Genomic DNA, 57,671 nt, shown 5'->3' with positions numbered 1-57,671 from the left:
ACGCCAGGCAAATGGGTTGAGCAATGGCAGCGGTCTAGGTCCGTATCTGTCTTGGGTCTGCATAACCTGCTGACGGCTGAATCCCCTGAAGTTCTCATCACCTGAAGCCGGCATTTCCTCAGCCCAACGCAAAAGCAACTGCGGACTCAAATTGCCCCGGTTTAGCGGCATATCCTCCTCGATATTCAAGGCCAACACGGCCCTTTTAAATTCATCTTCAGTCGGATAGGGCATTACCTCTATTTCACCTAAAAGGATTTCGTCGGTATCCATGGTGACGATAAGGCTGATCTTGTCATCCTTATGGTCCTTGGGAATTACAAAGGACTGCTTTTTGAGACCTATAAAGGTGAAAACCACACTATCCCCCTCTGCTACAGGCATAGAGAAATATCCAAAATTATTACTGCTGGTACCTCTACCCTTTTTGGGAACGTACACGTTTACTCCCGGAATAGCGTCTGTACTATCAGCATTGAGGATAATCCCGGAAAGTTGGAGAATCCTTCTCTCCTGCTCATCCTGAGCCTGCACTTCTGCGCACAGAAAAGTTGCACCGAAGAAAAACAGGAAAAATGCTATATGTGGTAAATTGATTTTCAAAATCAAGGGGTTTTATAAGTCAACCTTTTACTGTTTTAAATGGTTTCGGATGCCTTATTGATTTCGTATGCTATATTAATAGATTTTCGGGGGATTTGCTTAATTTCAGGCCATATTTATTAGTTAAATTTGATTAAATGCGACTCAAAAACATAAGCTTAAGTTACGGAATGCGGGTTTTCAAGGCCCTTTCGGAGGAGCCCAGGGTACGCATTATCCACCTGTTGATCCAAAACAAGGAACTTTCGATCTCCGATCTGGAGCACATCCTGGATTTCACCCAAACCAAAACCAGCCGCCATATCACCTACCTGAAGAATTCCGGTCTAGTGGGAAGCCGCAGAGTGGACCAGTGGACTTTTTATTACATATTAGATGAGGCTATTGAAATCATTAATCAGATTTTTAAGTTTATCCAAAAGGATATCAACCTCAAGCGAGACCAGGAGATTTTTGAAATCCTGCAGTCAAACCGGGAGTTGGCCAGAAATAAAATCGAAAACAACCCTTATAGAAAATAACCAATTTGAAAACCTATCACCATATCTTTTTCGACCTTGACCACACCCTTTGGGATTATGACACCAATGTGAGGGAATCCCTTCAAGAAATCTTTCAGCTTTACACCTTATATAATCTGGGGGTGCAAACTCATGAACTCTTTTACAAGGCCTTCATAGAAATCAATTATGGGCTTTGGGGACTCTATAATAAAGGCAAGATTGATAAAGCCGGGTTGAGGAAAATCAGGTTTCAAAGGATTTTTGAACATCTTGGGGCAGACACCCAACGGATACCGGAGGAAATGGAGGAGGACTTTATGAACAGGACTTCCTGCAAGACCAACCTTTTCCCCTTCAGCCTTGAGGTGCTCGATTACCTGAAAAAGAAATATCAGCTGCATATCATCACCAATGGCTTCAATGAAAGCCAAGGGCTAAAAATCAACTCATCGGGGCTTCAAAATTATTTTGACCTGGTGGTGACATCCGAAACAACCGGCCATCGCAAGCCAGACCGGCGTATTTTTGAATATGCACTTGCCCAGGTTAATTGCACTGCTGAAACCTGCATCATGATTGGCGACAATCTGGAATCAGACATCCGCGGCGCCCAACAGGTCAATATGGACCAGATCTATTTCAACCCCAATGAAGCTGAGACGGATAAAGGTGACATCCGCCCGACCTATTCCATCAAATGCCTGAGTGAGATCCAATCAATCCTGTAAGATTGCCCGGTTTCTACCCTTAATCTTTATATTTGCAAAAAATCAGCGTAACTATAAACTCAAAATAACATGTTGAAAGGTTTTTTTAAAGTACCTGAGCCAATAAATGAACCGGTGTTAAACTATGCACCAGGCTCCCCTGAAAGAGAAAAACTTCAGGCCACACTCAAAGAATTGCGTGGAAAGGAAGTCGATGTGCCTATGTATATCGGAAGTGACGAAGTGCGCACGGGCAACAAAGTGCCTATGAGCCCTCCTCACGACCACCAGCATATCCTTGGATATTTTCACGAAGGGGAAAAATCCCATGTAGAGCAAGCCATCAATGCGGCATTGGGCGCCAAAGAAGCTTGGGAAATGTTGGAGTGGGAACAGAGAGCAGCCATTTTCCTGAAGGCTGCCGATTTGCTTGCCGGGCCATACCGCGCCAAAATCAACGCCGCCACCATGCTTGGCCAGTCCAAAAACGCTTACCAGGCAGAAATCGACGCTGCTTGTGAGATTGTGGATTTCTTGCGTTTCAACGTGAAATACATGACGGAAATCTATTCCCAGCAACCACCAATTTCCGGAAACGGGGTTTGGAACCGCTTGGAGCAAAGACCTTTGGAAGGCTTTATTTTTGCCCTTACGCCATTTAATTTTACGGCTATTGCCGGCAACTTGCCTACCGCACCAGCCATGATGGGCAACACGGTGGTATGGAAGCCCGCTTACACGCAGATCTATTCCGCACAGGTCTTAATGGAAGTATTCCGTGAAGCTGGAGTTCCTGACGGGGTAATCAACCTTGTCTTTGTGGACGGACCATCAGCGGGAGAAGTGGTATTTAACCACCCTGACTTTGCCGGAATTCACTTTACTGGCTCCACTGGCGTATTTCAAACCATCTGGAAAACTATCGGTACCAATATTCATAAGTATAAATCTTACCCCAGAATTGTAGGAGAAACAGGTGGTAAGGACTTTGTAATTGCCCACAAGTCTGCCCATGCCAAGCAGGTTGCTACCGGACTTTCCAGAGGTGCTTTTGAATTCCAGGGACAGAAGTGCTCTGCCGCTTCAAGAGCCTATATTCCATCAAACATCTGGGATGACGTAAGAGAATTCCTTTTGGAAGACCTGAAAACTTTCAAAATGGGCGGTACAGAAGATTTCTCCAACTTCATCAATGCCGTAATTGACGAAAAGGCCTTTGATAAAATCTCTAGCTACATCACAGAAGCCAAAAATTCCGACATGGCTGAGATCATCGCTGGTGGCAACTTTGACAAGTCCAAAGGTTACTTCATTGAACCTACAGTGATCTTGACTAAAGATCCAATGTTCAAAACAATGGAAGAGGAGATCTTCGGACCAGTGCTTACTATATATGTATACAATGCCGAACATTTTGAAGAGGCATTGGAGCTAGTGGACAAGACTTCCCCATATGCACTTACCGGTGCTATTTTCTCCCAAGACCGCTATGCAGCTGCATTGGCGACAAAAAGATTGAGAAACGCCGCAGGCAATTTCTACATCAACGATAAGCCTACCGGAGCAGTGGTGGGGCAGCAGCCATTTGGAGGAAGCAGGGCTTCCGGAACCAATGACAAGGCTGGTGCAATGATCAACATGCTGAGATGGGTGAGCCCACGTACGATTAAAGAAACCTTCATTTCCCCTACGGATTACAGATATCCTTTCTTGGGCGAAGACAAATAAATATACTAAGTCCTTTTCCTCTTTGGGAAAAGGACTTTTTTTATCATCCCCATGGCTAAAAAGACCCTTAAAGACACGCTTTCCAAAAGCCAGCAGCTAATCTTGGTAGATTTCCACGCCGACTGGTGCGCCCCATGCCAGACATTGGCCAAGGTGGTGCAGGAAACTTTGCATGAATTAAAAGCCCCCATTGAGTTGATGAAAATCAATATTGACCAGAATAAGCAGGCTGCCTTGAGTTTTTCAGTAAGGTCAATACCGCATTTAATACTTTTTAAAAAGGGGAAGATCGTTTGGCAAAAAGGAGGATTAATAACCAAACGCGAACTTGAGAAAGCTTTGAAAGGGTTTGTCTAGTTTTGGGATGGGGAGTCCTCCTGAAAGAGCCGCACAAATGGCAGCGTTCGAAAATTCTGCAGCGCATGTATCCCTGCTGCCAGAAATAAGATTAAGGCACCGGCCATTGCCGAAAAAGCCACCAGATCATCGTGCCCCCATTGCTTGACCGCAATTGCCGCTAAGCCCCAGGTGCCCACCAAACAGCTTTCACGCAGGTTTCTCCAGTAAGTAAGCCAAAGAAATACAATGACAGTAATAAAAATCAAGGCAGTCACCCAAGTGGATTCTTGAATCCATTCATTGATTTCAAACACATATTTAAATATTACGGCGAAATTAGTAGCGGTAGCCACGACTATCCAACCAAAATAAATGGCTATAGGCCACCAGACAAAGAATATCTCTTTAAACTCTGCATCATACAGCTCGAGCCCCAGATTCCTGACCAACTTCCACAGGCAAAATAACAGCAATAGCATAATTATTCCAGACAGGAAAATATATTCCATTGTCCAGGAAACAATCCATAAAGTATTCATGGCATTGGAAAGGAAGAACCAAACAGAACCGTTGATAACGGATCGACCGGGATTGGGAGTAAAGACTGCATACCACTGGTTACCTATAAAAAACAGCAGCATGATATAGATTAGCCCCCAGATTGAAAAAGCGTAGCCGGCTGGCGTGAAGAGGGTGTTATATTCCTCACTCACCTCCCCCACAGACGGAAGAGAGCCGTTTCCCACCCCCAGTTGATAATTAAAATATAGAACTATGAATAGGGTAAAAGTATTGATAGTGGCAAAAGACAATATTCTCATGTACCTTACTCAACCCGAAAAAACGGTTGATTGTTAATAATAAAAGAAAAATCCCGGTTGATTATGACCGGGATTTTTTATTATCTTTTCTGATCCGAGGACCAAGAGGCTTTCCCTCCCTTGGCACTATCCACATCTATGGAATACTTGCCACCACCGCTTACGACCCATCTCACTTTTATCGCTTCCATCCCTGGGATATTTTTGACGGCAATTCGATCAGGATTGTTCACTTGCTCTTCGACTTTGTTGAAGTCCTCATTTTCCACCACCATTCCGGCAACCACTTTTGGACCCTGCAGGGTTACATAATCCGGCCTTTCAATATTGTGTTTCAAATCCTGGCTGGAGTGGGTAGGCATCAATCGCTCATTATATATAGTAGCGGTAATCTCCCTCATCCCACGGCCCAAATCCTTCTCCTTAACATCCATCACGCTCAACTTCGGAGTATGATAGGCATGATAAATCGTAAAGGCCATGTTTCTATGCGCATCCTGCTCTAACAAGAACCCTGGGTGCGCTCTGCCGAAGTTTTTCTTAAACCCTCCAATTTCAATTTTCCCAAACTGCGGGTGATCGTACTCATCCCAGTCCACAAAGGCATCTCCGAAAGTCAAATAGCGGTCCACGGCCATTTCTTCATCCTGATTGCCCCTGCCGGCATTTTTATGGAAATACAAATAAGAAGTCATCAGCTCATTGGAATAGGTATAGACACCACGTCCCCCATAGAACCAATCCAGCTCTCCTCCGAAAACAGAATACATGTCTTTATATACTACAAGGTATCTGTAACCAGGTATTATTTCCTCACCTTTCTTGGCGATAGCGTCATAAATACGGACATCCTCTCTATTATAAGTGTCCTTATCTTCCTCGGCACCTGGCCCTCTTAGAATCATCCCACCATAATTGTGGTAACTTTGAGCACCTGCAATGTTTGGGTGATCCATTACAAACTCCATGACAGCACGGTTTTCAGGCAAACTGAACGGATACTTATAGGCACCTCTTTGCACATAGGTGGGTTGCCAGTTCCAGCCCCAGTCCCTATTAGGGTCATAATAACCGATTCCATCCTCATTTACCTGTCCATCGCCATCACGGTCGATTCCTTCATAACCGAGCATCTCATATTCGCCTTTTTCTTCAGCCGAAACCATGATTAGCTTTCGCGGATCTCTTTGATCCTTGATGTAGCGGCCAGTGGGTGATTTGCGGATCATCATGGTGATGTGTCCATCTTCGTTTAGATCGTCAAAACCGTCCTCACCAGCTTCACCATCCCCATCATTGTCCAAAACAATCATACCTGAACGGGGCGAATGTGCCGTATTGGCCTCCAACATATAGTTGTTTCGGGCATCGGGATTGATAGTAGGCACGATATAGAAGGTCTTGTCCTGCAGCAATTCCTTAATGAAATCCAGATCATCAAACATTTCAGTAAGATACCAAGCCGTGTAAAGGGAGAATTCCGCTCCTTGGATTTCATTGGAGTGAATGTTTCCATCAATATACATGGCAGGCTTCCTGTCTGGGTCACCTGTCTTGAAATCCGAAACGGTTAACAAATAAATGTCACGACCCTCGTAAGATTTGCCGATACTTTCCATTCTGGCCAAATCCGGATGGGCGTCCGCAATTTTACGCATGACTTCATTTATACCTTCATATGTATAGTACCTGTTCCAAGCTACCTCAACTTTTGGCCTATGAGGAGTTCCTATAGCCCTAAAAAACTTTTCCTGTGCATCTACCTTAATGGGGGCGGAAATAGAGAAAAGGGCTCCTGCCGCCAAGGCGCAAATATATTTTTTCATTTTCATCATTTCTACCAATTATAACTTCACCTCCAATGTTGCGATTCCCGTATGAGGAGCACCTGCTCTAACCTCAAATGTGCCGCTTCCTTTTACAATGTAGGACAGTGTTTTCTTTTCAAATGCGCCAAGTGAGTCCACAAGCTTAATTTTATCACCTGATACCAGATCATCCTTATCTTTATTGGAATCGATTCTGATCTTTTGAAGCCACCTTGACCGTTCCCCCATTTCAGTATGGGTTGGCAATGGTGAATTATTGTAAAGATCTACTGTAACTCTGGTCAGGCCATTGTTTAGCTTTTCGGCTTTGAGGTTGTGAAATTCCAAAGAAGGCTGGAGCTCTGCGAGTTTGATGATGAAATCCTTATGCTCACCCGCAATCTCCGGAACCATATCCATAGGCGGGTTATGCATCACAAAAGGCTTTATACCTCCCACTTCTACTTTCTGACCCTGGAAATCAGGATGCTCTACGGCTGTCCAATCCACAAATACGTCTTCAAGCCCTTTATCCTCGGCCCAGGCCATAAAATTTGATTCTTGGGATTTGTAATTCCCATTGTCCTCCTTTTTCATCTCCGGTATCCACCAGCCCGGAGTACTGAAGCTGAGTCTGCCAAAATGGAAATAAGCCCATTGGAAAAAGTCTCCGTCTGTTCCCTTGTTGTCTTGTCGGTAAGCATCAAGTGAAGTGGTCTCATTATATATGGAGGAAATCATTTTGTTGAGCTCGACGTCTTTTTCCAGCATGGAAGTCACCACCCTCTTTTTGGCATCACCCGCATTATATGAAAGCGGGCTAGAAAGGTTATTGGCTGGCCCAAAGGTCACGAATGCAAAAATATTGTTGTGCTCAAACAAAAAGTCCAGCAGCGCTCGGGTTTCGGGCTGGGACACTGGAATATCACCGGCCAATGGCTCAAAAGCCGGAAATTTATACGTCAGGTTCTTATTAAATGCTATCCCCTCTTCAGGATCTTCATTAAACTGCCCGTCCTTATCCCTGTCTACACCTTCCATCATATAAAGGTGGGTACCTCTTTCTCCTTTGCTTCGGTCAGCTTTTGTCATAAGAAGATCGTTTTCGGAACTGACCTTATGATCTCCCATTGGGCTTTCTATCCTCATCATGGTAATCATCCCGTCCTTGTTGAGATCATCGTAGTGGTCTTCACTTACCCGTCCATCCCTGTCATGGTCGATCTGGGCGGCATTCCCTCTTCTTTCATATTTTACTGAAGAAAAATATTGCTCGTAGGCATCCGGCGACATGTTTGGGAAAATATAAAAGGTGGTATTGTCAAGTAAACCTTCATTTTCCTGAATTAGCTTTTCGGCAAATTGCACGGCAAGCTCCACACCCAGTAGGTGATAACCTTCCACACCTCCTGTGACTGCAATGGCGGGTTTGTTTCGGTGGTCACCTTTGCCGAGGCGAAGCATCCAAATATCCTTGCCCCCTTCGGTTTTGGTAAGAGACTGTAATTCCGCCGCACTGTTTCTTGCCACAGTCTGCAAGCGGCTATTGAGCTGATTCAGGCTGGAATAATCATCCTGGGCCCAAGCGGGATGGCCTAGGCCCAAAACCACTCCCAGCCCTAAGGCTGAAATTATTTTAAGCTTCATATTAGATTTATCAATTACGGATTGAAGTTTGTACATACCCCAAGAACGCATATAATACGGCTCCAGGGTACTCCAAAAAACATGAGAGGCTCATCTTCAGGATAAAAGGCCATAATAAAGGAAGGCCCTCCCGTGCAAAATCAACGCCAAAGCAACTTAATTGCACTTCAAAAAAATTATTTTAAGTTTTAAGAAGCATTTATATGAGTATATGAATGTAAACTATAATCTTTATGCTCTTTGAACCTAAAAATATGTATTATCTAATAAATTTTAATCAGAACGTTTAGAGTTTGGCAAGGTAAATGTTGATGTATAGACATAATGAAATTATTTAAATAAATATTAGCCAATAACGGCAAGCATTTATAAATATTTGACAAAAAATTTGTATATTTAAAATATAGGATTATGATTGGTTTTACTTAGCAACTGAAAGTTTTAAAAGTCAGGCCCCATTTTAGCTTATCACCCATTTGCCTGACCCATACGATTAACTCAAAGTAAAAATAGGCCAGTCCGTTGACTGTGGAAAGCAACTTACAATACTGAATTGATTTTTGAATAGTTTTTATTCCTAACACATTATGTCTAGATCGGAAAAAATTTTAGCAACGTTCTTCTTTATTTGGGATATCATCACGCTTATGGCGGCTTTTGCCCTCTCCGTAGCCATCTTCCAAGAAGAATTAGTTATTATGAATGAGTGGATGATATTAGCGGGGGTTCTGGGCATCTGGTTTATTATCGGCTACTGGAGAAAGCTCTATAATCTCAAAGTCACCAAAACAATGGAGTCCCGGCCTTTCCGGTACTTGAAAGCTTATTTCATCCTAATTGCGGTAGTCGCATTTTTATATCACATCCTTTCTTTCCCTTCATTTGAAAGAAACATCATTTTAGCCTTTTCACTGGGCTTCCCAGTACTAGGATTTACTTCGAACTTCTTTATCAACAATATCGTGAACAGAATCAACCAAAACAGAAACGTCAAGCATACCCTGGTGGCCGGAGTTGGAAATGCCGCTGCAAATGTATACAACTACTATAAGTCTAACCCTAGCAAATACGCTGTTAAAGGTTTCATCAAGTGCAAAAAAGAAGAAACCTTCATCGAGCAGGATAAAATCGTGGGTGATGTAGACAACCTTAATGACATCCTATGCGACAATGAGGTGGATGAAATCGTGATCGCTATACCGGTAAAACCTTCCAAAAAGATCAAAAAGATCATGCAGGCAGCTGACTACCATGGCAAGCGAGTACGCTACATCCCTGACTACTCGGAGCTATTCGGCAAAAACTATAAGTCTGTAAAATACGGAGAGATGGACTCCATCAACACGCGTCAAATGCCATTGGATGAAACCTCTTCCTACGTGGCCAAAGAATTCTTCGACTTGTTCTTTTCCACCATGGCGCTGATCTTCCTTTCTCCACTTCTATTAATAGTGGCAGCATTGATCAAACTTGATTCACCTGGACCGATTCTTTATTGCCCACTTAGAATAGGAAAGAACGGCAAGCCTTTCAGAGTATTCAAGTTTAGAACAATGAAAGAATGTGATGCTACTGGGAATAAGTCTACCCAAGAAAATGATCCAAGAATTACCCGAGTTGGCAAGTACTTAAGAAAATACAGCATAGATGAGTTACCGCAGTTTTTGAATGTTTTCTTCGGAGACATGAGTGTAGTAGGGCCAAGACCACATAGAAGCCAACTTAACCAGCAGTTCCAGGAATCTACAGAGCAGTATATGTTAAGACATTACTTCAAGCCAGGAATCACCGGCTGGGCACAAGTGAACGGCTGGAGAGGACCAACAAACACGCTAGAGCAGAAGCAGCAGAGAACCTCTCACGATTTGTGGTATATCGAAAACTGGAGTTTCATCTTAGACATTAAAATCATCTATATGACAATCTTCGGAAAGAAAACCCATTCATCTGCTTTTTAACCTTTAAACCAATATTTTTTCAAATGACATTAAAAGCCCGGCAATATTGCCGGGCTTTTTTTTATGCTAGTAATCCGCCACCTCTCGCACTCCTCCATCTTGAAATCTTTATGTCAATTTTTATAATTTTCAGACATTAACCCCCACCATATTGCACTTTTTTATTTTTACTTATAAAATTAACCACACAAAAAGAAATCTTATTTTACCAAACCCCCTGAAATATTCAACACCAAGAGTCTTTAAACTCCGAAAATTCTTCAAAAAAATTTATTTTTTATATTTACGTTTTTGATCACTTCATTTACATAATTTTCCTTTACAGATAAATAAGATGCTGGAAAACAATATCTATAATTGACCTCAGCACCAACTATTTAACCACACAAAATTTACCAGTCTTAAGGTATAAATCATTCATATTGGAAAAAGACTATTTTAGACTCATCCCGTCCATAATAGCATCGAATAACTGAAATGGACAGACCAAGTACATTTTTCAATTCAAAATGGGGCTATATCCCAACTCTATCTTTAAATAATCACAAGTTTTTTGAACTTATTTTCGCTTTTTCAAAAACCACTTTTTTATTTGTAAAAGTTAATTTTAACTTCAAAAAAGTCAATTAAAAATTTGATAATCATGGAATAAGTAAATTTTCTAGCCTACAATAATATCCCTGTTTTCAAGGTTTATATAGCAAGTGCGGCAGAAAAAGCCGGCTCCTAAAATTAATTCGAACTCAAACCCCAGCAAAATGACAACGAATAAAGGAGATCCCAGAGGAATCAACAACTAGCCTTGCAGCGCGGGAGGGATTACAAAATAATATTAGCCCTTAAAGTATTGAAGACATCCTCCAAGCGGCGCAAAATCATAAACCAATCCCAAAGAATTAAAATAATAACCAGTAATCGAATGCAAATTTTAACAAAAGTGGCTTACATAGTAGGCCTATCCACGCTAGGTCTAGCCACTATCTCATGTGACACCACAGGTCACGATGAGTTCACAGAAGAAATGAGCGCGTTGAGATCCGTCTCCGCCAATGTCCTAATCAATGAGGACTTCATGGGAAATAACCCATTCAGCCAAGTACACCAGCAGTTGCCGGTTAGCCACTCTTTCAATACAGTGGAAGATCCTCAGGACAGAAGCAACCGAGTTGGCCGCTTCGAGTTGAGACAAGACGATCCTATCCAAAGTAACGGCAAGAGATCTGAAGTTCTTTTCCCTGCCCAGGACAACAGAGACAGATGGTACTCTTATTCTCTATACCTACCTGCCAACACATTTGAGAGAGATAGCGATAATGACATCATCACTCAGTGGCACCAAGCCGGAGGCGGAAGCCCTTCTACTACTGTAAGAGTTCACAATGACAGATTCCTTGTGAAGTCTGGTAACAGAAAAGAAGATAGAAAGGATTTCGACCTTGGACCAGCTACTAAGGACACATGGCATGATTTCGTGTTCCATATCGTTCACTCTCCAGGTAGCGACGGCGTGCTTGAAGTATGGCACAACGGGGAGAAGGTACTTGAAGAAAGAGGCGGAAACATGTACGACATGGAGCTTCCTAGATGGAAAATCGGTATCTACAAAGCTTCATGGATGAGCAGAAATACGGACACCCGAATGAGAGCCCTTATGTTTGACAACGTAAGAATCGGAAGCCAAAGAGCTAACTTGGAAGAAATGATGGTAGCCCGAAATTCATCTAGCGCCAGTTCAGGATCTTCTAGCTCAACAGGCGGCGGATCAAGCTCAGAAGGCAGCAGCTCTTCTTCAAGCAGTTCCTCTTCAAGCAGCTCTAATGATTCAGGTTCTAATAACTCAAGCTCAAGCAGCTCCTCCAGCAGCAGCAGTTCTTCATCATCTTCCTCAGAAGTAAGTGAAGACAACACTGATGATGAAAGAAGAGGCTGGAGAAATAACAGAAGACCTTCCAGAAGAAGCTGGGGATGGGGATGGAGAAGATAATTTAATTGCTTCTTATTCCTTGACCAAAAAGTAGCCCTATGGGCTACTTTTTTTTTGCCAAAATTTAAAGCCCCCTCCTGAGTCAAGTGTTTTTAACAGCCAATGTTCACCACAAAGCAGGCTGAATACAGCTTCTACCCCCTTAACACGTGTACAACGAAGTAAATCACAACCAAATCAAGCGTAAATTCTGATTATCAGGCATATCGCCTAATCAAGCCAAATTATAGAGGTCTCACATTTAGCACCGGATTCCACACTTTTTAATGGAAAATGTGAGCATAATTGGAACTTATATCCCGAGCACCTTAAATCGATTTTGTCATCCATCCAACTTTTAAATTTTCATAAACATAACATTCTATACCTTTATATAATTATTCTTATTTTGAAAAGAATTATACCGACAATTAATACATTTTAAATAATACCAACAATAGATCTTTTTTATAAGTACAATGACCTCTACAGATTGTAGAACAATCTTACACCAAATAGCGCGACATTAAATTGATATTAAGATACTTACATATTTTAATATATTTACATTTACATTTTCAAGTAGTTCATATATAATTTTTAAATATTAAATTCAATTGGCAGGCCTTAGAAATTTACCCATGCCATTCGCAAAGAATTACCTGTAAATAGGAAAAATGTACCTAATTGGTAAAATTCAATTTTTGACTATCAATAGTGCAAAAACTTTTTATTTGACTATTAACCAACTCTTTTTGGTCAACAAATGCATTTAAGACTCATTCCCCCCCTTACCAGTTCTGGTAAAATAGCACAAAACTAAAAATCTTAATTTATAGGTTTTATACAATTTAAAATATACATAGTATTGTTTTTTAATTCTAAACCTTAAAAGAAGTCAATTATTAAGGAATGGTATTGGCTATTAGAGAAGGCACAAGAACGGTGAGGGTAAAGACTCTATCCCTTTAACATAAGCCCTTTTAGATTTTTGCCCTCGCCTTTCATCCCAGCAAACACTTAATAGTATTTAGAAGTATCCCATGAGAAGATTAACAAAAGCAACCTACCTTCTAGGCCTTTTCTCTTTAGGCCTTGCAGCAGTTTCTTGCGACACCGTCGGTTATGACGAACACCCAGAAGAAACAAGCGCATTGAGATCCACCTCCTCCAGCATCTTGATGTCAGAAGATTTCAACGGCAGCAACCCATTGAGTCAGGTTCACCAGCAGTTTGGAACCGGACACGCTTTTAATGTAGTAGAGGATCCAAGAGACAGAAGCAACAAGGTCGGAAGATTCGAACTTCGCTACGGAGACCCTATCACCTCAAACGGCATCCGCTCTGAGGTTCTTTTCCCGCCACAGGAAGATAAAGAAAGATGGTACTCTTATTCTATATACGTCCCTTCAGATGAATTTGAAGAAGACAGTGACAATGACATCATCGCCCAGTGGCACCAAACAGGCGGTGGGAGTCCAGCTACCACACTTAGAATCCACAACGGCAAATGGCTAGTGAAATCCGGTGAAACCAAAGACAAAAGAGAAGATTATGTATTTGGCGACGTAGAAAAAGATAAATGGCACGAGTTCGTATTCCATTTCGTACACTCGCATGGTAGCGACGGTATTTTGGAAGTTTGGCACAACGGCGAGAAGGTAATGGAAAGAAAAGGCGGAAACATGCACGACTTGGATCTTCCCAGATGGAAAGTAGGTATCTACAAAGCGTCATGGGCCAGCAGAAGCACTGATACGAGATTGAGAACGCTTTACTTTGACAACCTAAAAGTAGGTGACAGAAATGCAGACCTAGAAGCCATGGCGCCAAGAGCTACTGCAGCGGCAAGAGCCGAAGCTGAGGCAAGAGCTGAGCAAGAGGCACGTGAGGAAGCCGAAAGAAAAGCTGAAGAAGAAAGAAGAGCAGCCGAGGAAGCCAAAGAAAGAGAAGAGCAAGAAGCTAGAGAAAGAGAAGAAGCTGAAAGAAAGGCTGCCGAAGAGGAAGCCAGGGCAGCAGCAGAAGCTGAGGCAAGAGCTACTGCTGAGGCAGAAGCCAGGGCAGCAGCCGAGGCAGAAGCCAGAGCAGCAGCTGAGGCTGAGGCAAGAGCGGCAGCTGAGGCTGAAGCACGAGCGGCAGCCGAAGCAGAGGCCAAAGCCCAGGCAGAAGCAGAAGCAAGAGCCGCGGCCCAGCCAGTAAGACCAACTCCTCCACCTCCATCCAATCCGGAATCGCCAAATACCAACCCAAGTACAGGCGGGTCAGAAACACCAACCGTACCTTACAATTCCCACCAGCGTGAAGAGCAGCGTGGCAACGGAGGCAGATAAAATTTGATCAATCCCAATTCCTCATAAGGCAACCCCATCCACGGGGTTGCCTTTTTTTTTTTAATTGACCTCTCGCAGCTTCGGACCGTTTACTTTTGAATTTGAAGAGCTAGGTCTTAGCAAAGCCATACGTTTAAAGTCGATTATTTTGTCTTGGCCCGCTTTTCAACCAACGCCATATTCACCCCACACATTTCCCCAATCAGGATAAGCCACTGGTATTTATCTATTTATCAAATCCAACTTTTTAGCCTCATAATTTGAACCTCACACACCATTACTTAAACACCCCAATACTAGCTACGCCAACTACAGTTACGATATATCCACATCACACATACTTATTTCATCCTATACCCCAAATAATATAATTTTAACAAGATTATCAATAACTATATGACACTTTTAACAAGTCAAAAGTAACCTGTATTGGTAAATCCTATTCTACAATGTGGGGATATTTAAACCCCAAAGCTCACTTCAACCCATTAGTGCTCATTACAATAAAATAATTATCCAACCATTTATTTACGATTTTATATCCTTAATACTCAAATTTAAACTGTTTATATACTACAAAGAACCTTTTACTTAAAGACCATAATAATGCAAAAATTACCAAAATATCAAAACACAAATCAATCTTTAATTATTTATAATTTATCTCTATTGTTATGAATTATTAATTTTTATCAGAGGGACTATTACATACAACCTGCTGACATACCTAACCCCCATAAAGTAATAGTCCCAAATCGAATTGGGATACAAGTAATATTTTAATCATTATTTGTTGAAATAAAACGGAATAATATAATTTATTAGCTATTTTTTATTATAAATCAATCAAAGTTATTAAAAGAAGTTAATTTTCAGGGTATAATAATTGGCTTAGGCAGACTGTTAATACAATATCACAAACCAAAATATTCACCATAACAGACATAGAGATGAAAGACACGAGCCGAGGAAGTCCCACTATGAGATAACACTTCCATCCTTTTGAAATGCGTGAAAAGATAAAAAACATAAGCCCTTATTCACACAGAGTAAAACCAACCCCAGCAAAAATTAAAAATTCCCAGCAATTAATTTATTGAAAACAAAATGCAAAGTTTAAGAAGCAAATTTACCTTATTTGTCGGCCTTTCAATCCTAGGACTAGCGACAGTATCATGTGACACAACAGGACACGGAGAGTTCTCTGAAGAGATGACTGCTCTGAGATCTACTTCAGCCAATGTTCTTCTTCAAGAAGATTTCCTTGGAAGCAACCCATTTGGTCAGGTTCACAAGCAGTTTGGCACCAACCACGCTTTCAATGTAGTAGAAGATCCAAGAGACAGAAGTAACAAAGCAGGTAGATTCGAATTGAGAAAAAATGATCCAATCACCAGCAACGGTAAAAGATCAGAAGTGCTCTTCCCTGCTCAAGACAACAAAGACAGATGGTATTCTTATTCAGTTTTCCTTCCTTCCAGTGGATTCAGAACGGACAGAGACAATGACATCATCACGCAGTGGCACCAAGCCGGAGGCGGAAGCCCAGCAACTACTGTAAGGGTTCAGAATGACAGATTCCTTGTAAAATCCGGTAACACGAAGGAAAGCAGGAAAGATTTTGACCTTGGAGTAGCCACAAAGGATGTATGGCATGACTTTGTATTCCACATCGTGCACTCTCCAAACAGTGACGGTCTTGTAGAAGTATGGCACAATGGCAAAAAGATCCTTTCTCAAAAAGGTGGTAACATGTATCCTTTGGAAATGCCAAGATGGAAAGTAGGTATCTACAAGGCTTCGTGGGCCAACAGAAACACGGACACAGATGTAAGAGTCCTAATGTTTGATAACATCAAAGTTGGTAACCAAAGAGCCGACCTTACAGAAATGCTCGTAGGCACTTTGACTGCTGTAGGCAATGCAGCTTCAAACAACACCTCTAGCAACAGCAACTCTACAGTAAGCTCAGGAAGCACTTCTACTAGCTCAAATGAGACAACTAGCAGACCTTCTAGAAGAAGATGGTGGAGATAATCTCAATCCCAAAGAAAAAGGTGGCCAAATGGCCACCTTTTTTTGTTTATACCCAATTGATTCGCCGCTTGCACATAACTATATGGCGCTGGATTTGTAGTATATATAAAGAGATTACAAACCAATATTTTCAGTCATGCAGTTGTTATTGAAATCAGCAACCTTTTTTTGTCTTACCGCATTAGCCTTGATTGTCACAGGCTACGACCAAAGCGCAGTTAGTGCATTTTCCACTGCCATTAAGCAAACCCTAAACCCACCCAAAGTACTCATTGAAGAGGATTTCAACGGCAGAGACCCTTTTGGACAGGTTCATCAGCAATTTGGCATAGATCATGCCTTCACCGTGGTAGATGATCCGGCAGGCGGCCGGAACAAGGTTGGGAGATTTGAACTTAGAGAACAAGACCCCATCCAAAGTAATGGTAAGCGAAGCGAGGTACTTTTTCCACCGCAAGACCACCATGATAGATGGTACTCTTATTCAGTATACATTCCTTCCGAACATTTTAAATGGGACCACGATAACGATATCATTTCCCAATGGCATCAGGCAACCGGAGGAAGCCCGGCTACCACATTTAGAGTTCATCAGGACAATTTTATGTTTCGGACCGGAAATAAGAAAGCCACCAGAAAGGATTATTATTTAGGGAAAGTCGAGAAGGACAAGTGGCACCATTTCATTTTCCATATCATCCATGATCATGGCAAAGACGGTCTGGTCGAGGTGTGGCAAAACGGGGAAAAGGTTTTGGAGCATAAAGGGGGAAACATGTACGATACCGATCTGCCAAGATGGAAGGTGGGTATTTACAAAGCTTCATGGGCTAAACGCAAAACGAGCACCACTGAAAGGGTGATTTACTTTGACAATATTAAACTGGGAAGTGAGAAATCAAGCGTGGAAGACCTGCTCCTGGCTACTGGAAAACACAAGCAACTGCCGGCTGGAACAAAATTATTTAATTATTAAATTAAAAAATATTATATTTACAACTACATCCCTAAAGCCTAAGTCTAATTCTTAAAAGACCGGCTTGATTTTTACCTTATATGCAGAATGCACTTGGAATGAAGTTTTGATCCTAACATTTTGCTGTTACAAATGTTCAATAATCGAAAAACTGAAATAGATCAGTTTAATCAAGTTGGCAAAAATATTCTAACCTTTGCCAGACTTTAACCTTTAAGTAATTTGTTGCCTAGAATGAATATGAAGGGCAAAATTTTTTGTAGAGTTAATTATGAAGAAAAATTTAAGAAATGTAGTAGCATTTCCTTTGGCAAAACTCCTTATCAAGCTTGGGTTCGTAAAAAGAGCTCTTAAGAAAGCCAAGGAAGGTAATTTCATTTTGTCGGTATATTTTCACAATCCTTCAAAAGTGGAGTTTGAAAAAACAATTGTGTGGCTAAAAAGTGAGGGCATGACTTTCATCTCGCCAGAACAATTAGAAGAAATCATCGACAATAACCTTGAATTGCCAAAAGGAGCCGTATTGTTGACCGTAGACGATGGATGGCAATCCAACGAGGAAAACATTGTGGAAATAGCGAACCGATACCAGGTTCCTGTAACCATATTCTTTTCAACAGAAGCCATAGAAGAGGGCACCTATTGGTGGTCCTATTTTTTGAAAGCTGACAGAAAAGGATACCCATCGGTTCAACAGCTTAAAAAAGTCTCAAACAATGAGCGGATGGCAACCTTGGAGAAAATCAAGGGCTCAGTCACTTTGGAAAGGGAAGCCATGACGCTGGATCAGTTGAGAAATACTTCCCTTTCAAAATATGTCACTATTGGTGCTCATACCCACACCCACCCCATCCTCACAAATTGCGATGACGAAAAGGCTTTTGAGGAACTTCGGTTATCCAAAGAAAAGCTGGAAAACTGGATTGGAAGAGAGGTTAAATATTTTGCCTATCCAAACGGTAATTACGGTGTTCGGGAAGTTTACATGTTGGAAACACTAGGCTTTAAAATGGCCTTTGCGAATAACCCAGCTTATCTTAATAAGCAAAATATGTATAAGAAAATGGAAATCCCACGATTCGGGTTTTTAGAGGGTGCCACTTTTGAAGAAAATATGTGCAGAATAGCCGGAATTTGGCATTCCACTACGAATAAAATGAAAAAGAGGTCTAAATAGACCTCTTTTTTTATAATGGAAATTTTATGTTTAACTTAAATATTTTTCAACACTTTTTGGCATAATGACCTTAACCTTTTCAGGATTAGCATGGGCCCCAATTTGCAAGGTCTTCCTGACACCTTTAATAAAACTCGGGCAGCAGGAAGTGATTTCCACTGTTTTTTCATCTGCAATTTTGCACCATAGGCACCCCAATAATTTTCCGTTCTTGCTTTGGCTGTAGCAGACTTCCCCACTTTTAAACCGGCTAAATGCATCCAGCAAAAATTCCCGCTTGGTCAAGCTCTCATGCTTGGGCCTATACATTAACAGTTCCTTTAAGCTATTTTTACTGTAACTCTCCCCCAGCAATTTCTCCGCTTCACTGCAAGAAACATACTTTTCAATTTTCAAATAAGGCTTACCGGTTTGATAAAAATGAATCAGGTTGAAATAATCACGCTGCTTATGGTAAAGCTTAAATTTGGCGCGCAACTCCTCTCTTTCAAAATCCAGATGGGGCTTTTTTTCCAAAAAAGCCCAAATCCTTTCCTTTAACTTGTCCTTCAACCCTGTTTTTTTCTTTGAAATAATCGCTTGATCTACAGCGGGAATAAACAATTCGTACACCTCATCATAATGGTTGGCTATCCGTTTTTTGTAATCCAGCATGCCGGTGGAAAGGTCTAGCGTTTCATATCCCTCATTTTCCAAATGTTGGATCAAATGTATAAAAGACAAAAAACCTGGAGAATAGTAATCAAATAGCGGGGAGTGGCAATTAAGTCCCGAGCCATGGCACCAGCCATCCTTACCGATAGTACCCGTAATACCCGCCAATATTTCCCCGTCAAGCTTAAGTACTAACCCAAACATCATTTTCTTCCGAAACATCTCTTTATAAAGAATAGATCGGTAAGGATTTTTATGAAATGGAAACAATCCGTAAAAAGCCCCTTTTCTAAAATCAGATTGATGTACTAGGGTTTCCAAAGCTTGGTCAAATTTATCCTGGTCCTTAATAAATTCCACCTCGAAATCCCCACATTTTTTCAGCCGATTATTGTTGCTCTTAAAATCTTTTTTCCTTGCCAGTTTATCTATGGAGGGATTTTTCAAGTTTACTAGCGGCCGTACCGAGGTGGTAAACTTCACTCCATCAAAATTTTCAACCGCCCCCAGCCAACCCAGCGGTATCCCTACTGGCAACTGCTCCATGCGAATGCTGGAAAGGGGAAATTGTACACGAAGCTCCTCCACCGCTTTTTTGAAAAAACAGCTTCCAATTTCCTCGGAACAAATCCATGCATGATAATGGGCATCATTTACACCTGCGCCGGTAATTCTCCCATCAGAAGTTTCAAAAGAAAGGGGTAAAAGAGCTTTTAACTTATCATCTACAAAATAAACTACCAACAGGGGCTGATATTGCTGCTTATAAACTTCATGAAACATCTTAAAAAATTCCAGTCCCTGAAATACGGTAGCCCAGGGACAGGTTTCATAAAGATTGGACCATTGACTGGAATAATCTTTTTGTTCTAAAAAATCATATACCTCATTTCCCAAAAAAATCTGAACATCTGATATCCTTTCAGGTGACGGGCTTAAAGAGTCGTCAAGTTTCATAGCAGTAAATTACTTATTCAATAGATTATTTTTCAAAAATTTTAAAACAAATAATTATTAATTCATTAAATCAAAAATTTTAATATTTAACCACATCAAAATCACAGGATTTTTCATTAACTTAGAAAGCATAAGCAAAAACGAAACCATTCTTAACTATGGAACATTTTTTCAAAACTATTCTGCGGCAATCCTACAGAAATTGGAAGAAATTCAAAAAGGAAAGCCCACTTATTCAATCCCTTATCTATTCTTTTGACAACAAATCATCGTTTGAAAAGATCGACCAACATGAGCGCATGTTGGCCGACACTACTCGGATGGACATCTATTTTCGTGCTATTAGCAAATACGTGAGAGAAGGTGACACAGTGGTGGATCTTGGTACAGGCACTGGGATCTTAGCCTTTTTCGCATCTCAGTGTAATCCAAAAAAAGTATATGCCATTGACCACGGCAACGTAATCAATTATGCAAAAAAAGTAGCTGAAGCTAACAATCTTCAAAACATCGAATTCATCCAACAGCATAGCGGACAATTTCTACCTCCTGAGAAAGTGGATGTGATTCTTCATGAGCAGATAGGTGATTTCCTTATCAATGAAGACATGATTAGAAACCTATTAGACCTCAAAAAAAGACTGCTTAAACCAGGAGGAATCATGCTGCCTAGCATGTTTGAAATGTATTTTGAACCAATAACCATGGTTCAAGCAAGAAACACCCCTTTTCTCTGGGAGCATAACTTTAACGGTATCGACTTTTCACCTACCAAAGCTTTACTCAACAGTGAGGACAGTCCCTTGTCAAAGCCCGAGATCTACACCTATATTCAACCTGGAGATGCTGAATCCTTTTTGGCTATTCCCACACCGGTGGCCAAATTTGACATCATGCAGCTTGAGGATGATTCATTCTTAAAAAAACTGATATTTGATCAAAGAATTGTTAAAAACGGTAAATTAGATGGGTTTGCCCTTTACTTTAGAATAATTTTTGATGAAGAACTCCTAATTGATAATTCGCCCTTCGAAAAACCTACTCACTGGTTGCCTTCCATTTTTAGAGTTGAACCTGTGGAATTGAAAGAAGGAGATGTATTGCAGGTAAACCTCAATATCCCAGACCCCACCATTGAAGAGTCCTGGAATTTTAATTTTGAAAGAGTGCGAATTGAAGAAAATAGTTTGTTAACAGAAATTTAAGCTTTTATCGGTTTTGATTTTTTTAAATTAAATTTTTATGAAAGATAGAATTAAGCTCCTGTATTTGGGGCCGGATTACCCGCATGTTTTAGATTCAAGTGAAAAGGTGGAAATAAGTGCTGTCGCTTTGCTTTCAGAGCTTTACGAGATGCCAACACGGAATGTAGCTGAAAAGAACTTCCGCGAAGCCTATAGGGCCATCTCTAGTGGCAATATTGACGCTGCAAAAAGACATTTTGCCAAATACAAGCAGTTAGGATTTCTGGCCAATGAACTTGTGAAAAGTTTTGAAACGTACCTCGAGACATTAATTGACCGGAAAATTAAAATTTTGGATACAAACTCCCCAGATATTGCCTCCCGAGTAAACCATTTGGGAATTAAGCTATTTTTAGTAAATGGGTGGTCAATGTTGCCGGAGAGTTTTCTATCCCTACCTGAGTTAGGAACAATCAATGTTCATCCCTCAAAACTTCCAAAATATAGAGGATCCCTTCCCCTATTATGGGTTTTAAAAAATGAAGACACCATTAACGCCGTTTCTTATATTCTTCTTAATGCGGCAATGGATGGGGGCAATATCATTCGGCAGGTGGACTATCCTGTGGATAAAGATGATGATCCGGTTTCATTGGAAAAGAAAACCATGAAGGTGATCAATGACTCTTTAATGAGCACGGTAGATCAATATGTGGAAGGTAAGCTTGAGCCAGTCGTTCAAGATCACACAAAGGCCTCTAAAACGGCTCGCTATAATAAGTATAAAAAGATAGATTTTGTAGAGGAAACAGCCCGGGACATTTTTCACAAGGTAGTTAACTATGCATACTATGAACCTGACGCACCAAGTTATTTTAAACTAGATAACCAAAAAATAAAAGTCACGGGTTGTTTAGGACAAGTGGATGCAGATATAGAGCCTGGGGTGATTCAGATGAATTTCCCTAATATCTATATAGGAACTAAAAGAGGTACGCTGAAATTTAGTTTGTTGAAAAATTTCGGCCTTCGGGACACCGCCAAAATGCTATCCTTGCTATTGGCCAAGGACCCCTTTTCCTTTCAGAAGGAAATTACCATCACCAGTTAATGGAATACTAATCGATATTTTGGAAAAGCGAAGAGTCAACTCTTCGCTTTTTTATTAGAGCTACAAAATACTTTTCCCGATCCGAATTTAATTCAATTGCGGAATTAAGCAGCATTTGAAAATTACGTTCATCATTTTCAGCAATAGCAAAATAGAATTTCTCCAGTAATAAGGATTTTTTCGGCAGACCTGGAAAATAGGAATCCACCGCTTTCTTCTGCTCATCAAACCGCAACCAAACACATGCTTGGAGCCTTCCATTTTCCACAATGGTCAGGCAATTTTGTCCGACTTCCAACCTTCTCATCGCCTCATCCAAAAATTCCCAACGCGTCACTAAAGATTTACCGCTTTGATAAAGCAGCAAGTCTCTAAGGCTATTTAGATTAACCTTTTTCGAATTAGCCAACTTGGATTTGTCACCGATAAATTCATAAAGGCTCAGTGCCTCTTCTTTCTTAAATGGGTTGAATATGGTTTTATTTTTCAAGGCAAGCTTGGCTTTTTGCTTCCAGATTGACCTCTTTTTCCTGAAATCTCTGAGTCCATAATTATCTATCCCCATTTTCATGAGCTTACCCTTGAAATACTGGTGAAGGGATTCCTTGGTATCCGCTGCCTTTTTGCCTTTGACTGAAGGAAAAACTCGGAGCTCATAGGCCACATTATTTCCAGTCGCCAAAGACTGCTTATATCCATCAGCCCCAGGCGTGAGGTCAAAGGAATGAAAGCCCTCCTCGCTTAGCTTTTGGCCAAGCATTAAAAAATGTAGGATGCCAGGCGAATGCTTGGCCAAAGTTGGTGAATGCGTATTGATTCCCTGAAGATGGACCCAACCCCTACCCATTACCCCCACATTGGAGGCGATGATTTCTTCATCAACCTTTAGTACGGTAGTATGCAATAGATCATGTTTGAAAAGACTCAGTAGAAACTTTTTCCTCAGCGGGTCTTCCTGAAAAAAAACAGCATCAAACATTGCTCCCTTTCTAAAGTCGCTCTGAATTGCTAGCTCATCGAAAATTTTCTCAAACTCCTCATACGAATCCACACGCTCAAATGAAAGTTCGCCAAGCCTTTTCAATCGCCGGATTTTTTCCTTCTTGTTTTTCTTTTTCAATTCCTCATCAGCATACTCCCCATCCACGGCTTGTACGGGCTGATCCACGGTCTTTAGGAATGATGTAGAGGCAAAGGCACCTTCAGCAAATAGCTCCACAGGAGTATGGGGTGGTAGATACTTTAAATGCAGTTCTTTAGTGGGAAACTTCTTCTGCAGGCCTAGTAGGGCTGTGGATATAAAACTGGACTCGGAATTTCGGGCCAGCCAAACTTGATACTCGGAAATGGATTCTCCTGCGCCTATGAGTTTTTTGCCATCTATGGCCAAAGCAAGAATGCCAGCCAAACCCTTGTCATCATATTTATACACCAATACTGGTGCATATTGATGATGGTAAACCTTATACCATTCGGTCGCAAACCCTGGACGCTGAAATGCTGTTGCCCATTTACAGTTCTCATATAAGGCTTCCCAATCGCTTAAAAATTCTTGCTCCTCAATTTTATCAAGGACTTGAGCTCCTTTTAAAATCTGAAAAGTTTGGGGTTTCTGTATAGTCTTTTTGGTAATCAATTCTTCCATAAAATCTTAAATAAAAAAATCTTCGGTGCGGTTAAGCTAAAGTTTCAAAACCATCGGCAGTAGACAGGTAAATACTGCGTCCTGGATTTTCTTCCTGCAATCGATTGACACACCCTTTCAGAAAAGATGCATATTGATCCTTTATATTCGGATGAAGGTACTCATCTATCAAGGTTAGTCCATCAGGGAAGCCTTTAGCATACTTATCCTTGGAGTCTATTATCCAAACCGATGCCAAAAGCACGCCGTTTTCGCTCCACGTAAACAAGCCCTGTCCTTCTTCTAAATTGGACATGGCTGCCTCCAAATATTCCCATCTGGAGATATTTGTTCCTACTTCCTCAAATTGAAGCAAATCTTGAATTTCGTTTTTACATATCCCTTTAATAGGTTTAGCCATTTCAACCTGATGAGGTTTAATAGCTGGAGAAGCTTTCTTTCGAAAAAATCCCAGTTTCTCTTTCTTAAGTAAATCAAGTCGATGTGAAAACAGATAGGCCTTCTTCTCAAAATTCATTTCCACACTCATAGGCCTAAGCCCCTTGCTTTCCCAGTAGGCATGGAGTTTCTTTTTTACCTGTCTTTTGAACTTAAAGACAAGGCTATCGGTCAAAACCAAACTATATACCACATCATGACTTGTGGCCATTTTCTCCTTATACTTATCGCCCCCGGGTGTGAGGTCAAAAACCTCAAAGCCTTCTTCAAACAAATGATTTCCCAAATGCAGAAAGTGAAGAATCCCAGGAGAATGTTTGGCATAAAACGGCGAGTGGGTATTGAATCCCTGAAGGTGTAGCCAATCTTTGCCATACACCGCCCCCATTGAGCCAATGATGTGGTCATCAAGTTTGAGCAACGTAACATGTAGTACCCCTTCTCGAAACATCTCCAACATGAACTTTTTCCGGGCGGGAAAGTCCCTAAATTGATTTTTATTGAACATCACACCTTGCCGGAAATCATACTGGACAGCCAAATCATCTAAGACCTCCTCAAAACGCTCATAAGACGCTACTTTCTCAAAACTAACGACACCTTCTCTTTTGAGCCGATTCAATTTTGTTTTGTATTGTTTATTGATCTTAAAAGCTTTTTTGGAGTCTGGATTTTCAAACTTTAACAATGGTCGTTTATGGGGCTGCAATACAGACTTTTTGCTCCATTCGGACTGGTCTAACCACTCAATTGGGGCACCTGCGGGAATAAACCTAAAAATGATATTTGATTTGGGAAATACCGCTTTTATCTCTTCGATAGCACTTAGGGCAAATTTGTTTCCAAAATCCTTCTCGGATACCCAGGTTTGGTATTCCGCATCATACCCTCCTGCACCGGTGATTTTGACAGTTTTATTTCGTAGCAATTGCTCATCCTTCTTGGAAGTTAGAATCGCCATAGTCATGATGCCTTTCAGTTTTTCCTTTTCAAGATGTAAGGCAACAATAGGAAATGCATCATTTTGATAAGCATTATACCAAGAATTGACAAACTGGGGACTTTGGAAAGCAGTTGCCCAAGGGCACGCCTCTATCAGGGCAGTCCATTCGCTCACAAAATCAGGCTCGAATAATTTATCCAAGGCAGCCTGACCTGTCAATAAAACAACTTTCCCTTTATTCTCCACTTTATCAACTGTAAAAGTATATTCACTCACCAGATCTTGCATAACGCACACTTTTTTCCCCGCGCTTAGTTTGCCGTCAGGCAATCCAAGTCATTAATTAAAAACTTATATTTTTTGCTGAAAAGGGCTTTTATAGAGCCTTCCTTGTGCAATTGATCTACAACTGCTTTGAAGAAATCCCCAAACTGCTCTCTGTAATTGGGCTTGCAATAGAAATGATACATCAAATTATCCTCTGCAGAATAAATCGGTGATAATTCCTCATTCTTTGCTATTGCCTTCCCCGAGGCTACCCAGATGCAAGCCAACAGCTCTGAACCGTCGGACACTGAATAGACATCTTCTCCTCTTTCCATTGATTTCATAAAATGAATCAATGCTTCCCACCTCGTTGCATGGTTGCCATCCGACGAATAGAGCAATAAATCTTCCAAATTATTTTTGGAAACTTTAGCAGCTGTCGAATTGGTGGCTCCAGCCTTTCTTACCGTTAATGTATTTTTTTGACTCACCTTGGGCTCATCCAGCAATCTGGCTAAATTTCCCTTAGTCAAATTTTTTGCTCGCTGTTTCCAAATATGTAGCTCCTTTCGAATATCATTCTCCACCGAAACTGGCCTTTTGCCCTGCTTGAGCACATATTCATCAAATTCCACCCGAGCCTTCCGTGTCAGGATCGTCTTCCTATTGTTTGATATGATCAGCCCATATGTGACATCTCGATCGGTAGCCAACCTTTCCTTGTATTCATCCCCTCCTGGGGTGAGGTCAAATACCATGTTTTCGTCTTTGGAGAGTAATTCACTCAAAAGGACGAAATGCACAAAACCTGGAGAATGAACAGCATGCTCTGGGCTATGAGTGTTGATGCCCCCAAGGTGGATCCAGTTTTGGCCCGTTACGGCAATGATAGAAGCGATTATCTCCCCATCAAGGGTGAGGATGGTCGAATGAAGCAAGCCGGCATCAAAAAGCCTGGTCATCAACTCGGTCTTTTTGGGGTTGTCCTGAAAATGTTTCTTATTAAACATGGCTCCTTGCCTAAAATCAAACTGCAAAGCCAAACCTGGTAACATATCCAAAAACTCCTGCCTACCGGTAACTTCTTTGAATTCAAGCTTCCCGCTTCTCTTCAACCTATTCAGCTTGGTTTTATAGCTTCTCTTTTTGAAAAACTTGGGCAATTCAGGATCGTTCATGCGCATAAGTGGCCTGCCCCATTCCTGGAGCGCACATTTGGACAACCATTCAGATTCTTTTACCCAATCTACCGGGATTTTCGCAGGTAGATACTTAAGATGGATTTCCGCTGTTGGAAAAGTTTTTAGCAACAGCTTGAGGGCATCCTTTATAAAACTTACTTCAAGCCCCTTTTCAGCCAACCAGCCTTGGTATTCGGCATAATGAAAACCAACGCCTTTTACCTTAAATGTTTTCTGGCTCATAATGGCTTCAGCCTCCACATTCAAGGGAAGTAATGCCTTCAATCTACCTTTTTCAATTTGAGCAATCAATAAAGGAGTAAATTCCTTTTCAAATACTTCATAAAAACATTTTGCAAAAGATGGACTTAAGAAAGCGTTTGACCATTCACAAGAATAGTAAAGCGACTCCCAATCTTCAATAAATTTTTCATCCTCCAGAAGCGATAACACTTCCTCGGCTATAAATAACGAGATGCCATCTTTAAATGAAACCTTCCTCGCCACATCCTCTTTACTAACTATAGTTTCCTCCATTCCATGATATTTTGAATGACAGCAAAAATTTAGATCTTACTACTTTAAAAATAGGCCATTTCGGCCTTAAGCTTAGTGCTGATAGCTTTTGACTAAACTATACAGGTTTTTGTCATCGGGGCCCAACTTGACCTCCACATTTTCAATCCCCTCTTCTTTTAGCCTTTTCAGAACAGATTCAAAAAATTCTTTCTCGCTTCCTTCAGCTTCCTCATCAAAATAAAAATCGTAAACTAAAACACATTCCTCTTCGGTCCGCTCGTTTTTCTCTTTTTTAAACCAAACAGACGCCAAAAGCACTTCATTCTTAGCCCAAGTAAAGCACTCCTCATTAGCCTCCATCTTTCTCATTCCGTCACTGTAAAACTCCCAGCGGGTAGCTTTTGTGCCGTCAAATTGGTAATCCAAAAGGTCTTTCAGATTGTTTCTCTTCAACACCACAGGAGCCGTTTCCGGCACTTGCCCGTTAAGGCTCAAGTTGTATGATTCAAATACAGGCTTTTTGATTTTTGATTTAATCAATTGGGTTAGGTATTTTTTCATACCTTTTTCCTTCATGATGTATTTCTCCTTGTCTATATGAAGCTTGATGGTATATGGGTTATGCCCCTTGCTCAGGATCCAGTCGTAAAGCTTAATCTTAAATTGCTTATCTGCTCTAAATACTGGGTCAGGCGTCACGGTCAATTTATAAACAGTTTCAACCTTGCTGGCCAATCTCATCTTATACGGATCATCTCCTGGAGTCAAGTCAAAAAACTTATGGTTCTTCTCCTTTGACAAATGGTCAAACAGCAACAAAAACTGGATATACCCAGGAGAATAATAAGAGTAGGATGGCAAGTGGAAGTTTATTCCTCCTAAAATGGCCCTCTCCTTTCCATGCACAGAGGCAATTCCGGCAATGATGTCGTCTTTTGTCCGGAAAATCGTAACCCTGATCACACCACGTTTGAATAAATCCAGCAAGAATTTCCTGTTGGTAGGGGATTCACTAAATGGAAACTGGTTGAACATTGCCGCTTGTCGGAAATCGTACTTAGCTCCTAAGTCGTCGATTATCGACTCAAAAACAGTTAAATCTTTAACCTCCTCAAACTGACCAATCCTGTTCATCCGGTTGATTCGCTTCCGGTCTCTTTTGGATATTTGATAATTATCCAAATCCACCAATGCCCTATTGAAAGGCTGGAAAACACATAGTTTTCCTATTTCAGGATCGGCTTCTACCCAATCAGTTGGAACGTCAGGGTTGAGATGTCTCAGGGATATATGTTGGCCTGGAAACTTTTTCAACAGCTTCCGAAAGCTCGTCCCAACAAAATATGTACTATCTTCCCTACTTGTTAGCCACGCATGGTAATCTGCTTCACCATGTCCTGCTCCTACCAAATAGCAATTCTTTTTTCTTTTTTTCCTTCCCGGAGGGTTAATAGCCAAGTTAAGCAAACCGGTAAGTTTACCGTTATGCTCCATTTTGACAATCACGGGGGTATATTTTTGATGAGTCAGGGTATAATTACTAGTCACAAATTGACGGGACTGAAATACGGTGGCCCAAGTACAGCTTTCATATAAGCTATCCCACTGCTCACAAAACTGTTTGTTTTCCAGCAGATTCAAAGCCTCATTCCCAACTACAATATCAATGGTCCTCTCACTTGATGTAGTTTCAGTAGACACTTCCATTACTTCCATATCAAAAATATAATTCAGTTTACAAAATTTTATCTAGCGCTGATACCGCTTATTTATATATCGCAATTTCCATACTAAACCTGCCAATACTAGTTAGAAATCTGAAAATTATCCCCGAAAAAGGTAATTTACACCATCTAACGCTTTCAAGGTGACCTATTTAGATATTACAATTGAACTACTGGAAGGCATTCTTTTACTGCGTTGATTATTTTATCCAGCTCCTTTACAGACAAATCTTGGTGAACCGGCAAGGCCATTACCCCTTCTCTCAATTCTATACTGAATGGAAATTCAGCTTTAGGCAAGGTAGGATGTGGATTGAGCCAAAATAGCTGTCCGATTACCCCTTTCTTCTTCAATCGCGCCAAAAACTCTTTTGCATCATTCAGTTTGACAGGAAATGCAAACGGACTAGCCCCATCCGGCAATTCATTGAACGGCGGTGGCACCAACTCCCCTAACTTACTTAGCATATAACGGTAGTTTTCGCGTCTTTTTGCGGCAGTGTTTTCATCCAACAATAAAGGCAACAACTTCATGGTCATCGCAGAGGCTCTGGTGGTAGGATCTCCCAACTGAAGTTCCTTTTCGTTGGATTCATTCTTTACCTTTTTATAGACACTCATAGCGTCGTTGAACCTCAGATGCAGTCCAGCCACTTCACCCCTTTGCTCAGAGACGAAGTTGATATGGCGCTTTACCATTGGCCATACTCCAGAGGGAGCCTTGGCATAATTATCCTTCAAAGGCTTTTTGGACACCAAGGCCCCGCCATCAGGCAAGCCATAAGTTTTGTAGAGACAATAAATGGAGAAATCACCATGTGAACCTACTGGAATGCCATCCCTTTCAGCTAGAAAAGCCTGAGCGGCATCCTCAATCAGCATGATATTTCGCTCATCACACCATTTCCTCCAAAAGGCGGCATTTTGAGGAAAGCCCAAATAATGCGTAATATACAAAGCTCTCACATTCGTGGTCATCAATTGATCCAACTCCTCAGGGTTGGGCTCTAGCTTATCCGTGAGTTCGTAATATTTCAATTGGATATCCAGGTCACAAAGGGCTTGAATTTCGGACCCGTGGTGATATGCCGGTACCAAAATAGCATCCTCTTTACCCCAGCCCAAAGCCTTGCAGGCATTATACATAGCATGACGCGCTCTAGAGTAAATCTGCAAATTTTCCTCATCTAAAGGAAAGGGCTTATAATCGGAAGGCTTCTTAAAGTGTACATTTAATGGAAGTACAGGCCACATTCCGAATCTACATGTTTTCATATAATCTTGGGAAAGTATTAAATATTAAAAATAGCTGTCAATCTTCTCGGCTTAGGCCGCTCCATTGCTTTCAAATCCTGCTTTCTGCAAAATCTTAAAAAGCTTACTGTCATAACCAGGCACCACTGCCTTAATCTTTTCGCCCTTTTTCTGAATATTGCCGGCTACTTGATTGATAAATAAATTAAATTCATTATCAACGGATGGATGAATGTAAAAATCCTTGATCACGGGTACACCCAGATCCTCCTCTTCACTCACCCAAACACAAGCCTTCAAATCACCATCTTTCACCCAAGTGTAAGAGGTTTCGCCTGTCTCAAATTTCCGCATAGTCTCCTGCAGATATTCCCATTTGCTCAACGTAGTGCCCCCACCGTTGAATTCTAGATTATCCTTCAGGCTATTTTTTCGGATAGGCAATTGGTCTGAAGAGGTATTGACTTCCATTGCCAAAGTAACGGGTTTGTCCTTTTTACCGGCCAAACGCTTTTTGATGGCAGTGAAAACAACATCCTTTTCCTTCCATAACTTCATCCTACTTTTGAGTAAATAGAATTTTCGCTTAATGTTAAGTTCCACAGACATCGGGCGGATGTTGGCTTTTACAAGCATGCCCATCACGGCCTTTCTAATGCTGCGCTTTATCTTGAATGTCTGATTTTGGGTGAATAGCAACGTGTACACATAATCATGGTAATTGGCCATTCTTTCCTTATAAAGATCCCCTCCTGCAGTAAGGTCAAACACTTCAAATCCTTCCTCAGAAAGCATTTGCTGAAGCATAATAAAATGTACAAAGCCTGGGGAGTTTTTCCCATGGAAAGGGGTATGTGTATTGATAGCTCCTAGGTGCGCCCACTCTTTATGGGTTACCGCTACGATGGAGGCTAGAATTTCTTCCCCATCCCGCATCACGGTCACATGGAGCATGTTTTTCTTAAAAAGCTCCACAAGCAGCTCCTTCATCTCGGGAGCATCCCTAAACGGAAACTTGTTGAACATGGCTCCTTGTCTAAAGTCATACTGGTCAGTCAAGTCTGGCAGCACCCTCTTAAACTCCTCCAAATCGGTGATTTTGCTAAACTCAAAACCTTCCAGTCTTTTTAGCCTGTTTCTCTTGTTCTTAAATTCTTTTTTGGTAAAGAGCTTGGGGAATTCAGGCTCCGTCATTTTGATCAGCACCCTTCTAAAGGACTGTACGATGCAGTGCTTTTTCCAAAAAGGGTCAAGTTCCACCCAGTCCAGACAGTCGCCATTTGGCACAAATCTTAAAAAGATATCGCTTTTAGGGTAAAGCTCAATTACGCTTTTTAAGGCCGATTTGATAAATATTTCACTGTTGTGAGGTTCAGACAACCACACTTGGTATTCAGCCCTGTAATGGCCAGCACCTAAAATTTTTACTCTGTCGAATTTTTTAACTTGTCCAGAACTCGGTTTTACTGCCGCCAGTGAAAGTACACCTATCAGCTCATCGCCTTGTGTGGAATAAACCAAAATTGGGAGATAACTGCTTTTGTAGTGCCTGTACCAAGTGCTGATGAAATCTCTGTTTTGAAAAGCGGTCTTCCAAGGACATTTTTCAAAAAGTTGATCATACTGATTTTGATTTTCTTTGTTATCCAAAAAATCAAAAACCTCCTCACCGACCAACGTCTTCATTTCCACAGGGCTATTAGCTTTGTTTGTAAATTCGCTCAAATTTGTAACGGGACTAATCATATTAACGGTTTCTATAGGTACAAAATCAAATACACTGATATAGATTAAAAACTTTGGGTTAGCAGGGTTTAGTGAAAAAATACTAACCTATTACTTCCTATCAGGTATATTCAAACTTGGATAAGGTTTGTAAAAAAGACTTAAAACCAGGCCCAGGTTATACTGAGCCCGGTTTTATCAATTTTCTTTTGACTTATAAAAACTATTCAAATTCTATTCCCAATCGTTATGATTTGGTCAATTTAATGATAAAAAATAAATATTTGAATAAAAACTTTACTTTTACTAATTACCAGCAAAGCCCAGCGTACTGCGGCAACTCTTTCAGCTCATCCACTCTCACCAAGTCGATCACTTCCTTCTCCTTTAACAAATCAAAGTACTTGCAGCCTTCAAAGTTTCTGTGGTTCACTATGATCACGTCATTATTTTTGATAGCTTCCTCAAGATCAGTAGACAACAACTCGGACAAGTGCGGCAACCTCTCGTTGATATAGGCCTCATTGGCACCGATCAGTTTGGACATATGCACATTCTCATCGTAAATGGTGATGTTATAGCCTTTACCGATAAGCATTTCTGCCAAATCCACAGAGGGGGAGTAACGCAAATCATCAGTTCCTTCCTTAAAGCTTAGCCCTACAAAACAGATGTTTTTCTTACCGGACTTGGTTACCAGCTCAAAGGCTGATTTTTTCTGGTTTTCATTCGAAGCCTCAATGCCAGATAGCACAGGCGTATATAGATAGTTATCATGTCCTAAAGTAACTAGACCTTTCAAATCCTTTGGCAAACAGCTTCCGCCATAGGCAAAACCAGGCTTGAAGTATGCAGGGGAAATATTCAAATGTGTATCACTGCAGAAAAGCTCCATCACTTTATGGGAGTCAATGTCCATAGACTTACAGATGTTACCCACTTCGTTAGCGAAAACAATTTTAAGCGCATGGTAGCTGTTGTTTACATATTTGATGATTTCAGCTATCTTAATGTCTGTTTTCTTAATTGGAGCGTCCAACTCTTGGTAAAGAGAAGCGACCATTTCCAATGCCTGTTCATGATCGCCACCCACTACGGTCACCGATGGGTTGTAGTAATCCTTCACAGCAGTACCCTCTCTCAAAAACTCAGGGTTGGATACCACAGAAAAATGCTTTCCTCTTTCCTTACCGGAAAATTCCTCTACGATTTTTCCGAATTTCTCATTGGTACCTGGTAGCACCGTACTTCTGATCGTGATCACATGGAATCTATCTTTATCTTTCAAAGCCTCACCGATCTGCTCGGCAGTTTTGAAAATGTATGACAGGTTCAAGTGTCCCTGTGGCGAAGATGGCGTACCCACGCATATGATACTTAAGTCAGTTTCCATCACCGCTGCTTTTGCATCCAAGGTCGCTTTAATTCTTCCTTGCTCATGACCATCCTTGATGATGGTGTCAATATCCTTTTCTAAAATGGTAGGTTGCCCTTTGTTGATCAGGTCTACTTTAAAAGAATTTACATCGACACCGGTAAGGTGGTGGCCATTTTTAGCAAGGCAACCCAAACTCACACAGCCGACATATCCTAATCCAAAAACTGAAATCTTCATATCAATTGTTTTTATAATTGTTTATTTGGTTTTTCATAAATACATTCATATCATCCCAATCTACCAAGAGCTTACCACGCACTTGCTCCTGCTTGTTTTCATCAAACTTCTCGGCAATGGTCTCATTAATAAAAGGGATCGCTTCATCTTTAGGAAGATGTTGCAAAAGCCCCAAGCCCATAAGAAGCTCATTGGCTTTCATTTTTCTAATTCCGCAATACACACTTGGCACGCCCAGCATGGCTCCTTCACGGGCCATGCTGTCTCCTGAGGAAATCACAAGCTTGCTATAATAAATTAGGGAGTGGATATCTCCCACCGGTTCTTCCAAAATTGTCCAGTGCTTCGGGAATTTATCCGCAATGGTTTTATCCTCCAAGGATAGCAAAACCTTTGCCTTAGGGTCCATTTTTGGAGAAAATTTGCAAACAATCGCATCATCCTGGTCATAGTAGTTGAAGGATTTGTTGCTCACTTCCCTCACAAAAACATATTCATTAGGCTTCAAGCCATATTTTTCCAGTATAGACGGATCCGGCTTAAACCTGTTAGGGCTCAAATAACTCCATTCCTTAAGACAGTTAAAGATGCTTGTCTTCTTGTCTTTTTCCACAATTGGAGGGAAAAACAGCTGCTTGGAAAGCTTGGCGTTTATGGTATTGATTTTCCCCCGCTCTGGATCATCATAAAACTGGATCACCGGCACACCGCTCAGCCTTCCGGCCAAGGCTAGTGGAATACTGCTGGCTGCTATGCAGATGTCATATTTGTTTTTTCTGATCATATTCAGAAAGGTGAAGGTTCGCTTCACATTTCCATCCCACATGATGGACCATTTGGTACCTTTACTACTTCCCACCGGCACGGTGTGAAAGCCCTGGTATTCCCGCTGAATGATTTTTGGGAGCTTCCCTCTTTCCAAATAACAAATGGTCACTTCCCAACCCTCCTTTTCCAGGTCTCTTGAAAGACCTTTGAACAGATTCAATTGGGCAGGGTGTTTTATGTCGATTAATATTTTCATCGTCTGGATAATAGTTAAAAATCAAAGCCAATGGGCCCTGTTATACGCTTTGATAAATGGCAAAAATCTTTTGGGCAATTACTTTATTGTCGTATTCGGCAAGAAGCGGCTGGCGGTTCATAATCCTATGGGGTTCTTGAGCCATCTGCTCCAGTACCTCACAATAGGCTTCTACCGTTTTATCCACTATATGGCAGTTATCTACCTCATTACAGATCAATTTCACCTCGCCCACGTCATTAGATAGCACGGGAAGTGAGTTCAATATTGATTCTTTGATGATTTGGGGACTTCCTTCCATGATGCTGCACATGAGCATCACGTCAGCGGCTTGCATCAGCTGGGTAAGCTGAGCACGGTTATAGCCTTTCAACTCCAGAAAATGCACATTTTTGGAAGTTTTCTTTCTAAATTCCTCTACGACTTTTTTGGCAAAATCTGGGTCTTTTTCAAGTCTTTCAAAACTATTGCTAAACAGGATGACAAAGTCGTTTTTGCCCCAACCTTTCTCTTTCCGCACCAGGTCCCTATAGTTGGTATCGATATCAATATCCACACCACATGGGATTACTTGGTAATCTTTCTTAAAAAATTGCTCCATCCTATTGGATACCAATATATTGTAACTCGAGAATTTGGAAGCAAACAGGGACACTATCCGCTCGTTTGACTTGTTGATATCACTTCCGTGATAGGTGATCACCATTTTCTTATTGTGCATCCTGAAGATCTTGCCCAATACCACCGGTAAGGCTGATAGGCCGTAGTGGACATGTACAAGATCTACAGGATGGTTTTTAAGATAGGCTGCAATTCTACGGGCTGCTTTAAAATACCCTTTCAGGCCGCCCTCAGAGATTAAAAAATGGTCGATCTCTATCTCAAAATTCTCCGTCAACACTTCCGCCTGCTCCCTCACAAAAGCATGCGGACTCCCCGTCTTCGACCTACTCACAAATAAAACTTTCATTTTTCTAAAAATTGTTACTGTACACTTCTTGAAAAGTCTCTACTTCATAACCAGTGGCGGAAAGTGCCTGCATATAGGCTTTTTCAAAAGACTCTCCCATCTTTTCCAAGGAGAATACATTTTCAATGATCTCTCTCCCCTTCTGGCCAAATCCTTCACGCTTCTCTTGGTTGTCAATCAGCTCCAATACCATAGCGGCCAGTTCATCATCAGATTCCTCGTCCACTAAGAATCCACTGACTTTATCCCTCAGGATTTCGGAAGTACCACCTGCATTGTTGGCTATTACCGGTTTTGCAAGGCTCATATATTCCATGATACTGTTGGATATACCTTCTCCATGCACTTCCTTGTTGGAAAACAAAATCCCAATGTCACAGGCATTCACCAAGGCCTCCACCTCGTCAATCACTCCGGAGAACACAATTCTCGGGCGCGATTCGGTAAGATCCACAAGCTCTTTATATTTCTCATCTCCGTCGCAATAACCGCCTATCCCGATGAATGTTACGTCATTTCGGAGAGCTGTTACCTTCTCGGCCACACGTACAAACCTGTCATAGTCTTTGTTAGGGGAAATGGAAGCTACCATGGCCACCGCATATGGAGTTTTAATTCCATATTTGGACCTCATCTCTTCAGATGTGGGCAAGTTTTTAAACCTGTTGAGATTGATCCCATTGTATATCACTTTTGATTTTTCCAATGGTGGGCTAAAGGCATTCAAGCCCGCTTTAGAATTGGAAATGATCAATTTTGAATATTTGAAATTGGCATTATCAATCAATTTAGAAAATGAACTTCTCATCGCCTGAGGAGGAGCAGCCGTGATCTGGCTGTTTACCAACGGAATATTCAACATCTTCACAGCTGGCAATGAATAAAAGGACTGTACCGCCCCCCAGCTATGGATTAGGTTTGGCTTAAAGCTCTTGCAGACTTTGTAAAATTTATAAAAGATGGTAGGATCATATTTCGAAAGTGATTTTTCCAATACCGTGCATTTTACGCCCAGTTTATGGAAGTCCGGAAAATGGATCACGTCTTCGGTCAATACGACCATCATCTTATAATTACCTTTCTTTTTCAGATAGGTAAGCAACTCAATGAGTCTTCTTTCTTTTCCCCCTGCCCGTAAGCTGCCTAGGAAAAAAATAATTCGGGTGGTTTTCTTTTCAAACATCATATTCGAAAATTTTCGCTAAATAGGGTGATTTCATTTGGTTTAGTTGTGCTGAACTCAGACGCAAGCCATCTTTGGAAAGCTCGGTGTGGTGGCAAATTGTAGGTTCTGGATAGTTTAATTACCCAGTCGGGGTGAACTCCTTTAATTATGAAGGGAACATTTTTTATGCCAAGAATTTCAGCCATTCTTATTCTGTGGTTCCCTCCTGTTCCAAGACATAGTTTCCCATCCCTTGTCACGTGTAGCCTAATCTCCTCCACACTGGACTTACCCAGCTCATTCTGGGTAAGATAGCCGTTGAGTTTCATTGAGCGGTAAGCCTTGATCAGGTCCAAGAAGTATTGATCGGCCTTTTCCACCGTGTCGCACCCTTGGGGCGGATTAGGCAGCCCTTGTTGGATATGGTCAATTATGGATAGATACTGAGGGGTTTTTCTAAAATCCTCTCCGTATATAAATATTTGTCGGACTGTCTCATGCAGGTCCCATTTTTTTGCTTTCTTAGGTATTTCGATAAATATGCTCGGAAGATCAAATGTCATGGTGCGGTCCCATTCGCCACCCATACACACCCTTCCTTCAGGTGGGTAATAGATACTTCCATGCAAGGTGATCTGGCTTATCGCCCCCCAGTACACCGTAGGCAAACTTGGGTTTGGCATATATTCCACCAATTCCTCCACCGGTCTTCCCAGGTATAAGCGGGCGTAATATTGGACAGCATGGGGCAGTCTTTTCAACCACCACTTGGCATCCACTAAATATCGTCTATTTGAAAAAATCTCTTTCATAATTAAAAATCGTTACGACAGTACAACTTCATCTACTTGCGCTCTGGAGGACTCAGCCTCCAAAGTCTCCTTTCCCTCCAACAGTCTCATCAGATTGGCCGCCACAAGTTTATAGTTGTGATTCTTGGCAACATAATCCAATACCCTTGACACCATCTGCTCGTATGCAGGCTTATCTACCTTTACAAGTTTTGTGCTCAAATCCTCTGAAGACCGATAAACTATTCCCAAATTATTTCCGGAAATAAGGAAATCTGGATTCACATGCTCACTTGTCAAGATAGGAGTCCCCATCATCATGGCTTCCAAGAAGGTATTGCTAAACCCTTCATAGCGAGAAGTATTGAGCAGATATTTTGCATTTGCAAAAAACGCCAATACTTGTCTTCTTTCTAGAAAACCAACAAACTCAACATTAGGCAATTTTTCAAGCTTGCCGAGATATTCATAAGTCTCCTCGTCTTCTTTAGAGGACAAGGTGCCCGCAATCTTGAATTTTTCCTTGGGCAAGGCGGACGCTATTTGATATAGCAGCTTCAGGTTTTTCTGATACTGAAATAAGCCTGCCCATGCGATATAGTCTTTTTCAGCCCCCTTTATTATTTTTTCCGGTTCATGGACATAAATAGGGTTGCTGATTTTCTTGATATTTTTCTTTGGAAAGTATTTTTTGATTGCCGCAAGCTGATAATCATTTTGAACCAAAATGATATCTGCCATCTCAATCCCTTTCATTAAGAAATAGCGATCAAATTTGGTGTAATTCTTTAAAATCCGGTCATCCAAAAAAGAGTCGTTGGAAATCCTAAGCACATATTTAGTCCCCAGCGACCGGCATATTTTGCCCAAAAAATAGGAACCCCAGTTGGGTATACTTTCATATACATAATCAGGGTTGATTTTTTTGATCTTGCGATAAGTATCGGGATATCTGTGGGTGACCCATCTGAGCCATTTTACTCCCTTGGAATAATCAAATGAAGGAATGATTTCCAAATCGGAAAATTCCGATTTAATATCCATCTTTTCTTCTTCATCCAGGTCCGTAATCAGCGATACTTGGTGCCCATTGGCCAACAGGCCATGAATCCAACCATAGGTCTGCACCGCTGCCCCTCCCGAGGGAAGTTCATCCGTGAAAAGGATGTTAGCTAATTTGTGATCATGAAATAGGACCTTTGCCATATTATTTAAAAATTTGAATATTCCCTTAACACTAAAGAATAAAACTTAATATATTGTTATTGGAGTAAATAAGATAATTCCAATAATTTATTATACCAGTTATTCAATAATCGTACCCAATTTTATTAAAGGGAGTATTCTGCTTGATGAACTTTATCAACTTCTTCTTTTTCAGAAGGTTGTTCATCTTTTTTCTCCTCATCTGGCATAGCTAGAGGATAGCTAAGTAGGGCAAAAATCATCCAATGGGAGCTTATGGTAGCATATCTACCCGTGACGGTATAGAAGATAAAGGAGCCCAAACAAAACAGGAAAATATAATTATCCCACTTTGTATTGAGATTTCTGAATGAAGTCACAAACGCTGAGGTAACTAATAAGACATATAAGATCAGCCCCGGAATACCGCTGGCATGGGTAAGGTTAGTCACATCACTGTGGAGCGACCTTTCACCAAAGGCACCCTTGCCGTAGTTGTGGGCACTGTTAAACAGCTCGTATCCCGTCCAAGGGCTGTAATCATAGTAGACAAACATATCCCTATAGATCATTTCGTATTCTGCAAATCTATGCTCCCCTTTCAATTCTCTTTCGTCAAGCTTCCTGGCTTCATATCTCTCTATAAACATGTCCATGAAAGAAGTATTCAGGATAACCACAAAGCCCACAAAGCCAGCCACGAAAATGATCATGAAAAAGGATTTGATGTTTTCTGAATCCAATTTGAGCATCAATCCCATTCCGAGACCAAGCATAGTCAAGATCATCACAGACCGTCTCATGGTAAGCATGATAAAGGCCACTGAGAAGATCAATAACACTACATACGTCAGATTGTATTTCTTCAACACCCTCAACAATACCACGAATGTGGCAGTAGAAAGTACGTTGAAATCTGTAGCATAAAGCTTACCGTATAAAATCCCGCTTTTGATCCCGTACATTTCTGTTGGGGAATAATTAAAAGCGGTGGAGAACATCACATTCAGAAGAAATAGACCTAAAATGAATGCTCCGGACAAGCTTAGCTCTTTGAGCATTTCCTCCTTGGTATACTTGGAGAAAATGCTCATGGCTAATGGTATGGCTACAAATAGTAAGGTAACGTTTAGGAAAACTGATCGGATCGGTTCAATATCCCTTACATACATGAGTAGGAAGGAAAACCATATTACGATCAAAAACGACCAGATATTCCGGTGAAAGAACAAGACGTTCTTGTCTATCACGGTGAGCATCAGAAGTAATACCAGTACAGCATGAATCGAAGCCGGCACCGTGTTTTCTATAAATGACTGCGCAAAGAAAACGACAGGCAGGAACAGCAGGGCTTTCTCTTTCTTATAAAGAAAAAGATAAACCATAAAGCAGAAAATAAATCCCTCAATTAATAAAAAAAACGCCTGCATATCTCTTCACTCAAATTAATTAATGCTCAATAATTTAACCCGGACTTATCAATCATCCTTCTTAAAGAATTTGATTTTCAAAAATAGGTCCATAATTTCCTTTCTCTCTGCCGATTGCAAACCAACAACCCAATAAACTGCCCCCGCCACTAGGGTCACTATACCTCCATAAAGGAAAAGTGTAAACCAGTTGCCTGCGGAAATGTAGTCATTGAAGTAGATAGCGGCACCAAATAGAAGCGCAGCACCTATCATTTGTTGGAAAAGTCTGCTCTGGAAGAAAGGCGAAGTGTCCTTCATATTTCTTCTCAAAATAATTGGATAACCTATTGATAGAATCATTCTACCTAATAGAATACTCATACACAATCCGGCTACTCCATAAGGTGGAATTAGCAACAAGGCAATCCCGAGTGTCACTAGAGACGAGGCCAGTGTAAAATAAACCTTCTGTTGAAGCTTCAGGGTCACGTTGATAATGGAACCGTCCGTTTCGAAGAACATCCCTTGCACACCTATAAGTACAATCAATAAGTTGGAAATATCACCCGCGTAAAACTCCTCTCCCGTCCACAAGGCCAGGAAGGATTGGTTCAACACCAAAACCGCAGATCCAAGCGAAACAATCAAAAGCCAAATCAGGGAGAAAATCAGCCTTCTGGCCTTCATTACTTTTTCATATTCCTGCTTTCCATAAAGCCCTCCGATACCGGGGATAATCCCGTTGATCACTGAACCCACGGCGCTTTCAACGGCAGCTGCAGCAAAGATGGTGAGGGTATAATTTGATACCAATAATGGCCCAGCTAGGTATCCTAGCAAGATCTTATCACTGGCATTCATGATCATGCCGGCACCATTCAAGGCCATAAACCAGCCACTCAATTTCCCGTAGCTTTTGATTTTGGGCCAGTTAGTACGGGCAAAACCATACCACCAAACTGCTTTCTTAACAATGATGTAAAAGGTGATACCAGTTACCAAGGCAATCACAACCTGAACAGCTGCAAGCCCAACAATCCCGTAACCCATATAGATCACGGCAACTTTGAGAATCCCGGCCAAGACAATAATCGCAGCCCTGACCCCCATCCGTTTATAACCCAGATTCATCCCCCTGAGTATGCATTCATAAAGATCAAAGATCTTATAAATGACCATGGAGAAAATCATCATGGAGGTAGTCAGACGGATCATGGTATAATACTGCTCATCCACTTTTGTGATGTGCGGGGCATACCAGGAGATTATGGCTCCGACAATTAACACCACGGGGAGAATAAATCCCGTTACCACTAGTGCTGTAGTAGCTTCTCTTTGCAATTCTTGGGCTGACGCCACATCTCTTCTGTTGGCAATCGTCCACTTCAATACTTGGGTGGCTCGGGTGTCAGCCATATCGGCAAAACCTGTCATCTGCATCAGCATCTGCCAGATACCGTAAAAATTTCCTCCGAGACCGCTAACGATGATTGGGCTTACTATGAATCCGGTAATCTGTTTGCCGGCAAAGTCAATAATACTAGTGAGAGAGTTTAAATAAGCTCTTTGTTTGAGATTCTCTTTCCCCTTCTTCTTTTTCTGATCTTTGTTTCCATCCCTCTCCTCGACAATCTCTTCATCAACTGTACTCATATTACGCTGTTAGTTATAAACAAAATTTACATAGAGCTTCGCCGAACCAATCCCACTGGGACTTGCTACCGACATAACGAAAAGTTAAAAACAGGACAAAAGCCTAGCTTTTGTCCTGGGGCATCAAGGGCCCTAATTAATAGAGTAATCAGATGGCAGCGTTTTTCCTCATCCCGCCAAAGACTCTTTTAAATAATCCTGGCTTCTCAGGCTCGGCATAGTAGCCATAACCGTATCCGCCGTATTGCATTTCTTTTTCTGAGATGCCATTGAATATCGCATAGAAGTTTTTGATGTTCTTTCTGGATTTCAATGCATTGGCATGCTCGATAAATACTTTCTGACTGTAGTTATATCTGAATACGTAGAATGTCAGATCAACCAATTTCAAAAGCTCCAAAGTTTCACTTGCAAGTCCAATTGGAGGAGTATCCAAGATTACTACATCGTATTTGGTCTTCAGGTCATTCACCATATCCGAGAATCTGTCATCTGAAATCAATTCTGAAGGATTCGGAGGAATAGGCCCTGAAGTCAAGATATCAAGATTTTTGAACTTGGTAGGCTGAATCACATCTTCAACCTTGTTAACCTGCTCACTCAAATAAGTAGAAAGGCCTTTCTTGTTGGTCAAACCAAAGTCAGCAAAGATTTTTGGCTTTCTCAAGTCACAACCGACCAAGATGGTCTTTTTGCCACTCAAGCTGTAAACAGATGCCAAGTTCATCGCACAGAAGGTTTTACCTTCCCCAGAGATACTTGAGGTCAACATGATAGTCATCTGCTTATCCTTGCTGAAAGCGTAGGTAATGTTGGACCTCAGCGATCTGAAGGCCTCAGTAACTGGCTCCCTGTTTTCTTTCAATACGACCAGGTTGGTGTTTCTTTTATTGTTACCAATTCTGGCCATGACCGGAAGATGCAATTGCTTCTCAAGCTCACGAATATCATTGATCTTATTGTTGAAGAAATCTTTGATCGTGATGATGGCAATTGGGAACAAAAGACCTAGCAATACACCCACCATGTAGTTTTGCATTGGCTTAGGGGCAATGGCGATGTTGTTCGGCACTGCTTTTTCAATGATCTTACTGGAAGCAGTATTGGAAGCTTTAGAAATTGCGGCTTCCGCTCTTCTTTGCAACAAGAAGTTGTATATCCCTTCATTTAGGGCAAACTCTCTTCTCATTTTAAGCAAGTTCTGCTCAGTTTCAGGAAGTCTGGAGAAACTACCCTCGATTTTGGCAATTCTGGCCTCCAAGTCTCTGATTAACATCTCAGCATTACTATCCACATTTCTTAATACTTCCTTCAAGCTGGCGTTAAGGTCACGGATTTTTCTGGTAACCTCTCTTACAGCAGGAGAAGCCTCTGTTTGAGTAGCCAAAAGTCGGCTCTTTTCAGTTTGTAGCGTGATAAGATTTTCTATCAGACTATTCAAGATCGGATCTTCAATACCGGCACCTGATGGCACCACTATTTCATTATACTCTTCTCGTACAAGATAACTCTCCAATCTTTTATAGTAATCTCTTTTGAATTTTTCTCTTGCGGCACTTTGCTCCAATTCAGACAGCTGGCCAAACAATGCACCACCCTCTTGGGTCATATCATAAGTTCTATTGGCACTTCTATATTGTCCCATTTGGCTTTCCACTCTGGAAAGTGAATCGGCTACGCCTGAAATCTGGCTATCGATAAATGCCACTGTGTTTCCGGCCATACGGTTTTTCTGCTCAAGCTCTTGATCCAAGAATTTCTCCATCAGCTTGTTCAGGTAATCTTTACCTTTCTGAGGATGGTTGGTAATCAAAGCAATATCCACCACAGAGGCCATTTCATCTACTTGGGTCACTTGTAAATCCTCTCCGGTGAAGCGGCCCACTAGACTGCCAATGTCTTTGAACTTGACTATCATTTCACCTTCCGATTCGGAGCCTACTTTATCAACTTTAAATCTGCTGTAAGGCAACTCTACCCACTGTCCAAAAGTAAAAGTGTTGGTTTTAAGGATTGGCGTTTCCATGATTTCGCTATCCTCTTCATCGGGAATCACATATTTGTATTCCTCATCCAAAAACTCGATGGTAAACTCTTTGTCATTCACCCAGCTCACAAGGATCTCTCCTCCCGTCACTTGAGGTTTTGACCAATCCACCTCGGCTATGATGGGTGTTCTTTTATAAACCTCTTTGTTTACAAATGAACCTCTTTCATAGTACTCCACATCAAAATCCAGACTCCTAAGCGTTTCGTAAGCCAAAGGTCTTGATCGGAGCACAAAGGTTTCGTTGATAACGTTCGGCCCCATGTTTCTGCCTGCAGCGGCGCCCATACCCGTAAGGTCTAGCACCATATTGCTTCGCTGCTCGTCCAAAATCATGAACTTGGCGTCCACCTTATAGAGAGGCTCGGTCATTTTGGTTTTAAAATGGGCCAATACTACTGCGATCATTACACTGACCACCAAAAAGGGCCAATAGCGCAGGTACTTGACAACTAAGCCTTTTAAATTGATATTTTCACTTTTAGTTTCCATGGCGTGGTATTCTGATTCTCAAAAATTCAACTCTTTAATTTATCGCACTCATCACTAGCAGAACTGCCGATAGCGTGGAAATGGCCAATGAGAAGGTCTCAATAAAGGTAAACCCTGTACCGAGTTCCCTGGCTTTCAATGGCTCTGCATATAACATATCATTGGGTCGTAGGAAGTAAAATTCCGATGACAATAGATCACTGTTGGTCAGGTTGATCTTATAGGTCTTTGACCCCTCTGGGTACTGTCTCACCAAGTTAATCTGCTCTCTTTTGGCAAGAGGAGTAAGATCACCCGCATTGGCAATCGCCTCAAAGATGGTCACCCTATTTTGAAGGATGGTAAACTTCCCTGGTCGGGCAAACTCCCCTAAAGCAGCGTATCGGATACCACCCAATCGGACTCTCACAAAGTAATCATCCTCGGCAACGTAGCGCTTTACTTGTTCTTCAACCAATTCCTTGGCCTGTTTGGTAGTCAAACCCACCAATTGAAGCTCTCCGATTAGTGGGATTTCAATCATCCCGTTTTCATCAATAGTGAAACCATTCAGGAAGAAGATATCTCCACCTTCCATCATGCCGCCACCGCCGCCCATCATTCTCCAGTCGGTTCCTGCAGCCTGCGCCAAGAAAATCTGGTTCAGTTCAGGGCTGGTTGTCCTGATGGAAACATCTACTACATCGTTGATCTGCAAATAATACTCTTCAACTTGATACTCGGCTAACTGGCCCGCGATAGCGACCTGGGCGTTATCCGGCAAATCTTGCATATAAACTATCCGCTTATTGGATATACAGCTGGAAATAAAAAGGAGTAGGAAAAAACCTAAAACAATACTTTTTGTTGTTTGCATCTGTCAATTAACTATTAAATAAAAACCTTTAATCTCTGTTTATTTTCCCGATTTGTCAGGAGTCTCTAAAAGTGTGCAAATCCAATAATGTACCAATTTCAATAAATTTTATGAAATAAAAAATGTAATTCATCATTTATTTACACTTCTGATTATCAAATTTAATCACTGGAATTACCTTCCCTTTCGGGGACCTTAAAGCACTACTTAAATCCTGGGAAAAATCTTTTGAGGCCAATAAACCTTTAAACCGTTTAACACTTCTCCAACTCCCGTACCAAAATTAATAATTCGTGGAAATTTTATCCTTTTTCTAAAACAAAACCTTCCAACTTTACCTCAAGACGGTTAATTCTGTACTGAATCTTTTTTAAGGCCCTTCCTCAAAAAATTGGGTATCTTAACATAAGCCCGTATTTTTGGTTCTGTTTATCAACCAATCAGAATTACAGGGTTATTTCTTATGAATAAAAACAAAGCTAAAATCGGGGTATTGCTCGTAAACTTGGGCACTCCCGATAGCACCGCTACCGGCGACGTACGCAAATACCTCAGAGAATTTTTAATGGACCCCAGGGTAATCGACATCAACCCGATAGGCCGTTGGTTTTTGGTAAACTTAATCATTGCCCCATTTAGGGCTCCCAAGTCCGCTCATGAATACCGCAAGGTATGGACCGATCGCGGCTCCCCGCTACTTTACCATACCCAGGATGTAAAAGCCAAACTTGAGGCCAAACTTCCTTCTGAAGATTATCACGTTGAATTTGCCATGAGATATCAGTCTCCCAGCATCGAAGCTGGACTCAACAGGCTCAACAAAGCTAATGTCCGCAAGATCATTGTTGTATCTCTCTTTCCCCAATACGCCTCCGCCACCAATGGCTCAGTCGTTGACAAGGTGATGGAGATTGCCAGAACTTGGCAAGTGATTCCAAATATCACCTTCGTAAACAACTTTGTCGAGCACCCCAAGTTTGTGGAAGCATGGGAGAGCGTGAGCAGGCCGTACACCGATAAGCAAGAATTTGACCAATATATATTTTCTTATCATGGATTGCCCGAAAGGCAAATCAAAAAAGCCTCTTGCGATGGCTATTGCCAGCTGAGCGAAAAGTGCTGTGCCACCTATACTAAAAAAAATCAATTCTGCTATCGGGCCCAATGCTTCCTCACCACTCGCCTAATTGCGAACAGACTGGGACTGCCTGAGGAAAAGGTGAAAACCTGTTTCCAATCCAGACTCGGCAATGACCCCTGGATCCAGCCTTACACCGAAGACGTAATAAAGGAATCTGCCGCAGCCGGAAACAAAAAGGTACTGGCATTTTCCCCAGCCTTTGTTGCCGACTGCCTGGAAACCACTGTAGAGGTGGGCGAAGAATACAAGGAAATATTCATGGAAGCAGGCGGTGAACACTGGGAGCTTGTCCCCTCTCTCAATAGTACCGATAAATGGGTGGAATGCCTGGAAGATCTGGTCTTCCAAAATAGTTAAAACCCGATGAGCCAAAAAACTTCAAGAAACACCCTGCTATTGGTATTGGGTGTGGTCCTGGTTTCGTTTAACCTTCGCCCATCCATAACCGCAGTAGGCCCCTTGATCCCCATGATCAGGGAGGAACTGGGCCTATCCAACGCTTGGGCAGGATTTCTCACCACTTTACCCTTGGTGACATTTGCCACTTTCTCCATTTTCTCCGCTGCAATAGGTCGGAAACTCGGAAATGCACGCGCGATTTTCCTAGGCATGCTGATTATAGGAATCGGAACAGTGATCAGGGTTGCTGGGGGAAGCTGGCTACTGTTTTTGGGCACAGGCCTGACTGGGGTAGGCATAGTAATTGGAAACGTGCTTTTGATTCCTTTCATCAAAACCACCATGCCCCACAAAATTGGCTTGATGACCAGTATTTACACTACGGGCATGACCCTTTTGGCAGCGGTGGCCTCTGGGGTCAGCATACCCTTAGCCACTATTTTTAATCTTGGATGGAGGGGCTCCTTGCTTTCTTGGATTGGTCTTATTGTAATAGGGCTGCTGGTATGGCTGCCCCAAATCGGCAAAAAGAAAATGCCTGTTGCCAAATCATTTACAGAAACTACCTCCGTGCAGGTGTGGAAGTCCAAACTTGGCTGGCAGGTAAGCCTATTTATGGGCATTCAGTCATTTATTTTTTTCTCCCTGATCACTTGGTTGCCTGACCTTTTGATTACCCGGGGTTTTTCCCCATCAGAGGCGGGTTGGATCATCATGGGCATACAAGTCATAGGTTTAGCCGGCGCATTCACCGCCCCTCTGATCGCTGTGAAATTTAAGAATCAAGTGGGCCTAGGAGCAGTATTGGGACTGGCATATATAATTGGTTTCTCAGCATTCTTCGCCTATAGTGAAACACTTCTTTATGTAGGGCTTACCCTTGTCGGCTTCTGCCTAGGCTCGAGTATCAGCCTTGCCTATACGCTGATAGGTCTACGCACGATGTCCGATGCCACCACTTCCTCACTCAGCGGCATGTCCCAGTCCATCGGTTATTTTCTCGCCGCGGTCGGTCCCTTATTGGTCGGCATCCTGTTCGATTTGTTTGGAAATTGGGACTTATTCATTTGGCTGATGATACTGGCATCTGCGATATTTCTGTTTTTGGCCACAAAAGTCGGGCGCCCACTCAAGATTTGATTCTTTCATTATGCCTTCCTAATAAAGGTTCCTACCTTTGCACCGCATAAAATGAAAAGACCATGAATGACTTTGTGCTTTCCCTGGGCATTAGCCAGGAAGTATTTTCCTACCTTATCATGCCGGTATTGATATTTCTGGCTAGGGTATGCGATGTTTCCATTAGTACCCTGCGGATCATGTTTGTGTTGGCAGGAAAGAAGAAGGTGGCGCCTTTTCTTGGTTTTTTCGAGGCCTTGATCTGGCTTTTGGCAATCGGGCAGATTTTCCAAAACATCGACAACCCGCTGTCGTATGTTGCATACGCAGCAGGCTTCGGTATGGGCACCTATGTGGGGATGATTTTTGAAGAAAAGCTAGCTTTGGGAAGGGTGCTCGTAAGGGTAATCACGCCGGAGCCCATGCCGGAGTTGATTGAGTTTATGAAGGAAAAAAACTTCCGCTTCACCAATGTGGGAGCGGAAGGGAGATATGGGAAAGTAAATTTACTTTTTACAGTAATGAAAAGAGATGCCCTGCAGGAATTTATCGGAAAAGTTAAATCCAGCAATGACAAAGCCTTCTACACCATCGAAAGCGTCAAACGTATTTCCGAAGACGACTTAAATGTGATGGAGGACCGTCCAAGGTTTACCACCAGGATCTACAACAGGTTAAGAAAATGAATTGAGGGGTTGGGCGACCAACCCCTATCTTATTTCATTCCACACGGCTAGATTTTTCTTTGTTTTACTGCCATTCAAGATAGGCTTAAGTTCTTGGGCAAGTTTGCGACTGTACTCCATGGCCCCTTCTTTATTTAAGTGTATGGGGTCAGTGTAGAACTCTGGATTCTTGGTGAAATATTCATCATTGGAAAAATCCAGCACATACACCCCTTCCACACTTTTCAAGTATTCCAACGTGGGGGTTGTCACCACCTTCTTGTTGTAATCCGGCGAAAGAGTCAACACCACCTTACTACCCTTATCCTGCAGTTCTGACACCAAGTTCTCAAACATCATAATAGCTTCCGGATCAAGGACCTCCTGGTCGTCTTCATTGATCACTCTTTCAGGGATATCCTTACCGGCTAATGATCCCTTCAGTGGCTTCCACCCCTTGTCCTCCACCCGGCCATCGATCCCCTCGAAAAGGTAGGGCCTCAACATATAGTAAAAGCTGGAATTGAACGCATACAGGTTGGACTTAAGAAGCAATTTTTCCTTATCCGAAACCATGTCCACAAAATTCTTGACGGCATTGTGCCTGTTATAAAATGGTCTGAGTATACCGGCTGCCCGTTCAAAACTCTGGTCATCCACACTTTCCTTCAGAAAGTCGTTTTCAACATTGATTATGACCACATCAGGAGTATATCGGGCAAGGATACCGCTGTTCATGGCTGCCCAAAACGGCAAGCCCTGCCCGCCTCTTCCTGCATTCCAAACTTCCATCCCCAGGCTTTCTTCCATCACCGCAGGGGAATAATTCCCTTCAGCTCTTGAGCTACCCAGAATCACGATGTCTTCTTGCGCTTCCTCAAGTGAATACCTGGTCTTGTAATACCTTCCATCAGGTGACTTTTCCAACAGGTTAAGCAAAAAGCTTCCAACCACCAGGTCCAACACCACAAATGCTACGCACACGATCCCGATTTTGATCAGCAATTTTTTCATAATTTTTTAAAAATATTCTTAGAACTGGAAATAAATAAATTGGCTTCTGTCAAACACCCCCAAAGCGGTGATGTACATTAATATCAAAAGTATGGCACTGAACCGCACCACCACCTGTGGGTGATAGATCAGCTGCAAATCTGGTTTGTACTCCGTAATGTAGTCATTGACGAAAAGGATCAACAAGGCTATCAGGCCAAACAGGAATATACCTTTGTCCCCAAAATACAACCCGCTACCGGCACCGGTCAAAATCCTAGATATCACCACAAAAGCATCCGTAACCGATGGAGCCCTAAAAAACACCCAGGCAAGACATGTCAAGGCAAACACAATGACCATCATGAGGTACTTGGGCACATTGCCTTTTACCAAATATTTCTCAAGGATTTGATAAAAACCATGCAAGGCACCCCATACGATAAAGGTCCAATTGGCACCATGCCAAAAACCGCTGATAATAAAGGTGGCCATCAGGTTAAAACTTGACCGCTGGGTACTCACTCGGCTCCCCCCCAACGGGATGTAAACATAATCCTTAAACCAGGTGGAAAGTGAAATGTGCCATCTGCCCCAAAATGATTTGAATGAAGTGGCAAAATATGGCCGCCTAAAATTGGTCATCAGCTCAAAGTCAAACAACTTGGCACAACCAATTGCAATCAGGGAATACCCCGCAAAATCACCATAGATCTGAAAAGCAAAGAACACGGTGGTCACAGACAGCGTGAGCCAACTGTGGGTTTCGGGACTTTGGAACACATCATCTACATAAATGGCCAAACGGTCAGCCACAGCCACTTTCATAAAAAAGCCCCACAGCATCATCTTTAAACCCTGAGAAGCATTCTCGTAATTGAACTTTCTCTCCCTGAAAAACTGTGGTAACAAATTGGTCGCCCTTTCTATAGGTCCCGCCACAAGCTGGGGGAAAAAGCTCACAAAAGCCATAAACGCCAACAGGTTTCTGGTTGGTTGCAGCCTTTTGTAATAAATATCAATCGAATAACTCAGGGTCTGAAAGGTGTAGAAACTGATCCCCACCGGCAGGATGATATTCAGCCGGTTAGCCGGGATACTGGCTCCAAAGAAGGTAAATGCTTCGGTGAAGCTGTCCATGAAGAAATTAAAATACTTAAAGAAAGCCAAAAAACCCAGATTGACTCCCAAACTTATCCATAGCAGATGCTTCCGGGCAGTCGGTTCATCTGTTTTGGCCATCTTCAGCCCTACAAAGTAGTCTATAAGGGAGCTGAAAAATATCAGCGAAAGAAACCTCCAGTCCCACCATCCATAAAAGAAGTAGCTGGCTCCTAACAACAGCACGTTCTGCGCAGTCACGCCTTTTTTGGACAAAGCCCAGAAAAGGAAAAACACTATCGGCAGAAAAATTGCAAATTCGAGGGAATTAAAAAGCATATTGATTTAAAACTTAACCTAAAACACTGAGAATTTTTAGAGAAAAACTAGATACAAAAATTATTTTTGGTACTTTTTACAAGTATACTTTAACAAAACCACCATTTTGAGAGATGGGATTTTATTTTTCTTAATTTTTGTGAAACATTTTCAGGATAGTAAAATCAAAAAGTATTCCGATACTCTATTTTAAATGTTAAAAAATATAGGCTGTTTGATTTTCAGCCAATTAAAAACTTTATTCAACAAAAAAGAGGCCCAAGGGCCTCTTTTTACTTATTTATTTCGATGATCGTTTAGAGTAGACTGGAGACCGAATCAAGCTTAGTCTAGCACCAAGATAAATTTTCACTACTCATCATATCACGTCCAAAATTATGTGTCCCTTCCCCACTAATCCAACTCCGGCAGCACCCATTCTTCCAAAACACTCGTCTGCTCCATCATTCTCTCAATTTCTTCACTTGACCTCGGGGCAAATGCAGACAGGTTTTCATAACCTTCACCGGTAATTACCACATCATCTTCGATTCTCACCGCGATCCCCCACCATTTCGGATCACAATCACTACCCTCTGGAATGTAGATTCCAGGCTCCACGGTCAATACCATACCTTCACGAAGTGTCCCGAAAGTACCTCTGTCATGCACATCCAGTCCCAAATGGTGGCTGGTCCCATGAGGAAAGTAGCGGTGACGTTGTCCTTTTTCAATGATCCCTAACTCCGCTAGTCCCTCATTGATCACCTCTTGGGCTACTTTTCCGATCTCACTGAAATCATTTCCAGGCCTGCACTGCTCAAAACCTGCCTCTTGGGCCTTGTAGACCAAATCATAGATCAACCTCTCTTCTTCAGTAAACTTGCCAGAAATAGGGATGGTGCGGGTAACATCCGCCGTATACCCCCTAAACTCGGCCCCAAGATCCATCAGGATCAATCGCTTATCTATATCCCTTTTATCATTCTCAATATAATGAAGGATACATCCATTGTTTCCCGCACCAACTATGGAAGGGTATCCTACCCCCTCAGCACCATAGCGCTTGTAAACAAACTCATGAATCCCCTGCACTTCCCTTTCAGACATGCCTGGCTTGAGCGCCTTCATTACTTCCACCTGTCCGATGGCCGAAATCTGTATCGCCTTTTTAAGCATGGCAAGTTCCTCTGAGGTTTTGGTTTCACGCAGGTAATCCATCATCTGAGGCAAAGCCGCAATGTCAACTTTGTGATTGGGGACTCTTTCCCGAACCTCCATGCGCTTCTCCGGAGAGTCCGCGTTTAGAAAATCATTCAGCACCTCATTGTTTTCAACTTCTGGATAAAACCTTCTATACCGGCCTATCACCTGGGCCACATTGGCGGAGTTTTCGATATCCGTGGTTTTTATCAGTTCATACAATTGCCCGGTAACTTCACTCGCATCTTCAGGATATTCCACGGCACTCATGAACTTCTCCCTCATCTGCTGCAGTTCTTTGTTACTGTTGCTTTCTTCTATGCCTTTATTTAGTGAAAAAGAGAGAACCTTGTCGAACTTCTGGAAATCCCCTTCCAGAACTTTTTCAAACTCAGAGTTTAAAAATACCTGCTGGAAACCTAGCTTATCTTTCACGCCATCCACTCCCAGACGCTTTCCGTTCCACATTTCGGCATTTTCATCTCTTGGCTGCACAAACATGAGTTCATCCAGCATTTCCCCGTCCACTTCCACAGGGGAGTCAAAAATCACTAAAGCCGCATTGGGCTCCCTAAAACCGGAAAGGTAAAACAGGTCCGTGTTGGGGTGATAAATAAAATCCACGTCATTGGATCGGTTTTTCACCGGAGAGGAAAAGAAAACTGCCACTGACTTTTCGGGCATCAGCTCTCTAAAAGCCTCACGGCGCTCGCGGTGAAATTTTGCGTCAAGGCCGTCATCAAAATAAGATTGGGAAAAAGCCTCCCCCAGCCCTATAGCCATTAAAAGAATGATTGATAATAATTTCTTCATATACATATCCATACTTTTTCTCAAAAACATAAAAATGCCTCTTTCTATGTAATTTACCAACCTCTTTTTATTAAAGAGCATTAAAATTGGTTAATAATTACTACCAAAACTCTCAGTTAATCTATGCCCTTGCCCATTCATCCGAAGTCCATCAGCCCTATTCATATGGATTTCTTATCTTTGCGGCAGACTATTAAATCAAACATATTCCATGAAGAAAATAACCGTTCTGGCATCCATGATTTGGATGATGACTGTAGGCTTTGCAGTTGCCCAGCAAGAGTCAGAAAAGCCGAAAATAGTAGTTGGGATTGTGGTAGATCAGATGCGTCAGGAATACCTATATAAATTCAGCGATCGATATACAGACGGTGGTTTCAAAAAACTTGTGAAAGATGGGTTTATGATGCAAAATGCCCACTACAACTATATCCCCACCTACACTGGCCCAGGCCACGCATCCGTATATACCGGCGCCACACCTGCCACACACGGCATTATTGCCAACAACTGGTATGTAAGGGAGCTGGAAAGATCAATTTATTGTGCCGAGGACACCACCGTTTCCTATGTGGGTGGATCGGAAAAAGCTGGCTTGATTTCTCCACGCAACATGAAATCCACCACCATCACCGATGAGCTGAGATTTGCTTCCAACAAAAGGTCAAAGACCATCGGAATTGCTCTGAAGGATAGAGGAGCCTCACTTCCTGCCGGACACCTCGGTGATGCCTATTGGTACGATGGAAACACAGGAGAATTCATGACCTCTACCTATTATTATGATGAACTCCCACAGTGGGTTCAGGATTTCAACAATCAAAAGCTACCGGCAAAATATCTTGAAGGCAACTGGGAAACCCTCTACCCAATCGACTCTTATATACAGAGTATTGAAGATGCCAACGAGTTTGAAGGCAACTTTGCCGGCAAGGAAACCACCGACTTCCCGTATAACTTAGCTGAACTCAAGGACGAAAACGGCGGGATGGGCATGATTTCCTCCACACCATTTGGAAATTCCTTAACTCTGGACATGGCCTATGCCGCCATTGAAGGAGAGGAATTGGGCATGAGGGGGGAAACGGACTTTTTGGCCGTAAGCTTCTCTTCACCTGATTATATAGGCCACAGATTTGGACCTGCATCAGTGGAAGTGGAAGACAATTACTTGAGACTGGATCAGGATATTGAAAAATTCCTTTCCTTCCTGGACGAGACTTATGGCGAAGGAAATTACCTGGTATTTCTCACCGCCGACCATGGAGTAGCAGATATTGTAGAATATATGAAAAGCGAAAACGTACCTGCAGGAAATTTGGACGGCCGTTTTTTGGTAACCCAACTGAAAGGCTTTGCAAAAGACAAATTTGGCGAAGGTGAGTGGATCGAAAACTACTCCAACGAGCAAATTTTCCTTAACAAAAAACTAATTGCTGAAAAAGGAAAAAACCTGGAGGAAATGCAGCGGGCTCTTGCAGAGTACGTACTCAAGTTTGAAGGCATCAAAGAGGCTTATACCGCTTCAGATATGAGAAGAAGCGAGTTTACCCAAGGGCGCTCTCACCTTCTTCAAATGGGCTACAACCATAAAGCTTCCGGAGATATCCTTCTCATTTTGGAGCCGGCATGGTTGACCAATTCCTGGAAGGGCACCACCCACGGCACAGGATACAACTATGACACCCATGTACCTATCGTATTCTATGGCTGGAACATTGAAGCAGGGCAAAGTGCTGAATACTGCACTATTACAGATATTGCTCCTACTTTGGCTATGCTGTTAAAAACTAGATTGCCAAATGGCGCCACAGGTCAACCACTACTTCCTGTATTGAAAAAATAAACGTCTTTTTTACAAAAAAGCTACATTCATCATCAAACCCCGCTAGTTCAACGTTAGCGGGGTTTTTATTTGACCACTCTTGAAATAATCCTATGATTTGTTATTATTAAAACATTCAATGACCATTGAAAGGAATTTTTTTTATTAATTCGATTTTTATTTTTAATCATTTGTTTCTAAATTCGAATAATTCATCAACAGATATGAGAAACTCACATACTGAAATATGGACCCATTTAGTCATCAGCGCCAAAGGCTACCAGCCTCTCTTCCAAAAAGAGTGGATTGATACCATTGACGAGACTTTGAGAGATTTCATCGGCAGCATCCCTGACCACAGGGGGACTTTTTGCATCATGCCTGACCACATACACTTTTTGGTCAAGCTGCCGGATGACCTTTCGCTAAACGGACTTGTAAACCAGGTGAAATCTGTCATCAAGACCCGTTTGAAAGATACTTTTCAGCAGGATGCGGAAAATTTTGACTGGGAGCCCCACCACCACGCTCATTCAGTTAGTCTTAACCGCCTTTCAGTGGAAAAAAGTCTGATCGAAAGACAGCTTATCAAGCATAAGGAAATGTCACTGGAAGAAGAACTTAAATTTTTTGGGATGTAGTTTTCGTTGATTTTTTAGTAAAAACAGAAAAGACTGCCCTCGCGATCCAACACGGGGCAGTCTTTTTCTTTTTTAATCTTCATCATTCACAACTCCTACTTCGGCAGGTTAGAAGGTTATTCCCCGATCCTCCCTTCGGGGATCGGGAGGGTTAGAAGTTTAATATTGAAATTTCTCCGCGAACTAGCCTTTGTGCAACTTCGTGAAAACTTTGAGGCCTTTGTGGCCATTTTCTTACATTTTTACTTCATACTTCTACTCTGTCCAGCTCATCGGATAATCCTTATCCACATAATCCAAGGCGGCGGTAGTGACAAACAAAGGCCTGAAAGTATCCAGCATCACGGCATACTCCTCCGTTTTCTCCGCTCCTAGGCTTTTCTCAACAGTACCCGGATGAGGACCATGAGGAAGACCGCCCATATGTAGAGTAAAGCTACCCCTATCAATTCCCTTTCTACTCATAAACTCCCCTTCAGCATAATACAACACCTCATCAGAGTCAATGTTGCTGTGGTTATAGGGTGCCGGAATAGACTGTGGATGATAGTCAAACAGCCTTGGCACAAAGGAACAAATCACAAAACCCCATGCCTGGAAAGTCTGATGTACCGGTGGCGGCTGGTGAATTCGACCTGTGATGGGCTCAAAATCATGAATTGACATGGTATAAGGATAGAGATATCCATCCCAACCCACAATATCCAGTGGGCTATGCTCATAGGAATATTGGTGCAGCATCCCCTGCTTTTTGATCTGCACCAGATAGTCGCCTTTTTCTTTTTCGATATGCAATTCTGTTGGCGGGTGTATATCTCGCTCACAGTAAGGGGAATGCTCTAAAAGTTGCCCTACTTCATTTCTGTACCTCTTCACGGTTTCAATGGGACCATGGGATTCAATAACCAAAAGTCGAAGCGGGCCTTCATTCCACTCAAAGCGGTAAATGGTAGTTCTTGGAATAACGATGTAATCGCCTTTACTGACTTTTAGTTTGCCAAACTGGGAATACATGTAACCTTCACCATCATGGACATAGATCAGCTCATCCCCATCAGCATTCTTAAAATAGTAATCCATTTTCCTCTCCTCCGGCACACAGATGCCCATCATCACATCATTGTTTTTCAACAACATCTTGCGGGCATTTAGATAATCCTTTCCAGTGGTGGAGATTTTGGAAGTATTAAGGTGGGTCTGCTTCAGGCCATATTCCTTGGCAATATCCCAGTCGAACGGCACAGGCTTTCCAATCGATTTGACACTATTGGGGTTGTAGATGTGATAGAGATTGGAGTAGATGCCCGAAAAGCCTTTTGAGCTTACCAGCTCCTCCTTATATAGGGAACCGTCCGGCTGCCTGAATTGTATATGTCTCTTTGGCGGCAATTCGCCTAGCCTATGATAATATGCCATATGTATGTGGGTTTATTGTAGGTTAAATTTAGGAATTATTAAATAAAACACACTCCGCAATGCAATCAAATAAATAGAATGCTTCAAAAATATGACGTTCGTCATTTTAAGTTTAAAACTTAAAATCCCTCATACTGTTCAATCCACCTTAATCCTACAGAATAAAATCAAATTGAACCTATTAAAACGGCCAAGGTGTACGATATACATAATTTCGAAAACGGGAAGTAAAACAATCTAATTCAAAATATAATTCTAATCATACAAGTATCAAAAGCGCATCAAGAGCGTATCAACTACCAAAATATACGTAGGTGAACAGTAGATTATATGTTTTTGAATTTTGAATGATTAAATTGATAAATTAACCTCAACGCCATACTTTGGGTCTATCAGTCATTTCTCAACCCGATTTTAATACCATTCCATAAGAGCAACCATTGATTTTTCTTCAAGGCACCACCCGCTGACAATTTGACATTAAAAATCAATTGGAACACCCCTTGATTAAATATGCTCATCAAACGTGTATTCATTTAAAACATAAATCATATCAATTATGCAGGAAAAAGGCACCATCTCGATCCATACCGAGAATATTTTCCCGATCATCAAGAAATTTTTATAC

At 41.8% G+C, this 57,671-nt stretch carries 43 protein-coding genes (2 of these 43 only partly in view); 18 read left to right on the top strand and 25 right to left on the bottom strand.

The window, feature by feature from the left end; genetic code table 11:
* Nucleotides 1-603 carry the 5' portion of a carboxypeptidase-like regulatory domain-containing protein gene (locus KIH41_RS01555; RefSeq protein ID WP_394369776.1) on the bottom strand. It extends 51 nt beyond the left edge of the window, so 603 of the gene's 654 nt are visible here — the first part of the coding sequence; the start codon lies at nt 601-603; its stop codon lies off the left edge, out of view.
* A 137-nt stretch (nt 604-740) separates the two neighbouring features.
* Between KIH41_RS01555 and KIH41_RS01550 the strand changes: the two genes are divergently transcribed.
* From KIH41_RS01550 to KIH41_RS01535, 4 genes are all read left to right on the top strand, one after another.
* On the top strand, nt 741-1,124 hold the full coding sequence (locus KIH41_RS01550) for an ArsR/SmtB family transcription factor (protein ID WP_143962590.1): 384 nt from the start codon (nt 741-743) through the stop codon (nt 1,122-1,124).
* Nucleotides 1,125-1,129: 5 nt separating this feature from the next.
* On the top strand, nt 1,130-1,834 hold the full coding sequence (locus KIH41_RS01545) for a YjjG family noncanonical pyrimidine nucleotidase (RefSeq protein ID WP_213945103.1): 705 nt from the start codon (nt 1,130-1,132) through the stop codon (nt 1,832-1,834).
* Nucleotides 1,835-1,903: 69 nt separating this feature from the next.
* Nucleotides 1,904-3,541 carry an L-glutamate gamma-semialdehyde dehydrogenase gene (pruA, locus tag KIH41_RS01540; protein WP_214161269.1) on the top strand — a complete coding sequence of 546 codons (1,638 nt, stop codon included), beginning with the start codon at nt 1,904-1,906 and terminating at the stop codon, nt 3,539-3,541.
* 51 nt (nt 3,542-3,592) lie between these two features.
* On the top strand, nt 3,593-3,898 hold the full coding sequence (locus KIH41_RS01535; RefSeq protein WP_214161268.1) for a thioredoxin family protein: 306 nt from the start codon (nt 3,593-3,595) through the stop codon (nt 3,896-3,898).
* Here the strand turns inward: KIH41_RS01535 and KIH41_RS01530 are convergent.
* The 3 genes from KIH41_RS01530 to KIH41_RS01520 all read right to left on the bottom strand — a co-directional run bounded on the left by KIH41_RS01530 (nt 3,895) and on the right by KIH41_RS01520 (nt 8,156).
* On the bottom strand, nt 3,895-4,701 hold the full coding sequence (locus tag KIH41_RS01530) for a hypothetical protein (protein WP_214161267.1): 807 nt from the start codon (nt 4,699-4,701) through the stop codon (nt 3,895-3,897). The two genes, KIH41_RS01535 and KIH41_RS01530, sit on opposite strands and share 4 nt — an antisense overlap.
* A gap of 80 nt (nt 4,702-4,781) precedes the next feature.
* The gene (locus KIH41_RS01525) at nt 4,782-6,533 is read right to left on the bottom strand and encodes a M14 family metallopeptidase (protein WP_214161370.1); all 1,752 of its coding nucleotides are present in this window, start codon (nt 6,531-6,533) and stop codon (nt 4,782-4,784) included.
* 12 nt (nt 6,534-6,545) lie between these two features.
* Complete coding sequence (locus KIH41_RS01520) at nt 6,546-8,156, bottom strand: M14 family metallopeptidase (protein ID WP_214161266.1); 1,611 nt, start codon at nt 8,154-8,156, stop codon at nt 6,546-6,548.
* Between the two features lie 587 nt (nt 8,157-8,743).
* On the opposite strand from KIH41_RS01520, the gene KIH41_RS01515 reads away from it, so the two are divergent.
* The 6 genes from KIH41_RS01515 to KIH41_RS01490 all read left to right on the top strand — a co-directional run bounded on the left by KIH41_RS01515 (nt 8,744) and on the right by KIH41_RS01490 (nt 18,597).
* A complete protein-coding gene (locus KIH41_RS01515; RefSeq protein ID WP_213945108.1) occupies nt 8,744-10,114 on the top strand; it encodes an undecaprenyl-phosphate glucose phosphotransferase in 1,371 nt (456 codons plus the stop codon).
* A 919-nt stretch (nt 10,115-11,033) separates the two neighbouring features.
* Nucleotides 11,034-12,098: a polysaccharide lyase gene (locus KIH41_RS01510; protein WP_214161265.1), complete on the top strand. Its 1,065-nt coding sequence runs from the start codon at nt 11,034-11,036 to the stop codon at nt 12,096-12,098.
* 1,022 nt (nt 12,099-13,120) lie between these two features.
* Nucleotides 13,121-14,407, top strand: a complete 1,287-nt coding sequence (locus KIH41_RS01505; RefSeq protein WP_214161264.1) for a polysaccharide lyase — start codon at nt 13,121-13,123, stop codon at nt 14,405-14,407.
* 1,107 nt (nt 14,408-15,514) lie between these two features.
* The gene (locus KIH41_RS01500; RefSeq protein WP_213945111.1) at nt 15,515-16,444 is read left to right on the top strand and encodes a polysaccharide lyase; all 930 of its coding nucleotides are present in this window, start codon (nt 15,515-15,517) and stop codon (nt 16,442-16,444) included.
* A 136-nt stretch (nt 16,445-16,580) separates the two neighbouring features.
* Nucleotides 16,581-17,420 carry a polysaccharide lyase gene (locus KIH41_RS01495; protein ID WP_214161263.1) on the top strand — a complete coding sequence of 280 codons (840 nt, stop codon included), beginning with the start codon at nt 16,581-16,583 and terminating at the stop codon, nt 17,418-17,420.
* Between the two features lie 271 nt (nt 17,421-17,691).
* Nucleotides 17,692-18,597: a polysaccharide deacetylase family protein gene (locus KIH41_RS01490; RefSeq protein ID WP_214161262.1), complete on the top strand. Its 906-nt coding sequence runs from the start codon at nt 17,692-17,694 to the stop codon at nt 18,595-18,597.
* 30 nt (nt 18,598-18,627) lie between these two features.
* Here the strand turns inward: KIH41_RS01490 and KIH41_RS01485 are convergent, their stop codons facing one another.
* Nucleotides 18,628-20,208 carry a GNAT family N-acetyltransferase gene (locus KIH41_RS01485; protein WP_214161261.1) on the bottom strand — a complete coding sequence of 527 codons (1,581 nt, stop codon included), beginning with the start codon at nt 20,206-20,208 and terminating at the stop codon, nt 18,628-18,630.
* 158 nt (nt 20,209-20,366) lie between these two features.
* Here KIH41_RS01485 and KIH41_RS01480 point away from each other — a divergent pair, with 158 nt between their 5' ends.
* Both KIH41_RS01480 and KIH41_RS01475 read left to right on the top strand, forming a co-directional pair.
* A complete protein-coding gene (locus KIH41_RS01480; RefSeq protein ID WP_214161260.1) occupies nt 20,367-21,413 on the top strand; it encodes a 50S ribosomal protein L11 methyltransferase in 1,047 nt (348 codons plus the stop codon).
* Nucleotides 21,414-21,450: 37 nt separating this feature from the next.
* Nucleotides 21,451-22,503, top strand: a complete 1,053-nt coding sequence (locus tag KIH41_RS01475; protein WP_214161259.1) for a formyltransferase family protein — start codon at nt 21,451-21,453, stop codon at nt 22,501-22,503.
* A gap of 7 nt (nt 22,504-22,510) precedes the next feature.
* On the opposite strand, the gene KIH41_RS01470 is transcribed toward KIH41_RS01475, so the two are convergent.
* The 16 genes from KIH41_RS01470 to KIH41_RS01395 form a co-directional block, all read right to left on the bottom strand.
* Nucleotides 22,511-24,148, bottom strand: a complete 1,638-nt coding sequence (locus tag KIH41_RS01470) for a GNAT family N-acetyltransferase (protein ID WP_214161258.1) — start codon at nt 24,146-24,148, stop codon at nt 22,511-22,513.
* A gap of 31 nt (nt 24,149-24,179) precedes the next feature.
* On the bottom strand, nt 24,180-25,817 hold the full coding sequence (locus tag KIH41_RS01465) for a GNAT family N-acetyltransferase (RefSeq protein ID WP_213945118.1): 1,638 nt from the start codon (nt 25,815-25,817) through the stop codon (nt 24,180-24,182).
* A 23-nt stretch (nt 25,818-25,840) separates the two neighbouring features.
* Entirely contained in the window at nt 25,841-27,514 is a 1,674-nt protein-coding gene (locus KIH41_RS01460) for a GNAT family N-acetyltransferase (RefSeq protein ID WP_214161257.1), read from the bottom strand.
* A 72-nt stretch (nt 27,515-27,586) separates the two neighbouring features.
* Nucleotides 27,587-29,212 carry a GNAT family N-acetyltransferase gene (locus KIH41_RS01455; protein WP_214161256.1) on the bottom strand — a complete coding sequence of 542 codons (1,626 nt, stop codon included), beginning with the start codon at nt 29,210-29,212 and terminating at the stop codon, nt 27,587-27,589.
* 167 nt (nt 29,213-29,379) lie between these two features.
* The gene (locus tag KIH41_RS01450) at nt 29,380-30,474 is read right to left on the bottom strand and encodes a DegT/DnrJ/EryC1/StrS family aminotransferase (protein ID WP_214161255.1); all 1,095 of its coding nucleotides are present in this window, start codon (nt 30,472-30,474) and stop codon (nt 29,380-29,382) included.
* 72 nt (nt 30,475-30,546) lie between these two features.
* The gene (locus tag KIH41_RS01445) at nt 30,547-32,199 is read right to left on the bottom strand and encodes a GNAT family N-acetyltransferase (RefSeq protein ID WP_214161254.1); all 1,653 of its coding nucleotides are present in this window, start codon (nt 32,197-32,199) and stop codon (nt 30,547-30,549) included.
* Between the two features lie 310 nt (nt 32,200-32,509).
* Entirely contained in the window at nt 32,510-33,814 is a 1,305-nt protein-coding gene (locus tag KIH41_RS01440; protein ID WP_213945123.1) for a nucleotide sugar dehydrogenase, read from the bottom strand.
* A 1-nt stretch (nt 33,815) separates the two neighbouring features.
* Nucleotides 33,816-34,838, bottom strand: a complete 1,023-nt coding sequence (locus KIH41_RS01435) for a DUF354 domain-containing protein (protein WP_214161253.1) — start codon at nt 34,836-34,838, stop codon at nt 33,816-33,818.
* 40 nt (nt 34,839-34,878) lie between these two features.
* Nucleotides 34,879-35,808: a glycosyltransferase family 4 protein gene (locus tag KIH41_RS01430; RefSeq protein ID WP_213945125.1), complete on the bottom strand. Its 930-nt coding sequence runs from the start codon at nt 35,806-35,808 to the stop codon at nt 34,879-34,881.
* 4 nt (nt 35,809-35,812) lie between these two features.
* A complete protein-coding gene (locus KIH41_RS01425) occupies nt 35,813-36,994 on the bottom strand; it encodes a glycosyltransferase family 4 protein (RefSeq protein WP_246538884.1) in 1,182 nt (393 codons plus the stop codon).
* Entirely contained in the window at nt 36,991-37,785 is a 795-nt protein-coding gene (locus KIH41_RS01420) for a hypothetical protein (protein ID WP_213945126.1), read from the bottom strand. The genes KIH41_RS01425 and KIH41_RS01420 overlap by 4 nt, the downstream gene beginning before the upstream one ends.
* Nucleotides 37,786-37,797: 12 nt before the next feature.
* A complete protein-coding gene (locus KIH41_RS01415; RefSeq protein WP_214161252.1) occupies nt 37,798-38,970 on the bottom strand; it encodes a glycosyltransferase family 4 protein in 1,173 nt (390 codons plus the stop codon).
* A 125-nt stretch (nt 38,971-39,095) separates the two neighbouring features.
* Entirely contained in the window at nt 39,096-40,334 is a 1,239-nt protein-coding gene (locus KIH41_RS01410) for an O-antigen ligase family protein (protein WP_214161251.1), read from the bottom strand.
* Nucleotides 40,335-40,427: 93 nt separating this feature from the next.
* Nucleotides 40,428-42,014, bottom strand: a complete 1,587-nt coding sequence (locus KIH41_RS01405; protein ID WP_213945129.1) for a lipopolysaccharide biosynthesis protein — start codon at nt 42,012-42,014, stop codon at nt 40,428-40,430.
* Nucleotides 42,015-42,162: 148 nt separating this feature from the next.
* Nucleotides 42,163-44,553: a GumC family protein gene (locus KIH41_RS01400; RefSeq protein WP_214161250.1), complete on the bottom strand. Its 2,391-nt coding sequence runs from the start codon at nt 44,551-44,553 to the stop codon at nt 42,163-42,165.
* Between the two features lie 34 nt (nt 44,554-44,587).
* A complete protein-coding gene (locus KIH41_RS01395; protein ID WP_213945131.1) occupies nt 44,588-45,325 on the bottom strand; it encodes a polysaccharide biosynthesis/export family protein in 738 nt (245 codons plus the stop codon).
* A 547-nt stretch (nt 45,326-45,872) separates the two neighbouring features.
* Here KIH41_RS01395 and hemH point away from each other — a divergent pair.
* The 3 genes from hemH to KIH41_RS01380 all read left to right on the top strand — a co-directional run bounded on the left by hemH (nt 45,873) and on the right by KIH41_RS01380 (nt 48,754).
* A complete protein-coding gene (hemH, locus tag KIH41_RS01390; RefSeq protein WP_214161249.1) occupies nt 45,873-46,907 on the top strand; it encodes a ferrochelatase in 1,035 nt (344 codons plus the stop codon).
* 6 nt (nt 46,908-46,913) lie between these two features.
* Entirely contained in the window at nt 46,914-48,089 is a 1,176-nt protein-coding gene (locus tag KIH41_RS01385; RefSeq protein ID WP_214161248.1) for a CynX/NimT family MFS transporter, read from the top strand.
* Between the two features lie 62 nt (nt 48,090-48,151).
* Nucleotides 48,152-48,754, top strand: coding sequence for a DUF2179 domain-containing protein (locus KIH41_RS01380; protein WP_213945134.1), 603 nt, complete (start codon nt 48,152-48,154; stop codon nt 48,752-48,754).
* Nucleotides 48,755-48,778: 24 nt separating this feature from the next.
* On the opposite strand, the gene KIH41_RS01375 is transcribed toward KIH41_RS01380, so the two are convergent.
* From KIH41_RS01375 to KIH41_RS01365, 3 genes are all read right to left on the bottom strand, one after another.
* Nucleotides 48,779-49,747, bottom strand: coding sequence for a hypothetical protein (locus tag KIH41_RS01375; RefSeq protein WP_214161247.1), 969 nt, complete (start codon nt 49,745-49,747; stop codon nt 48,779-48,781).
* Between the two features lie 18 nt (nt 49,748-49,765).
* Nucleotides 49,766-51,166, bottom strand: coding sequence for an MBOAT family O-acyltransferase (locus tag KIH41_RS01370; protein WP_214161246.1), 1,401 nt, complete (start codon nt 51,164-51,166; stop codon nt 49,766-49,768).
* A 393-nt stretch (nt 51,167-51,559) separates the two neighbouring features.
* Complete coding sequence (locus KIH41_RS01365) at nt 51,560-53,242, bottom strand: aminopeptidase P family protein (RefSeq protein ID WP_317194903.1); 1,683 nt, start codon at nt 53,240-53,242, stop codon at nt 51,560-51,562.
* Between the two features lie 130 nt (nt 53,243-53,372).
* On the opposite strand from KIH41_RS01365, the gene pafA reads away from it, so the two are divergent.
* Nucleotides 53,373-55,007, top strand: coding sequence for an alkaline phosphatase PafA (gene pafA, locus KIH41_RS01360; protein ID WP_214161245.1), 1,635 nt, complete (start codon nt 53,373-53,375; stop codon nt 55,005-55,007).
* Nucleotides 55,008-55,210: 203 nt separating this feature from the next.
* A complete protein-coding gene (locus KIH41_RS01355) occupies nt 55,211-55,627 on the top strand; it encodes a transposase (RefSeq protein WP_213945138.1) in 417 nt (138 codons plus the stop codon).
* A 255-nt stretch (nt 55,628-55,882) separates the two neighbouring features.
* Here KIH41_RS01355 and KIH41_RS01350 read toward each other — a convergent pair whose 3' ends face one another.
* Complete coding sequence (locus tag KIH41_RS01350; protein ID WP_213945139.1) at nt 55,883-57,043, bottom strand: homogentisate 1,2-dioxygenase; 1,161 nt, start codon at nt 57,041-57,043, stop codon at nt 55,883-55,885.
* Nucleotides 57,044-57,602: 559 nt separating this feature from the next.
* Here KIH41_RS01350 and htpG point away from each other — a divergent pair.
* Nucleotides 57,603-57,671, top strand: partial view of a molecular chaperone HtpG gene (gene htpG, locus KIH41_RS01345; RefSeq protein WP_214161244.1) — the beginning only. Its footprint extends 1,815 nt past the window's final position; 69 of the gene's 1,884 nt are visible here — the first part of the coding sequence; its start codon is at nt 57,603-57,605; its stop codon lies beyond the right edge, outside the window.

Source organism: Litoribacter ruber (assembly GCF_018500185.1).
GTDB lineage: Bacteria > Bacteroidota > Bacteroidia > Cytophagales > Cyclobacteriaceae > Litoribacter > Litoribacter ruber.
This window is presented reverse-complemented; position numbering and strand designations above follow the sequence as displayed.

Excerpts from the sequence above, each read along its gene's own strand:
- KIH41_RS01550 (WP_143962590.1), top strand. The coding sequence starts at position 741 with ATGCGACTCAAAAACATAAGCTTAAGTTACGGAATGCGGGTTTTCAAG.
- pruA (WP_214161269.1), top strand. The coding sequence starts at position 1,904 with ATGTTGAAAGGTTTTTTTAAAGTACCTGAGCCAATAAATGAACCGGTG.
- KIH41_RS01535 (WP_214161268.1), top strand. The coding sequence starts at position 3,593 with ATGGCTAAAAAGACCCTTAAAGACACGCTTTCCAAAAGCCAGCAGCTA.
- KIH41_RS01530 (WP_214161267.1), bottom strand. The coding sequence starts at position 4,701 with ATGAGAATATTGTCTTTTGCCACTATCAATACTTTTACCCTATTCATA.
- KIH41_RS01525 (WP_214161370.1), bottom strand. The coding sequence starts at position 6,533 with ATGAAAATGAAAAAATATATTTGCGCCTTGGCGGCAGGAGCCCTTTTC.
- KIH41_RS01520 (WP_214161266.1), bottom strand. The coding sequence starts at position 8,156 with ATGAAGCTTAAAATAATTTCAGCCTTAGGGCTGGGAGTGGTTTTGGGC.
- KIH41_RS01515 (WP_213945108.1), top strand. The coding sequence starts at position 8,744 with ATGTCTAGATCGGAAAAAATTTTAGCAACGTTCTTCTTTATTTGGGAT.
- KIH41_RS01510 (WP_214161265.1), top strand. The coding sequence starts at position 11,034 with ATGCAAATTTTAACAAAAGTGGCTTACATAGTAGGCCTATCCACGCTA.
- KIH41_RS01505 (WP_214161264.1), top strand. The coding sequence starts at position 13,121 with ATGAGAAGATTAACAAAAGCAACCTACCTTCTAGGCCTTTTCTCTTTA.
- KIH41_RS01500 (WP_213945111.1), top strand. The coding sequence starts at position 15,515 with ATGCAAAGTTTAAGAAGCAAATTTACCTTATTTGTCGGCCTTTCAATC.
- KIH41_RS01495 (WP_214161263.1), top strand. The coding sequence starts at position 16,581 with ATGCAGTTGTTATTGAAATCAGCAACCTTTTTTTGTCTTACCGCATTA.
- KIH41_RS01490 (WP_214161262.1), top strand. The coding sequence starts at position 17,692 with ATGAAGAAAAATTTAAGAAATGTAGTAGCATTTCCTTTGGCAAAACTC.
- KIH41_RS01485 (WP_214161261.1), bottom strand. The coding sequence starts at position 20,208 with ATGAAACTTGACGACTCTTTAAGCCCGTCACCTGAAAGGATATCAGAT.
- KIH41_RS01480 (WP_214161260.1), top strand. The coding sequence starts at position 20,367 with ATGGAACATTTTTTCAAAACTATTCTGCGGCAATCCTACAGAAATTGG.
- KIH41_RS01475 (WP_214161259.1), top strand. The coding sequence starts at position 21,451 with ATGAAAGATAGAATTAAGCTCCTGTATTTGGGGCCGGATTACCCGCAT.
- KIH41_RS01470 (WP_214161258.1), bottom strand. The coding sequence starts at position 24,148 with ATGGAAGAATTGATTACCAAAAAGACTATACAGAAACCCCAAACTTTT.
- KIH41_RS01465 (WP_213945118.1), bottom strand. The coding sequence starts at position 25,817 with ATGCAAGATCTGGTGAGTGAATATACTTTTACAGTTGATAAAGTGGAG.
- KIH41_RS01460 (WP_214161257.1), bottom strand. The coding sequence starts at position 27,514 with ATGGAGGAAACTATAGTTAGTAAAGAGGATGTGGCGAGGAAGGTTTCA.
- KIH41_RS01455 (WP_214161256.1), bottom strand. The coding sequence starts at position 29,212 with ATGGAAGTAATGGAAGTGTCTACTGAAACTACATCAAGTGAGAGGACC.
- KIH41_RS01450 (WP_214161255.1), bottom strand. The coding sequence starts at position 30,474 with ATGTGGCCTGTACTTCCATTAAATGTACACTTTAAGAAGCCTTCCGAT.
- KIH41_RS01440 (WP_213945123.1), bottom strand. The coding sequence starts at position 33,814 with ATGAAGATTTCAGTTTTTGGATTAGGATATGTCGGCTGTGTGAGTTTG.
- KIH41_RS01435 (WP_214161253.1), bottom strand. The coding sequence starts at position 34,838 with ATGAAAATATTAATCGACATAAAACACCCTGCCCAATTGAATCTGTTC.
- KIH41_RS01430 (WP_213945125.1), bottom strand. The coding sequence starts at position 35,808 with ATGAAAGTTTTATTTGTGAGTAGGTCGAAGACGGGGAGTCCGCATGCT.
- KIH41_RS01425 (WP_246538884.1), bottom strand. The coding sequence starts at position 36,994 with ATGATGTTTGAAAAGAAAACCACCCGAATTATTTTTTTCCTAGGCAGC.
- KIH41_RS01420 (WP_213945126.1), bottom strand. The coding sequence starts at position 37,785 with ATGAAAGAGATTTTTTCAAATAGACGATATTTAGTGGATGCCAAGTGG.
- KIH41_RS01415 (WP_214161252.1), bottom strand. The coding sequence starts at position 38,970 with ATGGCAAAGGTCCTATTTCATGATCACAAATTAGCTAACATCCTTTTC.
- KIH41_RS01410 (WP_214161251.1), bottom strand. The coding sequence starts at position 40,334 with ATGGTTTATCTTTTTCTTTATAAGAAAGAGAAAGCCCTGCTGTTCCTG.
- KIH41_RS01405 (WP_213945129.1), bottom strand. The coding sequence starts at position 42,014 with ATGAGTACAGTTGATGAAGAGATTGTCGAGGAGAGGGATGGAAACAAA.
- KIH41_RS01400 (WP_214161250.1), bottom strand. The coding sequence starts at position 44,553 with ATGGAAACTAAAAGTGAAAATATCAATTTAAAAGGCTTAGTTGTCAAG.
- KIH41_RS01395 (WP_213945131.1), bottom strand. The coding sequence starts at position 45,325 with ATGCAAGATTTGCCGGATAACGCCCAGGTCGCTATCGCGGGCCAGTTA.
- hemH (WP_214161249.1), top strand. The coding sequence starts at position 45,873 with ATGAATAAAAACAAAGCTAAAATCGGGGTATTGCTCGTAAACTTGGGC.
- KIH41_RS01385 (WP_214161248.1), top strand. The coding sequence starts at position 46,914 with ATGAGCCAAAAAACTTCAAGAAACACCCTGCTATTGGTATTGGGTGTG.
- KIH41_RS01380 (WP_213945134.1), top strand. The coding sequence starts at position 48,152 with ATGAATGACTTTGTGCTTTCCCTGGGCATTAGCCAGGAAGTATTTTCC.
- KIH41_RS01375 (WP_214161247.1), bottom strand. The coding sequence starts at position 49,747 with ATGAAAAAATTGCTGATCAAAATCGGGATCGTGTGCGTAGCATTTGTG.
- KIH41_RS01370 (WP_214161246.1), bottom strand. The coding sequence starts at position 51,166 with ATGCTTTTTAATTCCCTCGAATTTGCAATTTTTCTGCCGATAGTGTTT.
- KIH41_RS01365 (WP_317194903.1), bottom strand. The coding sequence starts at position 53,242 with ATGCTCTTTAATAAAAAGAGGTTGGTAAATTACATAGAAAGAGGCATT.
- pafA (WP_214161245.1), top strand. The coding sequence starts at position 53,373 with ATGAAGAAAATAACCGTTCTGGCATCCATGATTTGGATGATGACTGTA.
- KIH41_RS01355 (WP_213945138.1), top strand. The coding sequence starts at position 55,211 with ATGAGAAACTCACATACTGAAATATGGACCCATTTAGTCATCAGCGCC.
- KIH41_RS01350 (WP_213945139.1), bottom strand. The coding sequence starts at position 57,043 with ATGGCATATTATCATAGGCTAGGCGAATTGCCGCCAAAGAGACATATA.